At 66.9% G+C, this 56849-nt stretch carries 50 protein-coding genes, 1 tRNA gene and 1 pseudogene (1 of these 52 running past the window's edge); 22 read left to right on the top strand and 30 right to left on the bottom strand.

Features of this window, described 5'->3' with window-relative positions:
- Nucleotides 1-858 carry the 3' portion of a CapA family protein gene (locus M5J20_RS08035; protein WP_253578314.1) on the top strand. It extends 279 nt beyond the left edge of the window, so the window shows 858 of its 1137 coding nt (coding positions 280-1137); its start codon lies off the left edge, out of view; the stop codon is at nucleotides 856-858.
- A gap of 253 nt (nucleotides 859-1111) precedes the next feature.
- Here the strand turns inward: M5J20_RS08035 and M5J20_RS08030 are convergent, their stop codons facing one another.
- The 6 genes from M5J20_RS08030 to thpR all read right to left on the bottom strand — a co-directional run bounded on the left by M5J20_RS08030 (nucleotide 1112) and on the right by thpR (nucleotide 5179).
- On the bottom strand, nucleotides 1112-1801 hold the full coding sequence (locus M5J20_RS08030; protein WP_253578312.1) for a LysE family translocator: 690 nt from the start codon (nucleotides 1799-1801) through the stop codon (nucleotides 1112-1114).
- 3 nt (nucleotides 1802-1804) lie between these two features.
- Nucleotides 1805-2509: an SDR family oxidoreductase gene (locus M5J20_RS08025; RefSeq protein ID WP_253578310.1), complete on the bottom strand. Its 705-nt coding sequence runs from the start codon at nucleotides 2507-2509 to the stop codon at nucleotides 1805-1807.
- Between the two features lie 6 nt (nucleotides 2510-2515).
- Entirely contained in the window at nucleotides 2516-3172 is a 657-nt protein-coding gene (locus M5J20_RS08020; protein WP_253578308.1) for an alpha-ketoglutarate-dependent dioxygenase AlkB, read from the bottom strand.
- A 205-nt stretch (nucleotides 3173-3377) separates the two neighbouring features.
- Nucleotides 3378-4145, bottom strand: a complete 768-nt coding sequence (locus M5J20_RS08015) for a hypothetical protein (protein WP_253578307.1) — start codon at nucleotides 4143-4145, stop codon at nucleotides 3378-3380.
- Complete coding sequence (locus tag M5J20_RS08010; protein ID WP_253578305.1) at nucleotides 4138-4326, bottom strand: hypothetical protein; 189 nt, start codon at nucleotides 4324-4326, stop codon at nucleotides 4138-4140. Before M5J20_RS08010 ends, M5J20_RS08015 begins: the two co-directional genes overlap by 8 nt.
- A gap of 286 nt (nucleotides 4327-4612) precedes the next feature.
- On the bottom strand, nucleotides 4613-5179 hold the full coding sequence (gene thpR, locus M5J20_RS08005) for an RNA 2',3'-cyclic phosphodiesterase (protein ID WP_253578303.1): 567 nt from the start codon (nucleotides 5177-5179) through the stop codon (nucleotides 4613-4615).
- Between the two features lie 25 nt (nucleotides 5180-5204).
- On the opposite strand from thpR, the gene M5J20_RS08000 reads away from it, so the two are divergent.
- Nucleotides 5205-7457, top strand: a complete 2253-nt coding sequence (locus tag M5J20_RS08000; RefSeq protein WP_253578302.1) for an ATP-dependent RNA helicase — start codon at nucleotides 5205-5207, stop codon at nucleotides 7455-7457.
- An 8-nt stretch (nucleotides 7458-7465) separates the two neighbouring features.
- Entirely contained in the window at nucleotides 7466-8935 is a 1470-nt protein-coding gene (locus tag M5J20_RS07995; protein WP_437177634.1) for an amino acid permease, read from the top strand.
- A gap of 4 nt (nucleotides 8936-8939) precedes the next feature.
- On the opposite strand, the gene M5J20_RS07990 is transcribed toward M5J20_RS07995, so the two are convergent.
- Entirely contained in the window at nucleotides 8940-9701 is a 762-nt protein-coding gene (locus M5J20_RS07990; RefSeq protein ID WP_253578298.1) for a TSUP family transporter, read from the bottom strand.
- Between the two features lie 25 nt (nucleotides 9702-9726).
- Between M5J20_RS07990 and M5J20_RS07985 the strand changes: the two genes are divergently transcribed.
- Nucleotides 9727-10761, top strand: coding sequence for an AbrB family transcriptional regulator (locus tag M5J20_RS07985; RefSeq protein ID WP_253578296.1), 1035 nt, complete (start codon nucleotides 9727-9729; stop codon nucleotides 10759-10761).
- Nucleotides 10762-11465: 704 nt separating this feature from the next.
- On the opposite strand, the gene M5J20_RS07980 is transcribed toward M5J20_RS07985, so the two are convergent.
- Nucleotides 11466-13133: a DUF885 domain-containing protein gene (locus tag M5J20_RS07980; RefSeq protein ID WP_253578294.1), complete on the bottom strand. Its 1668-nt coding sequence runs from the start codon at nucleotides 13131-13133 to the stop codon at nucleotides 11466-11468.
- Between the two features lie 145 nt (nucleotides 13134-13278).
- Here M5J20_RS07980 and M5J20_RS07975 point away from each other — a divergent pair, with 145 nt between their 5' ends.
- Nucleotides 13279-14340, top strand: coding sequence for an ROK family transcriptional regulator (locus M5J20_RS07975; RefSeq protein WP_253578292.1), 1062 nt, complete (start codon nucleotides 13279-13281; stop codon nucleotides 14338-14340).
- Here the strand turns inward: M5J20_RS07975 and M5J20_RS07970 are convergent.
- The 3 genes from M5J20_RS07970 to M5J20_RS07960 are packed head-to-tail and all read right to left on the bottom strand — an operon-like array spanning nucleotide 14296 to nucleotide 16897.
- Entirely contained in the window at nucleotides 14296-14847 is a 552-nt protein-coding gene (locus tag M5J20_RS07970) for a gamma carbonic anhydrase family protein (RefSeq protein WP_253578290.1), read from the bottom strand. The two genes, M5J20_RS07975 and M5J20_RS07970, sit on opposite strands and share 45 nt — an antisense overlap.
- Nucleotides 14844-15956, bottom strand: a complete 1113-nt coding sequence (locus M5J20_RS07965) for a glycosyltransferase 87 family protein (RefSeq protein ID WP_253578289.1) — start codon at nucleotides 15954-15956, stop codon at nucleotides 14844-14846. The genes M5J20_RS07970 and M5J20_RS07965 overlap by 4 nt, the downstream gene beginning before the upstream one ends.
- Nucleotides 15953-16897, bottom strand: coding sequence for a Sir2 family NAD-dependent protein deacetylase (locus tag M5J20_RS07960; RefSeq protein ID WP_253578287.1), 945 nt, complete (start codon nucleotides 16895-16897; stop codon nucleotides 15953-15955). The genes M5J20_RS07965 and M5J20_RS07960 overlap by 4 nt, the downstream gene beginning before the upstream one ends.
- A gap of 30 nt (nucleotides 16898-16927) precedes the next feature.
- Between M5J20_RS07960 and M5J20_RS07955 the strand changes: the two genes are divergently transcribed.
- On the top strand, nucleotides 16928-17890 hold the full coding sequence (locus M5J20_RS07955) for a putative endonuclease domain-containing protein (RefSeq protein ID WP_253578285.1): 963 nt from the start codon (nucleotides 16928-16930) through the stop codon (nucleotides 17888-17890).
- Between the two features lie 528 nt (nucleotides 17891-18418).
- On the opposite strand, the gene amn is transcribed toward M5J20_RS07955, so the two are convergent.
- The gene (gene amn, locus M5J20_RS07950) at nucleotides 18419-19813 is read right to left on the bottom strand and encodes an AMP nucleosidase (RefSeq protein ID WP_253578283.1); all 1395 of its coding nucleotides are present in this window, start codon (nucleotides 19811-19813) and stop codon (nucleotides 18419-18421) included.
- Between the two features lie 18 nt (nucleotides 19814-19831).
- Between amn and M5J20_RS07945 the strand changes: the two genes are divergently transcribed.
- Entirely contained in the window at nucleotides 19832-20620 is a 789-nt protein-coding gene (locus M5J20_RS07945; protein WP_253578281.1) for a serine hydrolase, read from the top strand.
- Here the strand turns inward: M5J20_RS07945 and M5J20_RS07940 are convergent.
- On the bottom strand, nucleotides 20617-21210 hold the full coding sequence (locus M5J20_RS07940; RefSeq protein ID WP_253578279.1) for a TetR/AcrR family transcriptional regulator: 594 nt from the start codon (nucleotides 21208-21210) through the stop codon (nucleotides 20617-20619). The two genes, M5J20_RS07945 and M5J20_RS07940, sit on opposite strands and share 4 nt — an antisense overlap.
- A gap of 113 nt (nucleotides 21211-21323) precedes the next feature.
- Here M5J20_RS07940 and M5J20_RS07935 point away from each other — a divergent pair, with 113 nt between their 5' ends.
- Complete coding sequence (locus tag M5J20_RS07935) at nucleotides 21324-22676, top strand: M20/M25/M40 family metallo-hydrolase (protein ID WP_253578277.1); 1353 nt, start codon at nucleotides 21324-21326, stop codon at nucleotides 22674-22676.
- On the opposite strand, the gene M5J20_RS07930 is transcribed toward M5J20_RS07935, so the two are convergent.
- From M5J20_RS07930 to M5J20_RS07920, 3 genes are read right to left on the bottom strand one after another with little or no spacing between them, the layout of a single operon-like run.
- Nucleotides 22673-23875 carry an alpha-amylase family protein gene (locus M5J20_RS07930; protein WP_253578275.1) on the bottom strand — a complete coding sequence of 401 codons (1203 nt, stop codon included), beginning with the start codon at nucleotides 23873-23875 and terminating at the stop codon, nucleotides 22673-22675. The genes M5J20_RS07935 and M5J20_RS07930 overlap by 4 nt on opposite strands.
- 21 nt (nucleotides 23876-23896) lie before the next feature.
- Nucleotides 23897-25138: an ATP-binding protein gene (locus M5J20_RS07925; protein WP_253578273.1), complete on the bottom strand. Its 1242-nt coding sequence runs from the start codon at nucleotides 25136-25138 to the stop codon at nucleotides 23897-23899.
- Nucleotides 25139-25171: 33 nt separating this feature from the next.
- Nucleotides 25172-26908, bottom strand: coding sequence for a glutaminase (locus M5J20_RS07920; RefSeq protein ID WP_253578271.1), 1737 nt, complete (start codon nucleotides 26906-26908; stop codon nucleotides 25172-25174).
- Between the two features lie 166 nt (nucleotides 26909-27074).
- Here M5J20_RS07920 and M5J20_RS07915 point away from each other — a divergent pair, with 166 nt between their 5' ends.
- Complete coding sequence (locus M5J20_RS07915) at nucleotides 27075-27347, top strand: DUF1540 domain-containing protein (protein WP_253578269.1); 273 nt, start codon at nucleotides 27075-27077, stop codon at nucleotides 27345-27347.
- Between the two features lie 78 nt (nucleotides 27348-27425).
- Here M5J20_RS07915 and M5J20_RS07910 read toward each other — a convergent pair whose 3' ends face one another.
- The 6 genes and pseudogenes from M5J20_RS07910 to M5J20_RS07890 all read right to left on the bottom strand — a co-directional run.
- Nucleotides 27426-28169: a hypothetical protein gene (locus tag M5J20_RS07910; RefSeq protein WP_253578267.1), complete on the bottom strand. Its 744-nt coding sequence runs from the start codon at nucleotides 28167-28169 to the stop codon at nucleotides 27426-27428.
- Nucleotides 28170-28239: 70 nt separating this feature from the next.
- Nucleotides 28240-29673 carry an MFS transporter gene (locus tag M5J20_RS07905; protein WP_367614932.1) on the bottom strand — a complete coding sequence of 478 codons (1434 nt, stop codon included), beginning with the start codon at nucleotides 29671-29673 and terminating at the stop codon, nucleotides 28240-28242.
- A gap of 26 nt (nucleotides 29674-29699) precedes the next feature.
- A complete protein-coding gene (gene trpB, locus M5J20_RS07900; protein ID WP_253578265.1) occupies nucleotides 29700-31064 on the bottom strand; it encodes a tryptophan synthase subunit beta in 1365 nt (454 codons plus the stop codon).
- 77 nt (nucleotides 31065-31141) lie between these two features.
- Nucleotides 31142-31225: transfer RNA gene (locus M5J20_RS07895), tRNA-Leu, on the bottom strand.
- 369 nt (nucleotides 31226-31594) lie between these two features.
- Nucleotides 31595-31825, bottom strand: coding sequence for an IS3 family transposase (locus M5J20_RS11515; RefSeq protein WP_367614931.1), 231 nt, complete (start codon nucleotides 31823-31825; stop codon nucleotides 31595-31597).
- Nucleotides 31779-31963, bottom strand: a pseudogene (locus tag M5J20_RS07890) (hypothetical protein); the annotation flags it as partial. The gene M5J20_RS11515 and the pseudogene M5J20_RS07890, both read right to left, overlap by 47 nt.
- Before the next feature lie 857 nt (nucleotides 31964-32820).
- Between M5J20_RS07890 and M5J20_RS07885 the strand changes: the two are divergent.
- The 8 genes from M5J20_RS07885 to crgA all read left to right on the top strand — a co-directional run bounded on the left by M5J20_RS07885 (nucleotide 32821) and on the right by crgA (nucleotide 42387).
- Nucleotides 32821-33720, top strand: a complete 900-nt coding sequence (locus M5J20_RS07885; RefSeq protein WP_253578263.1) for an FHA domain-containing protein — start codon at nucleotides 32821-32823, stop codon at nucleotides 33718-33720.
- A 66-nt stretch (nucleotides 33721-33786) separates the two neighbouring features.
- Nucleotides 33787-34236, top strand: coding sequence for an FHA domain-containing protein FhaB/FipA (locus M5J20_RS07880; protein ID WP_253578261.1), 450 nt, complete (start codon nucleotides 33787-33789; stop codon nucleotides 34234-34236).
- The gene (locus tag M5J20_RS07875) at nucleotides 34233-35615 is read left to right on the top strand and encodes a PP2C family protein-serine/threonine phosphatase (RefSeq protein ID WP_253578259.1); all 1383 of its coding nucleotides are present in this window, start codon (nucleotides 34233-34235) and stop codon (nucleotides 35613-35615) included. The genes M5J20_RS07880 and M5J20_RS07875 overlap by 4 nt, the downstream gene beginning before the upstream one ends.
- A complete protein-coding gene (locus M5J20_RS07870; protein ID WP_253578257.1) occupies nucleotides 35612-36970 on the top strand; it encodes an FtsW/RodA/SpoVE family cell cycle protein in 1359 nt (452 codons plus the stop codon). Before M5J20_RS07875 ends, M5J20_RS07870 begins: the two co-directional genes overlap by 4 nt.
- Complete coding sequence (locus tag M5J20_RS07865) at nucleotides 36971-38437, top strand: penicillin-binding transpeptidase domain-containing protein (protein ID WP_253578255.1); 1467 nt, start codon at nucleotides 36971-36973, stop codon at nucleotides 38435-38437.
- 13 nt (nucleotides 38438-38450) lie between these two features.
- Nucleotides 38451-40007 (top strand): serine/threonine-protein kinase, encoded by a 1557-nt coding sequence (locus M5J20_RS07860; RefSeq protein ID WP_253578253.1) that lies wholly within the window; start codon nucleotides 38451-38453, stop codon nucleotides 40005-40007.
- A 3-nt stretch (nucleotides 40008-40010) separates the two neighbouring features.
- On the top strand, nucleotides 40011-42053 hold the full coding sequence (pknB, locus tag M5J20_RS07855) for a Stk1 family PASTA domain-containing Ser/Thr kinase (protein WP_253578251.1): 2043 nt from the start codon (nucleotides 40011-40013) through the stop codon (nucleotides 42051-42053).
- Nucleotides 42054-42111: 58 nt separating this feature from the next.
- Complete coding sequence (gene crgA / locus M5J20_RS07850) at nucleotides 42112-42387, top strand: cell division protein CrgA (protein ID WP_253578249.1); 276 nt, start codon at nucleotides 42112-42114, stop codon at nucleotides 42385-42387.
- On the opposite strand, the gene M5J20_RS07845 is transcribed toward crgA, so the two are convergent.
- The 4 genes from M5J20_RS07845 to M5J20_RS07830 form a co-directional block, all read right to left on the bottom strand.
- Nucleotides 42384-43079, bottom strand: a complete 696-nt coding sequence (locus M5J20_RS07845) for a rhomboid family intramembrane serine protease (protein ID WP_253578247.1) — start codon at nucleotides 43077-43079, stop codon at nucleotides 42384-42386. The two genes, crgA and M5J20_RS07845, sit on opposite strands and share 4 nt — an antisense overlap.
- Before the next feature lie 83 nt (nucleotides 43080-43162).
- A complete protein-coding gene (locus M5J20_RS07840; protein WP_253578245.1) occupies nucleotides 43163-43684 on the bottom strand; it encodes a peptidylprolyl isomerase in 522 nt (173 codons plus the stop codon).
- Nucleotides 43685-43717: 33 nt separating this feature from the next.
- Nucleotides 43718-45976: a 5-methyltetrahydropteroyltriglutamate--homocysteine S-methyltransferase gene (metE, locus tag M5J20_RS07835; RefSeq protein ID WP_253578243.1), complete on the bottom strand. Its 2259-nt coding sequence runs from the start codon at nucleotides 45974-45976 to the stop codon at nucleotides 43718-43720.
- Nucleotides 45977-46001: 25 nt separating this feature from the next.
- Entirely contained in the window at nucleotides 46002-46967 is a 966-nt protein-coding gene (locus M5J20_RS07830; protein ID WP_253578241.1) for a methylenetetrahydrofolate reductase, read from the bottom strand.
- Between the two features lie 270 nt (nucleotides 46968-47237).
- Here M5J20_RS07830 and M5J20_RS07825 point away from each other — a divergent pair, with 270 nt between their 5' ends.
- Nucleotides 47238-48209 carry a hypothetical protein gene (locus M5J20_RS07825; protein ID WP_253578239.1) on the top strand — a complete coding sequence of 324 codons (972 nt, stop codon included), beginning with the start codon at nucleotides 47238-47240 and terminating at the stop codon, nucleotides 48207-48209.
- A 390-nt stretch (nucleotides 48210-48599) separates the two neighbouring features.
- Here the strand turns inward: M5J20_RS07825 and M5J20_RS07820 are convergent, their stop codons facing one another.
- Together M5J20_RS07820 and M5J20_RS07815 are read right to left on the bottom strand one after the other, a co-directional pair.
- Nucleotides 48600-49601, bottom strand: a complete 1002-nt coding sequence (locus M5J20_RS07820) for a putative endonuclease domain-containing protein (RefSeq protein WP_253578237.1) — start codon at nucleotides 49599-49601, stop codon at nucleotides 48600-48602.
- A 72-nt stretch (nucleotides 49602-49673) separates the two neighbouring features.
- Nucleotides 49674-50234, bottom strand: a complete 561-nt coding sequence (locus M5J20_RS07815) for a TetR/AcrR family transcriptional regulator (RefSeq protein WP_253578235.1) — start codon at nucleotides 50232-50234, stop codon at nucleotides 49674-49676.
- A 104-nt stretch (nucleotides 50235-50338) separates the two neighbouring features.
- Between M5J20_RS07815 and M5J20_RS07810 the strand changes: the two genes are divergently transcribed.
- From M5J20_RS07810 to M5J20_RS07800, 3 genes are read left to right on the top strand one after another with little or no spacing between them, the layout of a single operon-like run.
- Nucleotides 50339-50923 (top strand): P-loop NTPase family protein, encoded by a 585-nt coding sequence (locus tag M5J20_RS07810; RefSeq protein ID WP_253578234.1) that lies wholly within the window; start codon nucleotides 50339-50341, stop codon nucleotides 50921-50923.
- Complete coding sequence (locus M5J20_RS07805; RefSeq protein WP_253578232.1) at nucleotides 50920-53013, top strand: YhgE/Pip domain-containing protein; 2094 nt, start codon at nucleotides 50920-50922, stop codon at nucleotides 53011-53013. Before M5J20_RS07810 ends, M5J20_RS07805 begins: the two co-directional genes overlap by 4 nt.
- Nucleotides 53014-53015: 2 nt before the next feature.
- Complete coding sequence (locus M5J20_RS07800) at nucleotides 53016-53480, top strand: hypothetical protein (protein ID WP_253578230.1); 465 nt, start codon at nucleotides 53016-53018, stop codon at nucleotides 53478-53480.
- Here M5J20_RS07800 and M5J20_RS07795 read toward each other — a convergent pair.
- Together M5J20_RS07795 and M5J20_RS07790 are read right to left on the bottom strand one after the other, a co-directional pair.
- The gene (locus tag M5J20_RS07795) at nucleotides 53452-55743 is read right to left on the bottom strand and encodes a hypothetical protein (RefSeq protein WP_253578227.1); all 2292 of its coding nucleotides are present in this window, start codon (nucleotides 55741-55743) and stop codon (nucleotides 53452-53454) included. The two genes, M5J20_RS07800 and M5J20_RS07795, sit on opposite strands and share 29 nt — an antisense overlap.
- A gap of 419 nt (nucleotides 55744-56162) precedes the next feature.
- On the bottom strand, nucleotides 56163-56525 hold the full coding sequence (locus M5J20_RS07790; RefSeq protein ID WP_253578225.1) for an ArsR/SmtB family transcription factor: 363 nt from the start codon (nucleotides 56523-56525) through the stop codon (nucleotides 56163-56165).
- Between the two features lie 81 nt (nucleotides 56526-56606).
- On the opposite strand from M5J20_RS07790, the gene M5J20_RS07785 reads away from it, so the two are divergent.
- The gene (locus M5J20_RS07785; RefSeq protein WP_302467801.1) at nucleotides 56607-56729 is read left to right on the top strand and encodes a hypothetical protein; all 123 of its coding nucleotides are present in this window, start codon (nucleotides 56607-56609) and stop codon (nucleotides 56727-56729) included.
- Nucleotides 56730-56849: the final 120 nt, after the last annotated feature.

The raw sequence follows: 56849 nt of genomic DNA, 5'->3' as shown, positions 1-56849 counted from the left end.
CTCCAGAACGCCGACATCACCACCGCGAACATGGAGGTGCCGGTCGCGGGCGTGGAGTTCGGGCTTTCGGGCTATCCGACCTTCAATTGCCCGCCCGAAATCATCGATGCCCTCGCCGCGGCCGGAGTTGACCTGGTGAACAACGCCACCAACCACACGCTCGACCAGGGCGGGGCCGGGGCGGAGGCGTCCGTGCGCAACATCCGCGAGCGCGGCATGGCGTACTCGGGCGGCTACGACTCCTGGGAAGACAAGGCCACCCCGCGCATCATCGAGGCCAACGGCATGCGCATCGGGTTCATCGCCTACACCTACGGCACCAACGGGATCCCGGTGCCGGCAGGGCAGGAATACCTGGTCTCGCTCATTGATTACGACGCGATGCGCCGCGAGATCGCCGAGCTGGACCAGCAGGTCGACGCCACCGTGGCGATGATCCACATGGGCGAGGAGTACGAGTATTTCCCCGTCGAGTTCCAGCGCGAGACCGCCGAAGTCGCGCGCGCCGCGGGCGCCGACGTGATCCTGGCCGGCCACCCGCACGTGGTCGAGCCTTTCGAGCGCTACAACGAGAACCAGGCCGTGTGGTTCTCCCACGGCAACTTCCTGCACGGACAGTGGGATGAGCGCACGAAGATCGGCGGCATCGGCGAGATCACGCTGACCAAGCGTGCCGACGGCTCCGTTGCTGTCGGCCCTATGCGCTTCATGCCGACGTTCATGATCGGCCCGCCGATGAGCTACGAGCACCAAGTGATTCCGCTCGCCGAGGCGTGGGATTACCTCGACGTCGCCGCCGTGCAGGCGGGTCTGCGCGAGCGCCTCGGCGAGGTCGAAGTCGTCGACTACCTCGACTAAGGGTTTCCGGCCGGGGTTTCCCGCCAGACCCGCGAGTCACACAGGCCCCATGCTTCCCGCGGGGAGACGCGAGTCTTTTTGGCAATGCGCTACATTCTTGATTTTCGTGACATAGATGTCGCATGCGACACATAAATCTCGGAAATCAAGAATGTAGCGCATTTCAGAAAAAGGAAAGTGCCCTGAAAGGGTGCCCTGAAAGGGTGCCCTGAAAGGTAGGTGCCCTCCAAAACGAGGACGCGGCCTGCGGGGGTTAAGTGCGGGGAAGGAACATCCCGCCCAATCCTTGTAAGCCCTCGACGATCATCCATAGCGCGATCGCGATGAACACCGCGCCCGCGAAAGCGTCGATCGCCCAGCTGAAGCGCTGGATCGGTTTCGCCAGGGCACGCACTGCCACGGCGAAGCCGACGAACCACACAAGGCCGGTGACGATGAGCGTGACGGCAATCGTCACCATCCATCCCCACCCCATCCCGGGCCGCACGAATTGGGCGAAAATCGCGCCGAAGAAGAGGAGCGCCTTGGGGTTGGAAAGGTTCGTCGCCACGCCGAGTCCGAAGGCGCGGGCCGGGGTGAGGACCCGCGGCGGCTCGGGGAGATCGTCGGGAAGCTCGGCGCTGGCAGCGGGCGCGACGCCTACCGGCACCCGGCGCGCCGCAAGGCCCCCGCGAAGCGCCCCAACACCCATGTAGAGCAGGTAGGACCCACCGACGATCTGCAGCACGGTGAGGATCTGCGGCACCGCCTGGACCAGCGCGGACAGCCCGAGCAAGGACCCGATGATCCACACCGCGTTGCCCAGCATGATGCCGGCCGCGCATGCGACACCCGCGGCCCGGTCTTTCGCGCCGACGCGGATGATCTGGAACAGGTCGGGACCGGGGCTCATGATGCCCGCGAACCAGGCGAGCAGCAGCGCGAGAAACAGCGAACCTGTCACGGGTTACCTTTCGGCCTGGTCAGCCGGCATGATGTTGAGCACGTCGATGTTCACGTGCGGGGGCAGCGACGCCACCCAGCGGATCGCCTCGGCGATGTCGTCGGCGGTGAGGTTCAGCTTGCCCTCGTACACCGCGGCGGCGCGCTCGGCGTCGCCGTTGAAGCGGTTCATGGAGAAATCCGTCTTCACGCGGCCGGGGTCGATTTCGCAAACGCGGATGTCGGGCGCCTCCTCGCGTCGGAACGCGCGCGTGAGCCCGCGCAGGCCATGCTTCGCCGCGTTGTAGCCGGAGCCGCCCTTGTACGCGTCGGTGCCGGCAATGGACCCGATGTTGATCACCAGTCCTTTAGCCGCCTTGAGCTGCGGGTACAGCGCCTTGGTCACGCGCATCGTGCCCAGCACGTTGGTCTGGTACATCCAGTCCCAATCGTCCGCGTCCGCGTCGCGGAGGTAGTCGAGCTCCTTCGCGCCGCCGGCGTTGTTCACCAGCAGGTCCACGCGCGAAAGCTCCGCAAGCTTCTCGACGCTCGCCTGATCCGTCACATCGAGCTCCAGCGCCACCCCGCCGATCTCCGCCGCGATCGCTTCGCAGCGCTCGAGCCGGCGCGCAGCCACGTAGACTATCCAGCCGTCGGCCGCGAGCGCGCGGCACGCAGCCTCGCCGATGCCGGCAGAACCGCCGGTGACCACCGCTACCTTGTCGTTCATGGTCGTTTACATTACCTGGCGCATGGTGATGTTGATCCGGCCGTCGGCAAGCGAGGTTCCCTCTGGCCCCGTGCCGGGCTTGACCCGCAGCACGCCGTGGCGGGCGCGGCGCGCGGGGCCGCCGAACACGAGCGCGTCGCCGGACATCAAAAGCGTATCGACGTTCGTTTCCCCCACCTCGATCCTAAACACCGTCTCCTCGCCGATTGAGAGGCTGACCACAGCGTTTTCGCTGCGCTCCTCCGCGTCGACGTGCATGCCCATGCCGGTGTTCGGCGGGTAGAAATTGACCAGCGCCGTCTCGACGTTCGGAGTCGGGCCCACCAGCGGGTCGATTTTCCGCGCGGCTGCCATAACGCGCCCGGCGATCTCTTGGTAGTTCTCCGGCACGGGCGGTACCGGGTGGCCCTGAACCTCTTGGACCAGGCGGTAGGGGTTGGTGGCCCAGAACCAGCCGAGCGAGAGCATCCACGTGGTCATCTGGCCTGCGCCGACGCGTGGTTGGCGCATCGCCACCGGGGTGCCCGCGACGTGTTTCGCCAGCTCGCGGGCTTGGGTCACCAGCGCGCACTGCTCGTCGATGCTCACAAACCCCGGCAGGTGCACCACGCCCGGCGCGAGGTGCGCGGGCTGACGGGGGATCTCGGCGGCGTCGAAAAGCATACGCTCAAGCGTATGCACGACATGGACCGCTAGCTCAGCAGCCCGCGCCTCTTTTAGGTGACAAATACCCTTCCTGCCTTTGTGGTGGATTTCTGCATTCGGGAAAATAATCGCCACCGCCAGGGCGGGATGCCGCCGGGTCGCCGTCGGGCATCCGGTCGATGACGGCGTACCAGCTAAGGCGCACCGCTGTTTCGTGGCGGGATTAATTTCGAGCGAGTTTTTTCGGGTCGCCTTGCGGGCAGACCCAACCCTCAGGTTCCGGCATTCCGAAGACATCAACGAGGACTCGCAGGGCCTCCTCTGGATCGTCTTGGACAACAGAGGCAGTCTGGATCCTTCGCCATTTGAGTCGCGCCTTACGCAGATGCGGCTGCCAGCGGTTGTTGTCCACGTCGAGTTTGAACTCCACCCTTAAGCATTCCAGAATATCCTCCAAACACGGTCTAAACCTGTGCCCGCCCGTCGGAAAATGGAAGGCTGAAAGCCATGCTGGCTTGGTGAAGTACTCCTCTACCTTGTCAGCGCGCTCGACATCGAGTTTGGCGGCGAACCCTCTTAGATGAGTGAACTCGTCACGGTGTGCGTGCACGTGGAAATGCGAGCTGGGGTAGTGCGAGTCCTGAGCCCTTTTGTACTCCACGCGGAATAGAGGTTCGCGTCCCGAATCCGCCAGCGGGATGACTTTGACACTCGATTGATCGACAGCTAAGAACTGATTGGTCGAGTTCCAAACGCATCGGTACTCAATTGCGACTCCAATGATCGCCTTTCCCTTTGCACGAAGAGCGACGACTCCGGGCTCACCTTTTTCCTGCGCTAATCGGATAGAGATTGCATCCTTCCCAGCCGTGTCTAGCCAACTCGGTTCCAGTATCGGCCGCTCACCCGTGAAGGATTCAAACGAAGAGACGAGATCCTCCTGAAACTCCGCCACGAAGACTGCGAGAGGGGCATCCTCATCTCTAGACATTGCTTAACATCCAGCGCAGCTCTGAGATCCTTTCCCAAATGCCCTGTTCACGGGGAGAGAGTGTGTAGTGGTGAGCTCGACGCTCGAATTCTTCGAGCGGTCCATCAACCTGTGATTCAAGCGTGGCCAGCTCACGCTGCGCGTCAGCAACAGTGAGTCGGCGCAAAACTGGCGAAGACATGGCGGAAGGTCCTTTCGTAGCAAGTTTCTCTAGCGCAATTGTCGCATAACCAACTGGCGCTGAGGGTCTGTCCCCTATACCCAATTTCGAACATCTATTCGTGTCCAGATATTCCGAGGCTGGCCTGACCTCTACCTGGCCCCAATCAGCCGGCGCTCCGCCACGGCGGATATTTTCCGGAATGCAGATATCCGCCACAACGCGCCGGAAGGTATGCCACTTCCCCGCAGCCGGGACGCAGGTGGCACAAGTGGCGAATGTGACGCAGGCGGCGTCCCGCGCTCCCTTACGACGCCGCCCGGCGCGCCGGGCCGCGGAGGTAGAACGTGTCCACAACCTCGTACTTCGGCCCGCCGCTGCGCCCCTTGCCCAGGTGGGATTCCATGAGGTGCACCTCGTCGACTTCCCAGCGCGGCCCGGAGTAGACGGAGAGGGCGTGGGCGTGATCGTCGAGAAGCCAAAAATCGCGCGTCCGGGTTCCGGTACGCGCGACGGTGAGGTGGGCTCGCTGGCGGCCCCGCTGATCAGGCTCGATGAGGGAATCCGCCATGAGTTCCTTGAGCTCCAGCTTGTCGCCGCCGACGCCGATCCACAATGTGCGTCGATCGAAGCAGCCTGCGCCCCGCAGCCGCAGCTCTAGCGGCGGCGCCCACGCTGTCGCCTGCGCCAGCACGTCGGTGACCAGGCCTGCGTCGTTGGGCTGGTTGCCGTAGAACGCGAGGGTGATGTGCCAGGTATCCGGATCGGTCCAGCGGGACTCGGTGCCGAAGCCGTCGCGGATGGGCCGCAGCGCCGTGATCAGGTGCTCGCGGACCTCGACGGGTGGGACGATTGCGGCGAACAGGCGTCTCATGCCCATAAAGGTACCCTGGATCACCGTGTTCAACCTGGAACGAATCGGCGCGGAACTGCCCGTCGCGGAGGTCATCGACCAGCTGCCGGCCGCCGGCCCGCTGGTCGTCGAGGCCCCGCCGGGCACCGGTAAGACCACGCTCGTTCCGCCGGCGATCGCGAATCTCACCGCGGGCGCGGGCAAAACGCTGGTCACCGCCCCGCGCAGGGTTGCGGTCCGCGCCGCCGCGCGCCGCCTTTCGCTTCTCGACGGCACTTCTCTCGGCGACCGCGTCGGCTACGCCATCCGCGGCGAAGCCAAACCGGGCGCGCTCGTGGAGTTCGTGACCCCGGGCGTGCTGCTCAACCGGCTGCTCAAGGACCCGGGCCTGGAGGGCGTCGGCGCCGTGATCATCGATGAGGTGCACGAACGCCAGCTGGACACCGACTTGGTGCTGGCGATGTGCATGGAAGTCGCCGTGCTCCGCGACGACTTCTACCTCTGCGCCATGTCCGCCACCCTCGACGCGCAGGCCTTCGCCGACCACATGGGCGCGCAGATTGTGAGCACCGAAGCGGTGACGCACCCTCTCGACGTCGAGTACGCGCCGCTGCCGGGTCGAGTGGAGGGACGCAGGGAGTTTTATGCGGACGTCGCAAAGCTTGTGCCCGAAACGGAGGGCCGCACGCTTGTGTTCGTGCCCGGCGCGCGCGAGGTGGAGTGGGTGTGCGCGGCGCTGGGTGCGCGGGCTGTGCCGCTGCACGGGCGGCTGAGCAGCGCGGAACAGGACGCGGCGCTCGGCGGCGACGCGCCGGTGGTGGTGGCGACGAGTATTGCAGAGAGCTCGATTACCGTGCCGGGCGTGCGCGCGGTGGTGGATGCGGGTCTGGCGCGCGTGCCGCGGCGGGATGCGCGCGGGATGACCGGCCTGGTCACGGTGTCGGAGTCGAAGTCGAGCGCGAACCAGCGTGCCGGCCGCGCCGCGCGTCTGGGTCCGGGGCGGGTGATCCGCGCGTTCTCGCAGGCTGATTACCAGCACTTTTCGCCCGACACTGCGCCGGAGATTGCCACGAGCGACCTCACCGGCGCGCTCCTGGCGATGCGCGCGTGGGGCTCGCCGGACCTCCCGCTCCTCGACGCGCCGCCTGCGCCCGCGCTCGCCGACGCCACCGAGACCCTCACCGCCATCGGGGCCCTCGACCGCTCCGGTGCGCTCACTGACCTGGGCGTTCGCTTGGCCGGCATGCCGGTGGACCCGCGGCTCGGCGCGGCGTTGCTGACGCTCGGCGCGGGCGCGGCACCGACCGTCGCCGCGATTGCCGACGGCGCGAGCGGCGACCTCGCCCGCGCCACCCCGCCCGCCCAGCAGGTCGCACGCCTGGCCCGGCTCGCACCCGCGGGCCCGCCGGTCGCGGCCGGCGACGTGGTTGCCGCGGCGTTCCCGCAGTGGGTGGCCAAGCGCGTCGGTGAGGAATACTTGCTGGCCAGCGGCACCCGCGCCACCCTCGGCGTGGACATGGGCGCGCCCGAATGGCTCGCGGCGGCGGAGGTGCAGCGCACCCGAGGCGGCGCCATCATTCGTGCGGCCGCCGCCACCGAGCTGCCGGTGGAGCGGGTGGAGGAGGAGCTCAGGGCATCCCTTGAGGGCAGCACCGTACGCGGCCGGAAAGTCACCGCCGTCGGCGCGATCGAACTCACTTCCACACCGGTGAAGCTCACGCCGGACCAGGCGATGGAGGCGCTCGCGGACCTCTCCTTCGACGCGTTCCCGCTGGATGGGGAAGCGCAGCGGTTGAAGGAGCGGATTGATTTTCTGCGGGTGAACGTCGGCACGCAATGGCCCGACGTTGCGGAGGGCGACTACGGCCCGGAGGTGGCTCAGCTGGCAGCGGGCACGACGCTCGCGAAGTTGGACATGCGCGCGGCGCTGCTGCGGCAGCTGCCGTGGCCGGAGGCGGGCCAGCTGCCGGAGCTCGCGCCGGAGCGGCTCGAGGTACCCAGCGGCTCGCACCCGCGCGTGGACTACGCGAGCGGGCGGCCGGTGGTGCGCGTGAAGCTGCAGGAATGTTTCGGGCTCGCCGCATCGCCGCAGCTTGCCGGGGTGAAGGTGCTGTTTCACCTGCTCTCCCCCGCCGGCCGCGAGCTCGCGGTGACGGATGATCTGGCGAGTTTCTGGGACGGGCCCTACCAGCAGGTGAGGAAAGAAATGCGGGGGCGCTACCCCAAACACCCCTGGCCCGAGGACCCGTGGACGGCCCCGGCGACGGCAAAGACGAAGCGGCACTTGCCGCCGCAATAACACTTTTCGTGCCGGTACCAGTACATTTACCCAGCATGACAACTGTGCATAAGACGCACACCGTGACGATGTGGACCCTGGTGTCGCTGATTATCGGCTCCATGGTCGGCTCCGGCATTTTCGCGTTGCCGCAGAACATCGGCTCGGTGGCCGGCCCCGGTGCCATGCTCACCGGCTGGCTGATCGCGGGCGTGGGCATGCTCTCCATCGCCTTCGTGTTCCAGATCCTCGCGGAGCGCAAACCCCACCTGGATTCCGGCGTGTACTCCTACGTGCGCGCCGGCCTCGGCGACTTCATCGGCTTCACCTCCGGCCTGGGCTACTGGCTCGGCTCGGTGATGGCGCAGGTCGGCTACGCCACCTTGTTCTTCAGCACCGTGGGCCACTACTTTCCGGTGTTCCAGAACTCCTGGGTGCTCGCCCTCTCCGTCTCGGTGCTCACGTGGCTGATCTTCTTCGCGCTGACCCGCGGCGTGAAGCAGGCGGCGGTGATGAACGTGGTGGTGACCGTGGCCAAGGCCGTGCCGATCCTCTGCTTCATCGTCCTCGTCGCGTTCCTCGGCTTCTCCTGGGACACCTTCACGCTGGACTTCTGGGGCAAGGGCTCCGGCTTCACCTTCTCGGAGCAGCTGCAGGGCATCATGCTCTACACGGTGTGGGTGTTCATCGGCATTGAGGGCGCGTCCGTGTACTCCAAGCAGGCGCAGCGCCGCGAGGACGTCGGCCGCGCCACCATCATCGGCTTCCTCTCCGTGCTCGCGCTGCTGGTCGCGGTGTCCACCCTCTCCTACGGCGTACTCACCCAGGCAGAGCTGGCGGCGCTGCCGGATAACTCCATGGGCGCGGTGTTGGAAGCGGTCGTCGGCCCGTGGGGCGGCGCGCTGATCTCCATCGGTCTGTGCCTGTCGGTGCTGGGCGCGTACGTGTCCTGGCAGATGCTCTGCGCCGAGCCGATCGTGCTCATGGCCCGCGACGGCCTCCTGCCCGCCCGCGTGGGCAAGGTCAACGCGGCCGGCGCCCCGTTCACCGCGCAGCTGATCTCCACGGTGGTCATCCAGTTCTTCGTCATCGTCTTCTTCGCCAACGAGACCTCGTACAACGCCATGGTGCAGCTCGCCACCATCATGTACCTGCTGCCCTACCTCTTCTCGGCGTTGTACCTGGTGGTGCTGGCGCTGCGCCCCGAGGCCCCGACGAAGGGCGAGGTCCGCCCCGACCCGACCACCAACTCCCGCCAGCTGGTGGTCGGCGCGATCGCGTTCATCTACTCCATCTGGCTGATCTACGCCGCGGACCCGGTGTACGTGCTCTTCGGCGCGCTCGCGGTGCTGCCGGGCATGATCCCGTACATCTGGACGAAGCGCAGCCGCGGCGAGCGCCTCTTCAACACCTTCGAGTGGTTCGTCGTGGCGCTTGTCGTCGCCGGCGCGGTCTTCGCCGTCATCGGCCTGGCCAACGGCTCGCTGGTGCTGGAATAAAGGTCTAGCTGAATTCGTCGAAAAGCAGTTTCGTGCTCAGCACCACGACGAGCGCGAGCAGCGCGTAGCGCACGAGCCGCGACCCGCCCTTGAGCACCGTGCGCGCGCCGAGCTGCGCCCCGGCGACGTTGGCCAGCGCCAGCGTGATGGCCAGCGGCCACACCACGTAGCCGCCGATGATGAACACGGTGAGCGCGCCCAGGTTCGTCGCGGTGTTCACCACCTTCGCCATTGCCGACGATTCCAGGAAGCTCTGCGCGAAAATCGCCGTAAACGCCATGATGAGGAACATGCCGGTGCCGGGCCCGAAAATGCCGTCGTAAAGCCCGATGACCGCCGCTGCTACCAGGGCCAATGCTTTCCGACGCCCGGTTTCCACCCGCTCGCCCCCAGCCGCCCCGAATTGCGGGCGCAGCGCCACGAAGGTGCCGACGGCCAGCAGCAGGATGATGATCGCGGGGCGCACGATGCTGTCACTGATCAACGACACCGCCATCGCCCCGCCCGCCGACGCCGCGAACGCCGCGGCCGCGAACGCCAGCGTCATCTTGGGCATGCCGACGCGCCGCACCAGCGTGACCGCCGCCGACGCCGTGCCCGTCACCGCCGCCACCTTGTTCGTGGCCAGCACCGACGCCGCCGGCAACCCGGTCACCGACATGAGCACCGGGATCAGGATCAGGCCCCCTCCGCCGATCACCGCGTCGATCCAGCCGGCCGCCGCCGCGGCGACGATGAGCAGCAGCGTAGACGTCAATGGCGGCATGCGCGAAAGAGTACTATCTGCCCCCGTGAACCGTTGGCTAATCGTCGCCCCACTGTCGGTGGTGCTCGGCGCGGTACTGTCCGCGCTGCACGTGCCCGCCGCGTGGATCGTCGGCGCCATCCTCGCCTCCGGCGGCATGGCGCTGGTCAGCGGGCGCGAACTGCCGATGAACGAGCACTTCTTCACCTTCGCCCGCGGCATCATCGGCGTGATGGCTGCACTGCCCCTGGTGGCCGTGCCACTTCGCGATTTGCTGCCGTTCGTGCTCCCCGGCCTTGCCGCCGCCGCGTTCGTGCTCGCCCTCGCGTTCGGCGGCGGCATGGTGCTGGCCAACCACGGCGTGACGCGCGAGACCGGCGTGCTCTCGCTGCTGCCCGGCGGGGCGTCGCTCATGCCGGCGCTCGCGCGCGACGTGGGCGCCGACGCCAGCTACGTCGCCCTGTCCCAGTACCTCCGGCTCCTGATTGTGTCGATGACGTTGCCGGTGGTCGCATCCGTGTTCGCGCCGGCGAGTGGCGCGGGTTCCGACGCTGTCGCCGCAGCCTTCTCGGACGCCTCGCCCTGGATGTGGATCCTCGTCCCCGCCCTCATCGTTATCGGCGCGCCGCTTGGCAAGCTGCTGCGGCTGCCGAACTCCTCCGTCTTCGGGCCGCTACTGCTCACCGTCCTGGTCGGCAAGATTGCCGACATCGAGATCGCCTCGCCCCGACCCCTGACCATCCTCGGCCTGATCGCCATCGGTTGCATGTGCGGAGGCGGCCTCAGCGTGCCCGCCCTCAAGCAGTTCAGCCGCATGCTACCCGCGACGCTCGCCTACATCGCGCTGCTCATGTCCGCCTGCGCCGGCGTGGGCTGGTTCGTGGCCAAGTGGGTGGGCATCTCGTTCTACGAGGGCTACCTGGCCACCACCCCCGGCGCCCTCGAGACCGTCCTGGCGCTCGCCGCCGAGGGCGACGCCGGCCCTGCTGTGGTCGCCCTGCAGCTCATCCGGCTGATCTGCGTGCTGCTCTTCGCGAGTTACTTGCCGACGCTGCTGCGCCGGCTCGGGCGCCGCGGGTAGGGGCACCGGGCCGCTTCACGACGGCGTGCACCGGCCGGCCGCCTCGGACACTCCGGGGCAGGTGTTTAGGGGCATACGTTCCGGGGCAGGTGTTTAGGGGCATAACTGCTGGTAACAGTTTTATTCATGTTTTCGATGACAGCCGACCAATAACCGCCCTACCACGTCTTATGCCCCTAAACACCTGCCCCGGAACCTGACCTGCAGTTATGCCCCTAAGCGAGGAGCAAGGCAAGGCCTGGAAAACCGCAGTTCAGAGCGCCGCAGCCGCGCAGCGGGGTCGAATGCGACGGCGAACGGGGCCGGGCGAGGGGGCTGGCCGGGTTCGTGGGGCTGGCTGGGTCCGCCTCCCGGGCCTCTGCGCCGCTCCGGGGCAGGTCTTTAGGGGCAGGTGTTTAGGGGCATACGTTCCGGGGCAGGTATTTAGGGGCATAACTGCTGGTAACAGTTTTATTCAGTTTTTCGAGGACAATCGACCAATAAACCTCTGACCACGTGTTATGCCCATAAACACCTGCCCCGGAACCTGACCTGCAGTTATGCCCCTAAGCGAGGAGCGGAGGGCGACCGGAAAACTCGCAGGTCAGAGCGTTGCGAGCGGGCCCGGAAGCGAGCGGGAGATCGGGACGGAGCCCCGGCGGACCCGAAAACCGCCCCGCCGCCCCGCCGCCTCGCCCGAACGCCCGAACGCCCAACCGCCGCCGCTAGTGGTTCAGCACCTCGTTGGCAAGCATGTCCATCGGCATGGAGCCGAGGCGCAGGGCCTTGTCGTGGAATTCGCGCAGACCCATGCCCTGGTCCAGCGCCTTGTCGCGCAGCGTCAACCAGTCGCGGTAGCCCACCGCGTAGCTCGGGGCCTGACCGGGCCAGCCCATGTAGCGGTCGAGCTCGAAGGTGAGAATGGCGTCCGGCAGGGCGCAGTTGTCTCGCAGGAAGGCCTTGGCGTACTGGGCGTCCCACGTACCTGCCCCGTCGGGGGTGGTCTTCTTGAGGTGGACGCCGACGTCGATGAGTACTCGTGCGAGGCGCAGCCTGCGAGCGTCGAGAAGCCCCATGCGGAAGCCGGGGTCCTCGAAGTAGCCGTGCTCGCCCATGAGGTGCTCGGCGTAGAGGGCCCAGCCCTCGCCGTGGCCGGAGTTCCAGCAGACCAGGCGGCGCCAGAGGTTGAGGTCCTGGCGCTGCATCAGCGCGCTGGCCATCTGCAGGTGGTGGCCGGGCACGCCCTCGTGGAAGACGGTGGTCAGCTCCTGCCAGGTGTGGAAGACGTCTTGGCCTTCGGGGACGGACCACCACATGGTGCCGGGGCGGAGCATGTCGTCGCTGGGCGGGGTGTAGAAGATGCCGCCGGAGCCGGCGCGGTCGATGGCGCACTCGACGCGCGGGAGGTCGGAGGGGACGGTCAGGTCGTTGCCGTCGAGGACGGTGAGCACCTCGTCGTTGACGCTGCGCATCCACTCCATCAGCGCGTCGGTGCCGCGGAGCTGGTAGCGGGGATCGTCGTTGAGCTGGCGGTATGCACCGAGCACGGTCGCGTCCGGGCCGTAGAGGCTGCGGGCGATGGCGACTTGCTCGTCGACGGTCGCGGCGAGCTGGTCGGTGGCCCACTCGTACGCCTCGTCGAGGTCGATCTCGCGGCCGAGGAAGTACTCGGAGAACAGCTCGTAGCGCTCGCGGCCCACGCCGTCCTCGTGCGTGGCCTGCGGGGACAGCTCGGTGGAGAGCCAGTCGGCGAACTCGGAGAACGCCTCCTTCGCCTCCTCGACAACGGCGGACTCCGGCGGCAGGCCGACCTCCTCGAGCTGGGAGCCCTCCGCGCCGAGGGCTTCGCACTGGTTGATCACGCCGTCGATCTGGCGGTGCGAGGCGATGTTGCCGGTGCCGGCCGCCTCCGCGAGGGACTCGGCGTAGCCGCGCAGCGCCGCGGGGATCTTGGACATGCGCGAGGCGATGTTGTCGAAATCCTCGTCGGTCACCTTCGGCATCAGCGCGAACGAGTCGCGGATGGTCTGCACCGGCGACGCGATGATGTTCAGGCTGCGCAGGAACTCGCCGCGGTGGTGCATTTCCAGCTGCAGCGCCATGCGGTCGCGCAGCAGGGTGGCGGTGAGGCTGTCGACATCGTCGAAGTCGTCCTCGTCGTCGGACTCATCCGTCGAATCGTTGAGCGCGTCGACGTCGGCGATGAGGTCGCGGATGCGCTCCGCCAGCGCGTCCCAATACTCGGGGCTGAAATCCTGCAGCTCGCCGTCGAAACCGTCAATCCCGATCTCGGTACCGGTGGTGGGCGAGATCGAAGCGAGGTCGTACACGAAATCCTCGCACGTTGCGTCCAAGAGGGAGGGCTCTCGTACGATCGCGGATGAAGAGGTCATGCGTTGCGACTCTACCCCATGCTTCCCCAATGTCATCCCAGGTCGCAGGGGTGCTGAACCGCATTGTCTAGATTCGGGCGTTCGCACAGGGCATCGCTTTACGACGAATGGACAAAGCGGTCTAGTCTGATGTATGAATGCATTTATGGCCTTCTCACGTCCCGCTTCACCTGCCGCCAAGTGTCTGCATCTGGTGCGGCTGGGTGAGCTGACGTCGAGAAGCGAGCTCATCGAGGCGACCGGCCTGTCCCAGCCAACCATCACCCGCGCGGTGACGGCGCTGGTCGGCGCGGGCTACGTCACCGAGCGCATGGACCTGGCCAAGTCGAACGGCCGCGGCCGCCCGACCATCCCGCTTGAGCTGGCGGACCCGGAGGCCGTGCACGCTGGCGTGTCGATCGGCACGGAGTCCACCTACATCGCCCTGTTCGACGTGAAGGGCCGCACCCTGACCTGCGTCGACGCGGAGCTGCCGGTGGCGAAGCTGGACCAGGACGACTTCATTCAGCACATCATGGCGGGCCTGAACCGCCTCACCGCCGCGATCGGCCGCCCGCTGGCAACCGTCGGCGTGACCGCCTCCGGCACCGTGACCGACGACGGCCGCGTCACCGCCCCTAACCTGGGCTGGAACAACGTGCCTTTCGGCCCGCAGCTGCGCGAGCAGTTCTCCGTGCCGGTGCTGGTCACCTCGGTCAGCGCCGCGATCGTCGGCTCGGAGCTGCAGTCCAGCCGGGACCTCACCATCCCGTCGACGCTGGCCCTCTTCGCCGACGACTCCATCGCCTGCGCCGTGACCACCCCCGACGGCGTCGAGCCCGTCGAGGTCTCGCGCGACGATCTGACCACCCAGGGCCTGCTGGACAGCATCGGCGACAGCTCCGTTCGCACGCTGCACGACGCCGTGACTAACGCCCGCGTCCAAAACGCGGCCCGCCCCGCCCTGGACCGCCGCGCCCGCGGCCTGGGCCAGCTCGTCGGCGAACTGTGCGAGACCTACCAGCCAGCGACCGTCGTCGTGGCCGGCAGCGCGTTCATCGACGACCCGCTGGCACCGGCGCCGTTCGCGCAGGCGGTGCGGGAGACCGTCGGCAAGAACCTGGACCTGCGGCTTTTGCCGACGCACCGCGAGATGGTGCGCGACATCGCCCGCGCCGCGGCCTTAGACCTGGTACTCCGCGACCCCCTCTCGGTAGCGGCGCCCTAGCTCGACGTACGTGCCCGCGTGGGTGACGCGGTCTGCACGCGTCGCCGGGTTGAGTTCGCGCTTCACCTCCGCCGGTACGCCCGCTGCCAGGGAGAACTCCGGGATCACCTGGCCCTCGCGCACCAGCGCGCCGCCGGCGATGATGCTGCCCTCCCCCACCACGCTGCGCGACAGCACCGTCGACGACATGCCGATCAGGCACGCGTCAGCGATCACGCAGGAGTGCAGCATGGCCATGTGGCCCACCGTCACGTCCTCACCCAGCACAGTCTCCCCGCCGGTGTCCACGTGCACCACGCAGTTGTCCTGGATGTTCGAGCGCGCCCCGATCACAATCTTGCCCACGTCTCCGCGCAGCACCGCGCCGGGCCAGATGTTCACGTCCGGGCCGAGCACCACGTTGCCGATGATGGTGGCGCCGGGGGAGACGTACGCGGTCTCGTCGATGACAGGGTGGGCGCCCTCAAAGGAGAAGATGCGGGCGCCGGGGTAGCGGGAGTCACTCATGTGCCCGAGGCTACCGACCCGTCCGCGCCGCGCCACGCGTACCACGCCATGAACCCGATCGGCACCAGCGTGAACAGCAGCGGCGGCACGAAGAACACCTCGTGGGCCACGTTGATCGCGGCGTAGGGCAGCATCATGAGCAGCATCGGCAGCACGCCCCACGCGGCGTAGACGGCCACGCCGAACGGCACGATCCACACCCAGTGGTGATGCCACGAGAACGGGCTGACCAGGCAGGATGCCATGCCGATGATGGCGAGGGCGAGGGTGGTGTTCGAACGTCGTAAAGCAATGTGCGCCGCGTACGCCGCGAGTGCCGTGACCGCGGCGGCGAGCGCGAGCCACAGCGGCGTGGACTCGATGCCGAACTCGCGCTCCAGCACCTGGCGGATCGCCTGCGCGCCCGGATTGTCCGCGAAGCCGACGCGGTCCGAGTTGAACATGGACTCGGTCCAGAAACGGCCCGCGTCCGCCACGCCCGTGAACCCCGTGGCCACGGTGCACAGGAACGTGAACGCGGCGACGAACATCGCGCCCCACCGCCGCTGCACCGCCAGGAGCAGCACAAAATACGCCGGCGTGAGCTTGAACCCGGCCGCCAGCCCGATGCCGATCCCGGGCAGCCGGTAGCGCCGCGGCAGAAAGTCGAGGCACACCAGCGCCATCAGGAAAATGTTGACCTGGCCGAAGAACAGCGTCGCGTGCACCGGCTCCGTGCACAGCACGAAAAAGGCGGTGAGCAGGACAATCGGCACCACGCGTGCCGACGTCCGCGTCGCCCGCGCCGACATCCACACCACCCACATGAGCGTCAGGATTGACACGACCGTCCACGCGATGCCGAGGGCGGACGTGGCCTCACCGAACCACGAGAACACCACGCCCGCGAACGGCGGGTAGGTGAACGGGAGGCCCGGCAGCAGATCGGCCTCGTAGAGCGGCTGGCCGTTGCGGACCAGCTCGCCGCCGAGGAGGTACACCTGCAGGTCGGTGGGCACGCTGGTGCGGAAGATGCTGTGCAGGTCGCCGTGGTTGATGCTGTAGCGCCACGCGCCGAACGCGAGCGCTACCGCCAGGCCCACGGCGTTTGCGATCGACGCGCCCCTCATAGACCCAACCCGTCTAAGACCTCGTCGAGCGCGTCGCCGACGTTCGCGCGCCACACCGTGTCCGCTCTCCCGTCCGCGCGGCCCGGCCCGCCGTTGATCACCGCGACCGGTTTGCCCTGCTTCTTGGCGTCGAGGACGAACTTGTAGCCGCTCATCACCGCCAGCGACGTGCCGATGGCGATGACCGACGTCGCCTCATCCAGCCACCGGTTCGCCTCCGCCCGGCGCGGCTTCGGCACGTTCTCCCCGAAGTAGACCACGTTGGGTTTCAGCCGGTGGCTGCCGCACGCGGGGCAGCCGATCATCTCGAAGCGGCTGACGTCGTCGTCGCGCAGCTCCACGTCGCCGTCCGGGTTGATCATCGCGCCCTCGACCTGCACCGATTCGAAGTATCCGGGGTTTGCGGCGTTGAAAAGAGCGTCGATAAGCGAGCGCTCGTGCAGCGTGTGGCAATCGAGGCACACGACGTGGTCCATGTCCCCGTGCAGCGCGATGACGTTGGACGAGCCCGCCTCCGCGTGCAATCCGTCGACGTTTTGCGTCACGACGCCGCGGATCAGCCCCGCGCGCTCCAACTCCACCAGCGCGTAATGCGCGCGGTTCGGCGCAGCGGCACGCATGAACTGGATGCCGACGAACGCGCGCGCCCAGTAGCGGCGCACCTGCGCGGGCGAGTGCGCGAACTCCTGGAACGTCATCGGGCGGCCCTTGGTCAGGCGGCCGTGCTTCGAGCGGTAATCCGGGATGCCCGACTCCGTGGACATGCTCGCGCCCGTGACGATAAGCGCCTTGGGGTTGTCGAGGAGGTCCAGGATTTCTTGCTTCGCCGTGTGCGGCTCCGTCGGATCGGCCGTCTCGTTCACGACGCGCTCGATCGACCGCACGGCACTGCGGTGCGCCATCGCGATCGCCGGGTCGTCGAACTGCGTCGTGGTGTTCATTACCCTCTCACCGTAGCGGTTCACACTTCGGTGGACACTGCATTCCGTTTTGGCCGCCGCAGTGTCATGATCGACGGCATGGGGGATTGGAAAGACGAACTTCGCACGCAGCTCATCGATGCCCGGCCGCAGCTCGACCTCGACATCGGGGTGAAAGAGCAGCTCGCTGCCGGTCGCTTGCTGCGGCTCTCCGCCGCGCACGCCATTGCCGACGATTATTTTCTCCAGCTGCCAGTCCATCAACGCCACTGGCTGCGGGCGTTCTGCATCGGCAGTGCTGCACGAAAAGCGGTGGTGACCGGCCGCGCCTCCGCGTACCTCAACGGCATGTGGGTTGCGAACACGCCGCTCGACACCGTGCATCTCATTCTCAAATCGACCCCGCCTCCGGCGCAGTGGCCCGCCGGCGTGCAGTACATCCGCGCGGACCTCGGCGCGGGCGACATCATCAGCGGCACCAACCTGTCCACGACCAGCCTCTTCCGCACGTTCATGGACATTGCGCGTTTCGACGGCTTCTTGCACGCCCTCGTCGCCGCCGACTACCTGGTGAAATTCAAAGACTTCACGCCCGACAGCCTGCAGCGCAAAGTCGCCACCTCGAAGCGGTTCCGCGGGATTGCCGCCGCCCGCCGCGCCGCCGAGTACTGCTCGACCCGCCCCGACTCCGCTCCCGAGTCCTACGCCCGTGCGCTCCTCATCGCCGACGGCTACACCGACATCCAGGCGAATGTCGAGATCTACGCCGGCGGGCGGCGCTACCGCGTCGACATCATCATCGACGGCTGGCTGGTCATCGAAATCGACGGCGCTGTGAAGTACGACGGCGAGACCTTCGGCAAAACCGACGACGTCCTGCGCAAAGAGAAGCGCCGCGAAAACGACCTCACCAACGCCGGCAAGCGCGTCCTGCGATTTCCGCCCTACGACCTCGAACACAACCCGGCCCAGTTCCTGAAACTCGTCCGCGACGCCTACAACCGCGGTCCGTAGCGGGGCGCGGGGCGCGGGGCGTGGGGCGCAGGGCGCGGCTGGCGTTCCGTGCCCGGCTGGCGTTCCGTGCCCGGCTGGCGTTCCGTGCCTTGCGAGGTGCCCGGCTCGGCAGGGCCCCCGGGCGCGGCTGGCGTACCGTGCCCCACCCGGCCCGCGGTCAGGCCGACCGTCCCAACTCCGGGGCAGGTATTCCCGGGCAGGTGTTCCGGGGCAGGTATTCCGGGGCATACTTGCTGGCACCGAATTTATTCAAACTTTCCACGACAGCTGACCAAAAAGTCGATGACCAGCTGTTATGCCCCTAAACACCTGCCCCGGAATCTGACCTGCAGTTATGCCCCTAAGCTTCAGCCCGGAGTCCGGCAGCAAACCCCCAGGTCAGAGAGGTGCGCCTGGCCACGCCCTCAGCGGGGCGCCTAGCCGCGCTGCGCCGCCCGACCCGCCAGACCCGCCCGACCAGCCCGACCCGCCAGACCCGCCCGGCCCGCCCGGCCCGCCAGACCCGCCCGGCCGGCCGGCCGCGGGCCCCTACCTGAACGGCACCTCGCCGATGGTGCGGCGCAGTTTCCTGGTCCGCAGGCGGCGCGGGTGCTTGGCCAGGCGCTCCATGGCGCGGACGGCGCACATGACGTGGGCCTCCTTGGAGTTGGAGTAGAACGCCTGCGCACCGGCGGGAAGCTTCGGCACCGCGTGCAGCGGAAGGTCGGAGACGGCGAGGAGGGTGCCGTAGGGCACGCGGTAGCGGTAGCCGTTGGCGGCCAGCGTGCAGGATTCCATGTCAACCGCGGCGGCGGTGGAGCCGCGCAGCCAATCCCACAGGTCGCGGGGGGATTTCCACTCCCAGTTCCTGTCGCCGGTGCTTAAGACGGTGCCGGTGCGCATGAGGGAGGTCTCGTCGCCGTAGACCTTCTCCACGGCTTTTTCCAGGGTGCGCTGGATTTCGGGGACGGCGGGGATGGGCTGGTCGCGGCCGATGTGGTCGTCGAGGACGTGGTCGCGGCGCTCGTAGGCGTTGCCGAGGATCAGGTCGCCGATGCGCATGCGGGCGTCCATGCCGGCGCAGTGGCCGATCATGATCCACGCCTCGGGACGCAGGACGGCGAGGCAATCGGTGATGGTCTTGGCGTTGGAGGGCCCGACGCCGATGTTGATCATGGTGATGCCGTCGCCGTTTTCGGTGACCAGGTCGTAGCGCGGCATTTGGAACTTGGAGCCCAGCTCGAGATCCTCGACCACCACGGTGTCGGACACGCTCTCGCCGGAGGGCAGCACCAGGCGGGTGTAGCGCGAGTCCGGCTCGGAGAGGGAACGCACGCCGAAGCGCACGAACTCGGTGACGTGCATGGCGTAGTTGGTGAACAGGATGTACTTCTGCATGCTCTCCGGCGAGATGCCGGTGTAGTGCTCCAGGCGGGCGAGCGCCAGGTCGAAGCGTTGCGGCCCGAAGTGGAACAGCGGCTTCTCATCGCCGTGGAAGGCGTCCCAGTGGCCGTCGACGATCGCATCGTCGACGTAGTCGAGCGTCGGGCGCGGGACGTGCGGGGAGTTGGACGCGCGCACGTCGTCGAGCCCCTCGATCCCGGCGATGTACTCGGGCGGGATGCGCACGTCCGAGTAGCCGACGTAGATGTCGCACTCGTAGTTCGAGGTCAGCGCCTCAAGCTGCGCCTCGAGGTAGCGCTGCATGAGGTCGGGGCGGGAAAGCACCGCGGAGTACATGCCGGCCTCGTCGACGTAGCCGAAGGGCTCGCTGCGGTCGATGGGCTGCCACTCCGTGACGTCGACGGACAGTTTGGGGTAGCGCACGCCGGCGTAGCGTTCGTAGTCGCCGCTGGCGATGGTGTCCCTTGCGAGCTGGCAGGAAGCGTCGTAAAGCGAAATAAGCTCCGCAACGGCAAGGTGTGCGCTGGCGACTTTCTCCATAGGGCCTACACTACTGGCGTGATCAGAAAGCGGGCGTGGGCAAGCGCCGTCGCGTGCGCCGCCGTAACCCTTGCTGGCTGCAGTGCGGCGCCGGAGAGCCCGCTGCAGGTTGTTGACACGCCGTCGGCAACCCCCGCCCCCGGTGCGGACGCTGACCTGCTGGAAGCCGCGATCGAGCGCATCGAGGCGGCCACGGACACCCAGATCGGGCTCGCGCTTTTCGACGGCAGCACCATCCTCTCCCGCGGCACCATCGCCAGCCTGCCGGCGTGGTCCACCATCAAGATCCCCATCTCCTTCGCCGCGCTGCGCCATTGCGACTACAACGAGGCATATCTCGAGGACCTCATCACGGCGGCGATCGAGATCTCGGACAACGACGCCACGAACCAGCTCTGGGCGTGCCTGCAGGACGCGGGCGGCGCGCAGGAGCTGGTGCGCAAGGAGATCGGGTCGCGCGTGGACATCGCGTGGGGCCGCACGCCGTGGCCGTTCGCGTCGCAGGCGCGTTACGCGTGGGAGCTGTCGCAGCGTGACGACGTCAACGACAACGTCATCATCGGCCACATGCGCAACATTGCGAAGGAGCAGAGCTGGGGACTCGGCCGCGTCGGCATCCCGTTCAAGGGTGGCTGGGGCGACATCGATACCGACGGTTCCTACCAGTCCCGCCAGATGGGCTTCGGGCGCATCGGCGGCGTGACGTACGGCATCGCCATCGGCGCCGTGAGCGAGGCGGGCTCCATGACGGACACGACGGACGCCCTCGACGCGATCGCCGAGGTCCTCGCTTCGTTCAACAACTAGTCGGCCGTGCCCATCGCGTAGGCGCCGAGAGTGCGGCGCACGCCCTCGATGCGTCGCGCAATCTCCTCGGCCGGAACGCGCTCCTCAAACCCGCGGGAGAACACGCCCTGGGTGCCGGCGGCCAGGAAAATCGCCGTGTCTTCCAGCTTCGCGTCGTCCACCTGTACGTTCGCCGCCGCGAGGTGCTCGGCCAACTCCGTACGGATCGGCGCCAGCAGCAGGTCCTGCACGATCTGGTTCAGCTTGCCCTGCGCCGGCGAATCGAGGAGGTTGCGCACGGCGCCCTCGTGCTCGGCGAGGCGGCCGAAGAGCTTGGCAACCTGGTCGGGGTAGCTCGAACCTGAGTCGAAGCTGTCGGCGAACTCGCGGTATGCGGGCTCGAACATCTCGCGTCCGGCGGCCAGCACCACCGCGTCCCGGTCCGTGAAGTGCTCGTAGAACACCTGGCGGCTGACCCCGGCCGCGCGGACGATGCTGGTCACGGAGAGTTCGTGAGCCGGTTGGGTTGCCAACAGGTCCACCGTCGCACTGAGCAGCGCCTCGCGCGTGCGCACGGCGCGGGGGTCAGTGCTGGCCTGACGTCGAGCCATCCAAGCCGTCCTTTCACCAAGTAATGAGAACCCCGAAAGTACCGGGAGGTACGGGACAAAATCATGCCACACCGGAAGGGGTGCCGGATGTGATCGGAGCTACTATCTGCAGCATGGCTTCCAGCGCGTACCCGACCGACCTGACCGACGCAACGATTGCCCTGCTCAAGGACTTAATCCGCAACGCGTGCGTCAACGATCTCACCGCCGATTCCGGCCAGGAATTCCGCAATGCGGACACGCTTGAGCGCTTCTTCGCCGACGCCGGGGAGGCGGGCATCGAGGTGCGCGCGCAACGCTTCGAGCCGCACCCGGGCCGCGTCTCCATCGCCTTTACTATCGACGGCACCGATCCCGCCGCCGAGCCCCTCACCCTCCTCGGCCACACCGACGTCGTGCCGGTAGACGAAGCCAAGTGGACCACGGACCCGTTCGGAGCCGAGGAGATTGACGGCCGCATCTACGGCCGCGGCGCCACCGACATGCTCTACATCACCGCCGCAATGGCCGCCGCCGTGCGCGACGTGGCCCGCTCCGGCACCCGCCCGCGCGGCACGCTGACGTTCGTCGGTTGCGCGGACGAGGAGGCCCGCGGCGGCCTGGGCGCCGGCTGGCTCGCCGAGCACGCCCCGAACGCGTTCTCCTGGCGCAACTGCCTGTCGGAGGAGGGCGGCTCACACTTGCCCGTCGCGGACGGCTCCGACGCGCTCGTTGTGGTGGTAGGCGAGAAAGGCGCAGGCCAACGCCGTCTCACTATCCACGGCGACGCCGGCCACGGCTCCGCCCCGCACGGCCGCGACCTCGCCGTGGCCAAAATCGCGGAGGTGGCCCGCCGCGTCGCCGCGATCACCCCGGACGTCACGCGCGATGAGCCGTGGCCGGGCTACGTGCGCGCCTTCCGCTTCGATGAGGCTACGGAGCAGGCGCTTCTCGACGGCAGCGATTACTCCGCCCTCGGAAAACTCGAGCGCTACTCGCACGCGATGAGCCACCTGACGATCGCCCCGACGGTGCTGCGCGCCGGCGGCGCCATCAACGTGCTGCCGTCGACGGCCTGGCTGGAACTGGACATCCGCCCGCTGCCCGGCCAGACGCAGGAGGACATCGACGCACTACTCACCGACGCGCTCGGCGACCTCGCCGAGGAGGTGGAGATCACCCATCTGATCACCGAAGACGCGACGCTCTCCCCCACCTCCGGCCCGCTCTACGAGGCGATCCTGGCGACGTTCGACGAGTTCTTCCCCGGCGTACCCGTGGTGCCGACGATCGCCGCGGGCGGGTCGGACTTGCGCTTCGGCCGCCGCAAGGGCGGCGTGGGCTACGGCTTCGCCCTGCACAACCGCAGTGAAACCCTCGGCAGCGTGCTGGACACGCTGCACAGCCACGACGAATCCGTCGCGGTGGAGGACGTGGAGCTCACCGCCCGCGCGTACCGCAGTCTGGTTGGCCGCTTCGTGGGCTAAGGAACCCACTCGTAGAGCGTCTCGTCGCTGGTGCGCACGCGCACGCCCGGCGCGGGCTGCACCCACGCGTCGAGGTAGAGCTCCTCGCTTCCGCTGCCGTCGGCACCATGACCGGCGCTGGCGCGGTAGGTGATGGTCTCGTTGGTCTTATCCAGCACCTCGACTTCCGCGTGGGTGAGCCACTGATTGCGACGGCGCAGGCCGATGAGCGCCTGGTGCTCGCGGAAGATCCACTCGCCCATCGGCGACAAGCCATCGGGCGACTCGGGCAGGGGCGGGCGGACGGAATCGTCGGCACCGAAGCCTTCGCCGCGCATCGCCTCGAAGCCCTGCTCGTCGCCGTAGTAAATGCTGGGCATGCCGGGCAGCGTCATCAGGATGGCCAGGGCGAGGATCGCCTTGTCCTGGCCGACCTTGCTGGCGATGCGGTCGACGTCGTGGTTGCCGACGAAGGTGTTCGGCAGCATCCGCGCCGCAATCGCCTGGTGGCGTTCGAGGGCGTGGGCGAGTTCCCAGAAGTTTTCGTCGTGAAGCGAGCTCCAAATGCCCTTCCAGAGTTCGTACTGGGTGACGGAATCGAGGGAGCCGGCTTCGGCGATTTCGGCGTAGTCGCCGTGGATGACTTCGCCGAGGAACATCGCGTCCGGGAATTCTTCGCGGACTTTCGCCAGTACGGCGCGCCAGAATTCGGGCGGGACGGAGTAGGCGACGTCGAGGCGCCAGCCGGCGATGCCGCGGCGCAGCCAGTGACACATGATGTCGGCGACCGCGTCCCGAATGCGATCGTCGGCGTGGTGCAGCGTGGCCAGCTCGCCGTGGCCCTCCCAGTCGGTGTCGCCGGCGAGGCCCTGCGCAACCCACGGGTGGGTGCGGGCGACGTGGTTGAACACGCCGTCGAGCATCACGTTGATGCCGCGGGCGCGGCACTCGGCGATGAGGTGGTCGAAGTCGGCGTCGTCGCCCAGGCGGGAGTCGATGCGGTAGTGGTCCAGCGTGTCGTAACCGTGGCCCACGGATTCGAAGATTGGGGCGAGGAGCAGGCCGTTGCAGCCCAGCTCAATCAGGTAGTCCAGCCACGGTTCGAGGTCGCGCAGGCGGTGGCCGGCGTCGACCTCGCCGCGGTCACGGATCGGGGCGCCGGTCGCGCCGAGGGGGTACACGTGCCACCAGATGGTGTTCGCGATTGCTTCCTTACTCACAATCCCCGACGCTACACGCCCTCAGAGGCCGAGCAGCGCCAGCGGGACCACGGCGACGCCGTCCGCCCGTCGGTAGGCGCGGCTGCCCGTGTTCAGCACCACGGTGTCGACCACGTCGTCAGGCAACTTTTCCCGCAGCCACTGGAGGTGGCGGACATCGTCGTCGCGCACATCGGCGCTGAGTTTGACTTCGAACGCGATGATGCCGCCGTCCTGATCCTGCGCGATGAGGTCGATTTCGCGGTCGCCTTTCGACGTTCGGAAATGACTCACCTTGCCGAACACCGCCTGCGCCGCGACACGCACCGACAGCGTCGCTAGCGACTCGAACAAGGGCCCCAGCATGTAGTTGAAGCGGGTAGTGAGCTTACTTTCCGGGATCCCCAGGAGCCGCAGCGCAAAGGCCGGGTCCGCGAGCTGGTGTTTCGGGGCGCGCGCCAAGCCGGCGAACGGAGAACGTCGAAACTCCCACGCCGGCACCGGATCGAGCATCCAGATCTCGGAGAGCTTCTCCCTGTACGTCAGCGTCGTCGTCTTCGCGGGTTTCTGCGCCTGCCCCGGCGTGGCCGCGTCGAGAATCTCCTGATAACTCGAGCTGGTGGAGCTCGCTGTCGCGTAGGCCGCAAGCCAGCTCAGGAGCGAATCGCGACTGCGCACCGAGTACCCCTGCTCCGGCAGGTCCCGGTCAACGACGCGGGCCAAGTAGGAGTCGAGCTGCTCATTGCGAACCACCGCCGGGGCGCCATAGAACCCCGGAAAGCCACTGGACGCGATCGCGCTGACGTAATCGCCGAGCGTCTTGTCCGTTTCTCCCGCGATTTCCGCCTCGCCCCGAAACAGCGCCGCCATGCTTACCGACGGTTCCCACCCAGCCCGTTCAAAAAGCGCAAGTGGGCGCATCCGGAGCGCGATGATCCTTCCCGCGCCGCTGTGCGTATCCGCCCCCGTCACCGGGGTAGCCGAACCCGTGAGGAGAAAGCTACCGGGCGCCGCACCGTCGTCGACCGCGCGGCGCACGTAGTCCCACGACTGTGGTTGGCGCTGCCACTCATCCAGGAGGAGCGGTTTGCGTAACGACGCAAGCGAAGGGTCAGCCCCCACAATCGACGCGTCCTGTTCGCGGTCCAACCGCAGCACCGTCGACGCCCGGCGGCCCGCCGTCTCGGTCTTGCCGACACCTTTCGCACCCTCGATGGCGATGGCGCCGACGAACGGCATGAGACTGTCCAGTTGCTGGTCAACCGCTCGGGGAAGGTAGGTCATGTGCCCAATGCTACGAATTTTCCGCCGCGAACGCTACGAATTTTCCGGTTCCGGAATCTCGATGCGCTCGCCGGAGTCTGCAGCGGCAACCTCGCCGCTCTCGTCGCTCTCGCCGTGCTCGTCGCGCTTGATCAGCGGCTCGAGGCGCTCGCGGATGCGGTCGCGCCAGGTCTGCTCGGCCTCTTCGTAGCCGGCGTCGTGCGGCAGCAGGCCGCGGTGGGTGAAGTTGACGGTGGTTTCGCCGGCATCGTCCTCCTCGATGTCGAAGATCAGGGACGTGTCGTCCCACTCGCGGTCGGACTTCTCGTCGCCGGTCGGCTCGACGTGCCAGACCACGCGCTTGCCGTCGTCGGCCTCCTGCACGGTAAGCGCGACCTTCTGGGCATCGCTCTCCACGGTGAAACCGGCGCCTTCCTCGTCGGCCTCGCCCTCGACGCGGTCCTCCCACCACTGGCGCGGCTTGGTAATCGCGTCGAACACCCGCTGGCGGGCGGCCGGCACGGTGAAGGAAACTTCGAGGTCTTTCACCGAATCGGCGGTGGAGCCGTCGGAGAACTCGTAATCCGGGAAGGCGCCCTCCGGGTCGTAGATGGCTACCTTGGTGCCCTGCTCGCGGAAGCGCAGCAGGCCGTCCTTGATCAGCTTGCGGCCGGACTTGTTGAAGGAGGTCACGCCGGACACGTCCAGCACCAGGTCGCCGCGGACCAGGTTGCGCTCCTCCAGGTCGTAGAGGATCTTCTCCGCGGAGATGAAGTTGATGCGCCCCTGCAGCTCCACCACCGTGGTGCCGCCCTTGTGGTCCACCCTGCGGATGCCCGGTGCGATGTAGTAGTCGGAGGACATCAGGTTGAGGCCGAGGCCGCTCGACAGTTCTTTGAACACCTTGACACCGCGCACCGAGTTGCCCTGCTTGTCCAGCCGGGGGCTCAGCGAGGCGATGCCCATCTGGCTCGGGATGGTGCCGATCAAACCGCCGGACACGCCGGACTTCGCTGGGATGCCAACGTTCACCATCCAGCGGCCGGAGGCGTCGTACATGCCCGCGGAGACCATCACGGCCTGGGTGACGCGGCAGGCTTCGGCGGTGAGGATCTTCTCGCCGGTCACCGGCTGCGTGCCGCCGTTGGCCAGGGTCGCGGCCATCACGGCGAGGTCCTGCACGGTGACCAAAACGGAGCACTGCTTGATGTAGGTGGTCACGGCATCGAGTGCGGAGTCGGTCACCTTCCCGGCTTCGCGCAGCATGTGGGCGATGGCCATGTTGCGGTCGGCGCCGGCCATTTCGGACTCGAAAATCTCTTCGTCGATACGCAGCTCGCGCCCCGCAAGGCGCGAAAGGTAGTCGCGGGTCTTCTCAATGCGGTCCTCGATGGGGATGTTCGGGCCGCCGATGAGCTGGTTCACGGTGATCGCGCCGGCGTTGATCAGCGGGTTCGCGGGGCGGCCCTGGCTGTCCAGAGAAAGCTCGTTGAACGCGTCGCCGGAGGGCTCCACGCCGACGTACTTGTGCACTTCCTCCGCGCCGTAAATGTCCAGCGCGAGCGCGTATATGAACGGCTTCGAGATGGACTGGATGGAGAATTCGTAGTCGCAATCCCCCACCGCGTACATGTGCCCGGCCGTGGTGCACAGCGCGAGACCGAGCTTGTCCGGGTCGGCGTTCTTCAGCTTCTCGATGTAATCGGCCGTCTCGCCGCCGTCCTGGTCGCGGACGGTGTCGAGGATGTCTTGGAGGTACTGCGGCACTGGCGAGGACACGGGGAGAGACATGCCCGCGAGTCTAGTTCCACCGATTTACGCAACACGCTTGTTGCGTTATTTCTGCAGGTCAGCATAGGTTTTCCTTGCTTGCGGGGGTTTGTTTTGCGCCCTAGGGTGGGCATTGTCAGATACGCAGAAGCACCGATTGACCCCCGTTAGAACCAAGGAGTTCACCATGGCAACTGCAACCAAGATCGCTTCCTGCTCCACCACCGCTTGCGCATTCAACGACGGCGGCTGCACCGCGCTCGCCATCACCGTCGCGGGCACCGACACCGCCGCGTGCGGCACCTTCACTACGCTCGACGCCCGCAGCTCCCGCCCGGCCGAGGGCCAGGTCGGCGCCTGCCACCGCCTCGAGTGCGCCCACAACACCGACCTCATGTGCACCAACGAGGCAATCGAGGTCACCGGTGACGCGAACTGCGCGAACTACGAGGTCGCATAAGCACTTTCACTTTTCGACGATTGGCTAACGGGGCCCCGCCGGCGCAGGCGAGGCCCCGTTTCCACACCCGGGCGGCTGTCAGATACGCGATTCCGCGTGCCAGCCCGAGGCCTCCGCGGCCAGACCAGTGAGCTGGCCGGCCAAGTCAACAAGATCCACCGCCGGGCGCGACAGCGCGACGTGCACCGTCTGGCGGGCAGCATTCGTCGTGCGCAGCAGCGTCACGCCCGCGGAGCAGACGTCCACCACGAACATCTGGTTCTGCGTGTGCGCGCAGCCGCCGTACGGGTGGGTTTCGCCGGGGATGTTCGGGATGAGGTTCAGCGCTGCTGCGTCGAAGAGCGTGTTCAGGCAGCGCTCGCCCAGGCAGGAGACGGTGTCGTAGGCGCTGAGGCGGTCATCGTCCACCTCGCCCAAGCCGAGGGCCAGCGGACGAAGGTCTTCGACAGCGAAGCTCGCGGGGCGGCCGATGTGGTGGACGTGGATCTGCTCGAGGTCGAGCACGCCGGTCATCCACGGCCCCTCCGCAGACACCCACTCCACCGTCGCCAACGCGTGCGCACTCGCCGCCGAGATGGTGACGTGGAACTGCGGGGCCTGGAAAAGAACGTCGACACGCACGTCGAGCTGCTCAGTGCCCGGCACGTCGTCCGCAAAGCAGGTGACGATGAGGTTGCCGGCCGCGTCGAGCCCGTGCGCGGCGACATCGATCGTCGGCTGCCCGGTTTCGCGGTAGGCCACGAGCATCATGTCGCCGCCGCCCGCGAGCGCGCGGGTGGCGATGTTGGCGGCCAGCGCCGTAGCTGCATCCGAAAACTGCATGCGGTTATCCTAACCTCTCTCCCGTAAGGTAACCCTACCCTAAAGGGTTGGCCGGGGAGCGGTCAAGGGTTTAGTGCGCGACGAGCGACCCCGACTTCGGGTTGTCCCGGAAGCACCACCAGGTGAGCAGCGCGAACGCCACGGCCGCGATCCCCAGCAGCCACAGCACCGCGTGGTAGGCGCCCGCGTACGCAACCTCGTAGGGCTGCGTCTCCTGCCCCAGCACCACCCACCGCGCCATGAGCGAGCCGGTCACCGCGACCGTGATCAGCGCACCGAACTCGTACGACACCTCCTCCACGCCCGCGGCCATGCCGGAGCGGTGCATCGGCGCCGCGCCGATGATGGCAATCGACGCCACGCCCATGATCGCCCCGCCCGCGATGCCCATCGCCACGAGCCCCACGAGCTCCACGCTTAACGACGCCGCTGTCGAGCCCCACACCAGGAACCCGATCCCCACAGTCGCGACGACGAAACTGCCTGAGACCAGCGGCAGGAAACCGGCGCGGTAGAGATTCGCCCCCGAGAGCGTGGAGGCCGGGATCGCCGCCACCGCCATCGCGACGATTGCCAGTCCCGCCTGGAGCGGGGAGAAGCCGTCGGCAAGCTGGAGTTTCTGCACCGTCATCACCTCGACGCCGATGAACACCACCATGCTGCCCACGGCGGCGAGCACGCCGCCGGTGAATAGGCGCGAGCCGAAGATGTCGAAGGTGAGCAAGGGATCGTCGAGAAGCGTCTGGCGCCGAGCGAAGAGCGTGCCGCCGAGCACCGCCGCCGCGAGCGCCAGGGCGAGCAACCAGCCCGTGCGCTCCGGATTCGCCGCCTCCTTGATGGCCATGGTGAAGCCGAGGAGGCCGACAAGTGCGTAGAGAGAGGACACCGCGTCCCAGTGCTTCGCGGGGTTGGGGACGTTCTCGGGCGCGAGCAGCACCGTCAGCGCGAGGGCGATCACGACGACGGGGACGTTGATGAGGAAAACGGAGCCCCACCAGAACACCTCGAGCAGCGCCCCGCCTATCAACGGACCGAGGGCCGCGCCGACCACCGCGACCGAGCTCCAGATGCCGATGGCGGTGTTGCGTTCCTGCTCGTCCGCGAAGGTGAGGCGGATGAGCGCGAGGGTGGCCGGCATCATCGTCGCGCCGCCCACGCCCAAGAATGCGCGGGCCACGACGAGCGCCCACGCCGTCGGCGCGAACGCCGCCGCCAGCGAAGCGACGCCGAAGATGGCCAGACCGACCATGAACATCAGGCGGTGGCCCACCTTGTCCCCGAGCGTGCCGGTGCCCAACAGCAGGCCCGAGAGCATGAGCGGGTAGGCGTTGATGATCCACAGCGATTGCCCCGGCGTCGCGCCGAGCTGGGCGGAGAGCTCCGGCAGCGCCGTGTAGAGGATCGAGTTGTCCAAGCTGATCATGAACAGCCCGAGCGAGATCACCGCGAAGAACGTCCACCGCTGCGCCGCGGTGGTGGGCTCGGGTTTGGGCTGCCTAGTCACGGGACGCGACTATATCGCGTGCCCCGCTAGTGGTGGGAGACGGTGTTGTCGCCCTCGCGCTCGTTGGAGGCGCTGGTCATCTCGGCGAGCACCTCGGAAACGCGGATGTCGCCCACCGGGGACTCGAAGGGGTCCTCGTAGATCAGGTCGCCAAGGATGTTGAACACGTAGTCCAGGTCCTTGTCGCCGCGGCCGGAGAGGTTGACCAGGATGTTCATCTCCTGACCCGCCGCTTCCGCGTCCTCCGCCATGCGCAGCGCGTGCGCGAGCGCGTGGGACGACTCGAGCGCCGGGATGATGCCCTCGTAGCGCGACAGGATGCGGAACGCCTGCAGCGCGTCCGCATCCGTGGCGATGACGTACTCCGCGCGGCCCGTGTGCATCAAATGCGCGTGCTCCGGTCCCACGCCCGGGTAATCCAAACCGGCGGACACGGAGTGGGACTCCGCCATCAGCTCGTCGTCCGGGCCAGTGACGACGTAGGAGCGGGAGCCGTGCAGGATGCCGACCTTGCCGTGAGCCAGCGGCGCACCATGCTTGTGGGTGTCGATGCCCTCGCCCGCCGGCTCCACGCCGATCAGGCGAACGCCCTCGTTGCCAGGCTGGTCCTCGAGGTACTGCGCGAATGCGCCGATCGCGTTCGATCCGCCGCCGACGGCCGCGACGACGGCATCCGGCAGCCGGCCGGTCTCCGCCAGCATCTGCTCGCGGGACTCGCGCGAGACCACCTGCTGGAACTCCTTCACCAGCGTCGGGAACGGGTGCGGCCCACACGCGGAACCCAGCACGTAGTGGGTGGTTGCGAGGTTCTCCACCCAGTTGCCCAGCGCCACGTCGATGGCATTCGACATGGAGCCGCCGTCCTCGCTGGTCACCGGCACCACCTTCGCGCCCATGAGACGCATGCGGCGCACGTTCGGCTGCTGGCGCGCCACGTCCTGGGCACCCATGTAGATCACGCACTCCATGCCCATAAGCGCTGCCACCATAGCGGTCGCGGTGCCGTGCTGGCCCGCGCCGGTCTCGGCGACGAGGCGGGTCTTGCCCAGGCGCTTCGCAATGAGCGCCTGCGCCAGCACCTGGTTGCCCTTGTGCGCGCCGCCGTGCGCCAGGTCTTCGCGCTTGAGGAAGAGCCGCACATGCCGCATCTTCTCCCCGGTGGAGAGGCGCGGCAGGTTCTTGCACTCGTAGACCGGGGTCGGGCGGCCGAGGTACTTCGCCTGCAGCTCAGCTAGCTCGGCGAGAAACTCCTCGTCCTCGCGGGCCTCGACGAACGCCTTCTCCAGCTCGTCGAGCACCGGAAAGAGTGGCTCCGGCACGTACTGGCCACCGAACTCGCCGAAGTAGGCGTCGATGAGGGTGTCGCGTTTCTGCACGGGGATCTCGGTCATGTGTGGAGGATACCCCTGCAGAAACCCTGCGTATGGCAAAACCCCGAGGTAATTGACTTACCTCGGGGTTCCATCTGTGCCCGGGGGGGGACTTGAACCCCCACGTCCTTGCGAACACTGGCACCTGAAGCCAGCGCGTCTGCCAATTCCGCCACCCGGGCGGGCGACTCGATCACTATAGCACCGCGCTACCGCGCCGAAACAAATCGGCAGCTCACGGTGGGATTTGCGGGGGCGGCGGGGAGGTCTGGTGCGGGGGTGGCTGGGGCGGGGTCGGGCTACGGTGTCGGGTAGGTGTGAGTTGAGGGCGGGGCTGCGGCAGGTCAGGGCCCCGGCCAGCGTGCTCTTGGCACCCGCCGACGCTGACAGCTCCACTTAGGGTGGGCTAACTGGAGCTGTCAGCGATTGGAGCTGTCAGCGCAATCTCGCTGACCTGCAGGTTTCAACTGGTCAGCTGTCGTCAACGACACTGAGAGCTCCATTCGGCTTTGCGGTTGGAGCTGTCAGCGATTGGAGCTGTCAGCGCCAACTCATTGATCTGCGGGTTTTAACTTGTCACCTGTCGGCAACAACGCTGAGAGCTCCAGCGACCCCTGCACTTGCCCCCAGAAGTTGGTCTGGTGGGGCTTGAGGGGTTGGTTCCGGTACTGCATCGGGGTTAGGCCTTTTAGTCTTTCTTGGATTCGTTCGGTGTTGCACCAGGTGATGTACTCACTGATGGCGTCGGCGAGTACTTCGACGGGCAAGACCCGCAGCGGCATACTCCGAACCGTGATCCGCCTTGAAGATGACGATCACCTGGACCTTCAGGCACGTCCCTGATTCCTCAAGTCCCGCAATTTCTTTAAATACGCGTTTTCGGCCTGCAACCGTTCAATCTCCCGTCGAAGCTTGTCCTCTTGAGAGTGTCCGATTGATTGTGTGTGGGGGCTTGGTTTACGAGTAGACCGTGAATCGGTCGAGGCTGCCGGTTCGGTTGATGAACTTTGCGTTGTGCGTTGCTGCTTGCGAGTCGGTTTCTGCACAAGACATAGCCTGCCACGAAGTTCGTACCGGTGATACAACGTCCGCGCCGCCGGAGGAGACACCAACGAGCCTCGCTGCAGCAGAAGATCCCAACCCCTGCTCAAACAAATCCACCAACTGTGCCCGCTGCTCCTCCGACAACGAACTGTCACTGCGCACATCAAACTCCCCACTAGTCAGGAACCGATCTCACAGTCCAACTAATGGGGAGAAGTGCAAGGGGGTGCTGGAGCTGTCAGCGGTTGGAGCTGTCAAAGCAATCTCGCTGACCTGCACGTTTCAACTGGTCAGCTGTCGGCAGCAGCGCTGAGAGCTCCATTCGGCTTACCGGTTGGAGCTCTCAACGACTGGAGCTGTCAACGTCAACCTTCTGACCTGTACGTTTCAATTTGACACACGTCAGCAACAGCGCTGAGAGCTCCATTCGCACCCGCGGCTGGAGCTGTCAGCGGTTGGAGCTGTCAGCGCAAACTGGCTGACCTGCACGTTTCAACTGATCACCTGTCGGCAACAGCGCTGAGAGCTCCAGCGACCCCCCAAGGTTGGAGCTGTCAGCGGTCGCACCTCTCTATCGGCAGCTGGAGCACAGCCGCGGTTCTAGGTTCGGGCAGCTGTGGGACATATACTTACTGCGTCGAAAAGCACCTGAAGCTCGCTCGGCCGTTCTTGCGTGCGCGGAAAGTGCCCTGAGCTGCATACAAAGGCATACAGAGAAAGGAGGTGCGGGTAGATGTCATTCATGGATAGGTTGGCCAAGCTGGATAGTTCGATTCAGCGCGGGCTGGATAACTCGATGGCGGCGGTGTTCGGCGGCAAGGTCGTGCCGGCTGAGATCGAGGAGTTGATTCGCCAGGAGGCCCAGGATTCCATCGTGGTCACGGACCAGGATGAGGTTGTGGCGCCGAACGTGTACGCCGTGGGCGTATCGTCGAAGGACCTGGAGAACCTGTCGCAGCAGCGGGATCTGCCCGTCGACCTCGCCGAGCAGCTCATGCGGTACGTGCGCAACCAGGGTTGGTACCTCGACGGTCCGGCGGTTGTCCGGATCGCGGAGGAGTCCGGTTTGCGCACCGGTCAGCTGCGGGTGTCCTCGTACATTGACACTGAGCCCGATGTGGCCAGCGGCTTCGACGCGATCTACGCGGAGCCGAAGCCCGGTGCCGGCTCCCGTCTCGGGAAGCTGGCGCAGAACCAGGAGAATGAGATGTCCGAACCCAACACCACGCAAGCCGCCGGCGGCCTGCCGACGGTGAGCCTCCTTTTGCAGGACGGCTCGTCGCGTACCTACCTCGTGCACGAGGGATCCAACATTCTGGGCCGTTCCAACGAGGCTGATTTCCGCCTGCCGGATACTGGCGTGTCGCGCCAGCACGCGGAGATCACCTGGGACGGCGAGGTGGCTGTGCTGGTAGATCTGCAGTCCACCAACGGCACCACCGTCAACGATGAGCCGGTGGAGAACTGGATGCTTGCCGACGGCGACGTCATCACCGTCGGCCATTCCCACATCGAGGTGCGCATTGTGGAGCCGCGCACTGCGAGTGCCCTGGCCGAGCAGGTGCAGGAGCAGCCCGAGCCGCTCCCGGGCGACGCTGCCAGCCACCCGAGCACGGAGTACTTCCGCGCCTAAGACCCCGCGCCTGAGACCCCGCTCCGGCCGCGCCGGAGCGCCCAAACCCCAAGGAAGGTGAACCCCATGGACCCGACAGTGATCTTGAGCGCCCGTTTCGGGCTGCTCGCCCTGCTGTGGCTGTTCATCCTGCTGGTTATGTGGGTGCAGCGGAAGGATTTGGTGAATGCGGCTGGGGTTGTGCGTCGGCAGGCGGCGGCGCAGGCACCGGTGAAGCGCGACAAGGCGCGGCAGATGACGGTGGTGGAGGGCCCGCTGCAGGGCTCGCACATGGAGATCGCCAGCGTGGAGGACGTGACTATCGGCCGCGGGCCGGATAACGACTTCCAGCTTGGGGATGATTTCGCGTCGTCGCGCCACGCGCGCCTGTTCAGGCGGGGCAGCGAGTGGTTCATCGAGGACCTAGACTCGCGCAACGGAACGTTTGTGCAGGGTATGCGCATCGACCAACCGGAGAGGGTGCAAGTGGGCACCGACATCAAGATGGGACGCACGATTGTGAGGCTTATGCCATGACGGAGAACACGCAGCAGCTGCACCTCAACTTCGTCGCCGCGTCCGATCGCGGCTTGGTCCGCGGCAACAACGAGGATTCCGCGTACGCCGGCCCGCACTTGCTCGCGCTTGCCGACGGCATGGGCGGCCACGCCGCCGGTGAAATCGCCTCCCAGCTCATGGTGACCCACCTCGAGCACCTGGATAAGTCGCCGGGCGACGCGGACCTGCTGGCCCTGCTCGGCGCGGCCGCGGAGGACGCCAACGCGGCGATCGAGGATTCCGTCGCGGAGCACCCGGAGCAGCAGGGCATGGGCACCACGCTCACGGCGCTGATGTTCAACGGCACCCAGTTCGGCATGATCCACGTCGGCGATTCCCGGGGCTATTTGCTTCGCGACGGCGCCCTCACCCAGCTCACGGTCGACGACACCTTTGTGCAGTCACTGGTCGACGAGGGCAAGCTGAACCCGGAGGACGTGTCCTCCCACCCGCAGAAGTCGCTGATCCTCAAGGCCTACACGGGCCGCCCAGTGGAGCCGCACCTGGAGATGGTGGAGGCCAAGGCGGGCGACCGCATCCTGCTGTGCTCCGACGGCTTGTCGGACCCGGTCACCAACGAGACGATCGCCGTCGCCCTCGACCAGGGCACCCCGGAGATCGCGGCCCAGCGCCTCATCGAGTTGGCGCTGCGCTCCGGCGGCCCGGACAACATCACGGTTGTGGTTGCTGATGTGGTCGCGGGAGCGGCGTCGGCAAGCGAGGAAAGCTCCGCCCCGGCGATCGTCGGGGCGCTGGCGCCGGGCTACGAGTCGACGCACCCGAATTCGTCGGCAAGCCGTGCGGCGGCGCTGCTGCGCAAGTCCGAGACCATCCAGCCGGACCACAACCGCACGAAGACCCAGCCCGCGGACGCGGCTGAGGGTGCCGCCGACGATGCGGAGGGCCCCCAACGCCCCCAACGCCCCCGCCGCACCGTCTGGCCGTGGGTAGTCGGCTGCCTACTGCTGGCCATCATTCTGGTGTTCGCCGGGGTGATGTGGGTGCGCAATAAGACGACTGACCTGTACTTCCTCAACGTGGACCAGGACGGCGCGTTTGTCATCGAGCACGGCTCGAAGCAGAAGCGCGAGGAAATCCAGCACGCGTGCATCGACGAGAAGAACCAGCTGCGGATCGTGTCTGTGAACGTGCCGGAGTCCGCCAGCTGCCACGTCTTCAACCAGTCGGACCTGCCCGCCAGCCACCAGGACGCGACGGAGCGCTTCCCGGGCGGCTCCTACGACGCGGTGCTGGGCCTTTTGGGCAGGCTCGCCAACGAGGCACTGCCTGTCTGCGTGGACAAGGACGGCGCAGAGGCCGCCCAACCCGCGCAGGCCTGCCGGGAGGTGGCGAAGTGAGCGGACTGCTCGGACGCAAAAAGGAGCTCTTCCTGCTGATCGGCTCGGCGGGTTTGCTCCTGCTCATGCTGTTCAGCCTCGAGCTGAGCCAGGGCCGGACGCTGAGCCAGGACATGCTGATCCTGGTGGGCGGGTTCATCGGCGTGTACGCGGTGGCGCACGTGGCCATCGGCTACCTCGCGCCGCACGCGGATCAGACGATGCTGCCGATTGTCTCACTGCTCAACGCCATCGGCCTGGTTATCATCTACCGCATTGACCTCGCGGATCGCCCGAACTACGGCCCCCTGGCGGAGCGCCAGATGATGTGGTCTTTCGTGGGCGTGGTCCTCATGGTGCTCACGATGGCGATCATCCGCGACCACAAGTCGCTCTCGCGCTACTCCTACCTGCTCGGCCTCGTGGGCCTCATCCTGCTGGCGCTGCCGCTGGTGTGGCCGCAGCCGCCGGGGTACGAGGAAGCGCGCATCTGGCTGTGGCTCGGGCCATTCTCGATCCAGCCGGGCGAGTTCTCCAAGATCCTGCTGCTGATCTTCTTCGCGCAGCTCTTGGCTCAGAAGCGCGCCCTGTTCACCGTGGCCGGCAAGCGCTTCCTGGGCCTGACGTTCCCCCGCCTGCGCGACCTCGCGCCGATCCTGGTGGTCTGGGCCATTGCGATCCTGATCATGGGCGTGTCCAACGACTTCGGCCCGGCGCTGCTGCTCTTCGCCACCGTGCTCGCGATGGTCTACTTCGCCACCTCGCGCGCGTCCTGGCTGTTCATCGGCGTGGGCCTTGTGGCCATCGGCGGCTACGCCGTCTACCAGGTCAGCGAGAAGATCCAGCAGCGCGTGGCCAACTTCATCGACCCCTTCGCGGACTTTGAGGGCATCGGCAACCAGCCCGCCAACGCGCTCATCTCGCTGAGCTGGGGCGGGTTGACCGGCACCGGCCTGGGCTACGGCCACCCGGAGCTGGTCCCCGTGGTGCACTCCGACTACATCCTCGCCGCGATCGGCGAGGAGCTCGGCCTCATCGGCGTGGCCAGCGTGCTCATCCTCTTCGCCGTCCTGATTACCCGCGGGTTCCGCACCGCGCTCACCGTGCGCGACACGTACGGCAAGCTCCTCGCCGCAGGCTTGGCGACGACTATTGCCATCCAAATCTTCGTCGTCGCCGGCGGCATCTCCTCGATGATGCCGATGACGGGCCTGACCACGCCATTCATGTCGGCCGGCGGCAGCTCCATCATGGCCAACTACATCCTGTTCGGCCTGCTGTTGCGCATCTCCAACTCCGCGAACCGCCCGGCGGAGTTCGACGCGAACGCGATGACCAAGACCCCCGGCCGCCGACGCGCGGAGGTGAGCGCCTAGATGAATAAGTCCATTCGTCTGGGGGCGGTGTTCTCCCTGCTGCTCATCCTGGCGCTTTTGGTGCACTTCACGGTGGTCCAGGGCTTCCGCGAGGAGGAGTACGCCCAGGACGCGCGCAACTCCCGCATCACCATGGACCTCAAGCGCATCAACCGCGGGCAGATCAGCGCCGGCGGCCAGGTGCTCGCGGAAAGCTTCAAGAACGAATCCGGCTTCTACCAGCGCGCGTACCCGAACATGCCGTTCTCCTTCGCGCCGGTGCTTGGCTACGTCTCGGACCGATACGGCACCGCCCAGCTGGAGGCCGGCTACAACGGTTCGCTGACCGGCGACACCGCCGGCTCCTCCTCCCGCTTCCTGCGCACCGGCCAGGAGGATGACCACGTGGGCAACTCCGTCGAGCTGACTATCGATCCGCAGCTCCAAGCCCTGGCCTTTGACCAGCTGAACAGCCGCGGGTTCGAGGGCGCGATTGTGGCGTTGCGGCCGTCGTCGGGCGAGGTGCTCGCCATGGCCTCCTCCCCCTCCTACGACCCGAACCTGATCGCCAACCCGCAGACGGCGGAGGGCGCGTGGGCGGACGTGAACGCCAACCCGGGCAAGCCCCTGCTCAACCACGCGATGCAGGACCAGCTGCCGCCGGGCTCCATCTTCAAGATCATCACCACCGCCGCGGGCCTGCGCGCCGGCTTCACGCCGGACAGCTTGCTCACGGGCGAAGCGCAGACCATCCTGCCGGGCACGGACATCCCGCTGACCAACTACGGCGGCATGCCCTGCGCCGGCGGCGGCGAAGTGACGCTGCGCACCGCGTTCGCGCTGTCCTGCAACACGGCGTTTGTGCAGATGGGCCTCGCTGCCGGCGCGGACGGGCTGCGAGACGCGGCCACCGCCTTCGGCGTCGGCGAGCGCTACGACATGGGCCTGCCGGCCGCCGCGGGCTCCCTCGGCGACCTGCCGAGCGGGCCGGAGGTAGCGCAGTCCGCGATCGGCCAGCGCGACGTGACCATGACGGCAACCCAGGCCGCGGTCATGGCCGCGACGGTGGCGAACGACGGCAAGCGGATGGCTCCGTACGTCGTCAAGCGTGTGCTCCGCCCGGACCTCACCGAGGTGTCCGCGGCCCGCCCGCGGCAGCTCAACGAGGCGCTCACCCCGGAGGAAGCCGCGACCATCGCGGACCTGATGTACGGCTCCGAGCGCGCCACCTGGGGCTACGACGGCAACGGCTTCGCCTCAAAGACCGGCACCGCCGAGCACGCCGAGGGCGCGGACCCGCACGTGTGGTACGTGGCCTTTGACAAGGGCAAGGACGTGGCGGTGGCCGTGGTGGTGAAGAACGGCGGCAACCTGGGCGCGGGCGCGACCGGCGGCCAGGTGTCCTCCCCGCTGGGGCGCGCGGTGCTCTACGCCGCGCCCGCCCCGCCGCCCCCGCCGGCCGAGAACTCCGATGCAGCAAGGAACTAAGAGGTGACACAGCATGAACACTGAGAACCGCGAAGATTTGCAGCAGCTCATCGGCGCTGATTACCAGCTGCAGTGGATTATCGGCCACGGCGGCATGTCCACCGTGTGGCTGGCGGATGACGTGGTCAACGAGCGCGAGGTGGCGCTGAAGGTGCTGCGCCCGGAATACTCCGCCAACCAGGAGTTTTTAGACCGTTTCCGCAACGAGGCGCTGGCTGCCGAGGGCATCAACTCCCCCAACGTGGTGGGCACCTACGACTACCGCGAGGTGCAGACCCCGGCCGGGTTCACCATGTGCTTCATCGCCATGGAGTACATCCGCGGCGAATCCCTGGCGGACCTCATCGCCCGCGAGGGCAAGCTGGATGAGGACGTGGCCCTCGACGTGCTCGAGCAGGCGGCGCACGGCCTCGCGCTGATCCACCGCATGGGGCTGATCCACCGCGACATCAAGCCGGGCAACCTCATGATCACCCAGAACGGGCAGATCAAGATCACGGACTTCGGCATCGCCAAGGCCGCGGCCGCCGTGCCGCTGACCCGCACGGGCATGGTGGTGGGCACCGCGCAGTACGTCTCCCCGGAGCAGGCGCAGGGCATGGCGGTCACCCCGGCATCCGACGTCTACTCGCTCGCCGTGGTCGGCTACGAGATGCTCTCCGGCTCCCGCCCGTTCACCGGCGATTCCTCCGTCTCCGTCGCGCTCGCGCACGTCAACAACGAGCCGCCGCCGCTGCCGATCTCCGTCTCCGCACCCGCGCGCGAGCTCATCGAAATCGGCCTGCGCAAGGACCCGCAGCTGCGCTTCCGCGACGGCAACGAGATGCAGCTCGCCGTCAGCCAGGTCCGCGACGGCATGCGCCCGGCGCAGCCGGGGGGACGCACCCAGGTCATCGCGACGGAACCCTCCCCCACGGCGTCGACACAGGTGCTTGCCGACGTCTCCGAGAACCGCACCACCCGCCCCGCCGGTGCCTATCCCCCCTCGTCCGCGAAGGCCGTAGCCGCCAACCGCCAGCAGGTCGGCCCGCCGCAGCCGCAGCGCCAGCCCGCTCCGGCCCCAGTGCCGGCGCGTGCTGCTGCGCCGATGCGCGGGGACCAAAGCGTCGGCAAGCAGAAGTCCTCGAAAGCGGGGCCGATTATTGCGACGCTCCTGGCGCTGGCCCTGATCGGCGGCGGCGCGGCGTGGGCGTGGACCAGCGGCGCGCTGAACGGGGTGTTCGGCCCCGCGCCGACGCGGACCACCACGCCGGCCCCGCCGCCGACCGAGACCACCACGGTGGAGACGCAGGTGAGCACCACGACGGTGCAGGAAACCGTGTCAGAGCGCCCGACTGTCCCGCGTGACCAGCGCGAACCCGGGACGGTGACGTTCGAGCCGGAGACCGAGACGCGGGCCCCGGCCCAGCCGTCGACCTCCGCGCCGGCCCCGGCACCGAGCCCGTCGGTGCCGTCGCAACCCGCAACCCCGCAGGTAGCCACGCCGGAAAACACGCAGCCCCAGCCCGGCCAGGGACAAGGTGGGCTAGAATTACCAAACGCCACACCCGCCCCAGGAGGTAACTCGTAAACCATGAAGATCGCTGACCGCTACGAGCTCGGTGACATCATCGGCACCGGCGGCATGAGTGACGTGTACGCCGCGACCGACACCGTGCTGGGGCGCGACGTTGCCGTGAAGATGCTCAAGATCGACATGGCGCGGGACGAGAACTTCCGCGAGCGCTTCCGCCAGGAGGCGAAGAACTCCGCACGCCTCAACCACCCCAACATCGTGGCGGTCTACGACACGGGCGCCCAAGTCATCGGCGGCGTGAACATCCCTTTTATCGTGATGGAGCGCGTCCGGGGGCGGAACCTGCGCGACATCGTGCGCAACGACGGCCCGCTCTCCCCGCAGGAGGCCGCCGCACTGCTGCAGCCGGTGACCCGCGCGCTGCAGTCCAGCCACGATGCCGGCATTATCCACCGCGACATCAAGCCCGCGAACATCATGGTCACCAACACCGGGGCGGTGAAGGTGATGGACTTCGGCATCGCCCGCGCGTTGGACGATTCCACCTCGGCGATGACGCAGACCTCCGCGGTGATCGGCACCGCGCAGTACCTCTCCCCCGAGCAGGCGCGCGGCAAGGCCGCCGACGCCCGCAGCGACATCTACGCCCTCGGCTGCGTGATGTACGAGGCCGTGACCGGCACCCCGCCGTTCGAGGGCGAATCCCCCTTCGCCGTCGCCTACCAGCACGTGCAGGAGGATCCGCAGCCGCCGAGCGAGCGCATCACCGCCACGCTGAGCCCCAACGAGGCCGTGAACGTGGATTCCGTGATCCTCACCGCCATGGCCAAGCACCCGGCGGACCGCTACCAAACGGCGGACGAGATGTGCGCCGACCTGGCCCGCCTCGAGCGCGGCTCCGTGACCAACGCGGCCCGCACGCACCTCGCAGCCGCTGAGCAGGACCTTTCTTCGCGTGACGACGTTCCGTCGAGCGACGCCTCCGACGCCACCGTCGTGAGCACGCGGGTGCGCGCCGCGCAGCCCCCGCGCCGCGAGCACGCGCCGGAACCCGCCGCCGCACCCGTTGCCGCCGCACCGGCAGCGACGCACTCGCGCTACGAGGACCACCGCCGCGCCAACGAGAAGACCAGCGGCAGCTCCAGCTGGATGAAGTGGGTCGCTTCCATCCTGGGCCTGATTCTCCTGGCCGCCACCGGTTGGCTGGCGTACTCCTACTTCTCCTCCCCCGCCGAGGAACCCGCGCCGGTAGAGACCCAAATGGTGGCGGTGCCGGACGTGACCGGCAAGCCGCGCCAGGAGGCCGTGCCTGAGCTGGAGGGCCTGGGATTCAAGGTGGTCACCTCTGATCAGCCGAGCCCGGACATTCCGCGCGGGCACGTGATTGGCACCAACCCGATCGCCGGCTCCGAGCTGGCCCCGGGCACCCTGATCACCGTGAACGTATCCACCGGCCGCGAGCTGACGGACGTGCCGGACCTGACCAACCTCACCGCGCAGGACGCCGCCGCCGCGCTGGAGGAGGCTGGCCTCGAGCTCAACGAGGACATCCGCCGCGAGACCTCCAACGACGTGCCGGAGGGCGTGATCACCTCGCAGTACCCGGCTGCCGGCTCGCAGATTTCCAAGGGCTCTAAGGTGACCATCACCGTCTCCACCGGCCGCGAGCGCGTGACCATTCCGTCGCTGACCGGCCTGAACGTGAACCAGGCGACGGCGACATTGAGCCAGCTGAACCTGCGCTCCACCGTCACCCGCGTCGACTCAGAGCGCCCGGACGGCGAGGTCCTCGGCGTGGCCGGCGCGAACACCGAGGTGGAGACCGGCACCACGGTTGAGCTGCGCGTGTCCAACAACATGCTGATGACCATGCCGCAGATCACCCGCATGACCCCGAATGAGGCGGACCGCGCCCTGCGCACCGCGGGCTGGAACGGCCGCCTGGTGGCGGGTCCGACCGTGCCCACCGGCGCGCTTGTGGATGCCGGCATGATCGGCCACCAGGAAGTCCCCGCCGGCAACACCATCCGCAAGGACCAGGCCATCGGCTACAACCTCTGGGAGTTCGACGCCGCGGCCCTGAATCCGCTGACTAACTAGCCCCCGATTGCCGGTGTTACCATAGCGCCAGTTCCCCGCGAAAGGATTTGATCTTCCCATGCCCAAGGCGAAAGTAACCAAGGACGCTGCCCGCCCGGTCTCTTCCACCTCCACCGGCGCGAACCGCACCCCGGTGAAGATCAACACCGGCGGCACACCGGTCTGGTACAAGGCCGTCATGTTCGGCCTGATGATCTTCGGCTTGGCCTGGCTGCTGTTCTTCTACATCGCCGGCGACCAGGTCGCGTTCGTGGCCGAGCTCGGCCCGTGGAACTACGCCATCGGCTTCGCGGGCATCATTCTGGGCCTGATGATGACGATGGGCTGGCGCTAAAGCCCGTACATCGTCGTCGAGGGGATCGTGAGCACCCACACCGCGACAGCCCCCAGCACGAGTCCCGCGAGCGCACCGGCCCAGCGGACTTTCACGCTTGCCGACGTCAGGAACCACCCCATCAGTGCACCGAACACCAGCCCGCCCGCGTGACCCCAAAAACTCACGTTGGCCGCCATGAGCGTGTAGGCGATGTTGACCAGGATGAGCGCGATGGGAGCGCGGAGATCAACGGAACGTCGTAAAGCAATGGCCACGAGCATGGCCATGAGCGCGTAGAGCGCGCCGGATGCGCCCGCGGTGGGCACCGTGAAGTTGAACGCGAGCACCGCGGCCGAGGAGCCCAGCACGCTAGCCAGGTACGCCACCGCGTAGGGGCCGGAGCCGACGTAGCGCTCCACCTCCGCACCCACGAAGATCAGCATCATCATGTTGAGGAACAGGTGCGTGATGTCGAGGTGCATGAACCCAGCCGTCAGCGGGCGCAGGTAGCCGAGTCCCTCCACGAGAGGGCCCCACAAAATCATCGCCTCGCCCAAGGGCGAGGCCCACGCCACGTCCGTGAGCGAGCGCGCCTGCAGCGCCATAATCGCGAAGACCGCCACGCAGATCGCGGCGATGGCGCCGGTCACTGGCGCGCCGCGCAGCGACGCGCGGATTACAGAATCGGGGCGGGAGTACCTGGCGGCCATGTGTGCCGAATGTACCCGCTTCGCGCGCAAAAGCCCCAGCGGGACGTTACCGTCCCACCGGGGCTCGCTGTGCAGGTGAGGGCTTAGTTGACCTCGACGGACTCGATGACAACGTCCTCGACCGGGCGGTCCATGCGGCCGGTCTGCACGTTGGCGATCTCATCCACAACCTTGCGGGAGGCCTCATCGGTGACCTCGCCGAAGATGGTGTGGCGGTTGTTCAGCCACGGGGTGGCGTCCACGGTGATGAAGAACTGGGAACCGTTGGTCCCCGGGCCGGCGTTCGCCATGGCGAGCAGGTACGGGCGGTCGAAGGAGAGCTCCGGGTGGAACTCGTCCGCGAACTGGAAGCCCGGGCCGCCGGTGCCGGTGCCGGTCGGGTCACCGCCCTGGATCATGAAGCCCGGGATGATGCGGTGGAAAATCGCGCCGTCGTAGAACGGGCCCTCGTTGGAGCCGGAGGCGTTCTTGGTGGAGTACTCCTGCTCGCCGGTGGCCAGGCCGGTGATGGTGGCCACCGTCTTCGGAGCGTGGTTGCCGAAGAGGTCGACAACAATGTCACCGTGGTTGGTGTGGAACGTAATCGTCTGCGTTTTCTGAGTCATGCGTTCCACCCTACGCGATTCCGCGGCTGGGCCTTACAGGCCCGCGGCCACCTCGTCGCGGGCGGCGACCAGGTTGCGCAGGCTCGGCTCGACCTCGGCGTAGCCGCGGGTCTTCAGGCCGCAGTCCGGGTTCACCCAGAGACGCTCGGACGGGACGTTCTCCAGCGCGGCCTTGATCAGGCCGACAATCTCCTCCTGGCTGGGCACGCGCGGGGAGTGGATGTCCCACACGCCCGGGCCGATCTCGGAGTGGAAGGTCTCGTCGATGTCCTCGAGCAGCTCCATCTTGGAACGGGCGGCCTCGATGGAGGTCACGTCCGCGTCCAGGCCGGCGACGGCGTCGATGATCTGGCCGAACTCGGAGTAGCAGAGGTGGGTGTGGATCTGGGTCTCCGGCTTCGCCTCCAGGGCCACCAGGCGGAAGGCGCGGACGGCCCAGTCGAGGTAGGCGGGGCGATCGTCGGCACGCAGCGGGAGCAGCTCGCGCAGCGCGGGCTCGTCGATCTGGATGACCTGAATGCCAGCCTCCTCGAGGTCGCGGACCTCGTCGGCGAGCGCGACGCCGATCTGGTCGGCGGAGAGGGACAGCGGCACATCGTCGCGCTTGAAGGACCACGCGAGGATGGTGACGGGGCCGGTGAGCATGCCCTTGACCGGCTTCTCGGACAGGGACTGGGCGTACTTCGCCCACTCCACCGTCATCGGGGCCGGGCGGGACACATCACCCACGACGATCGGCGGACGGGTGCAGCGGGAGCCGTAGGACTGGACCCAGCCGTTCTCGGTGACCACGAAGCCGTCGAGCAGCTCCGCGAAGTACTGCACCATGTCGTTGCGCTCCGCCTCACCGTGCACCAGCACGTCGAGGCCGATCTCCTCCTGGAGCTCGATGACGTTCTTGATCTCGGTCTTGAGCGCCTCGGTGTACTGCTCGTCCGTCAGCTCGCCGGCCTTGTGGTCGGCGCGGGCCTTGCGGATCTCCGGGGTCTGCGGGAAGGAGCCGATCGTGGTCGTCGGCAGGGCCGGGAGGCCGAGCTGCTCTTCCTGCACCTTGTTGCGCTCCGCGAACTCCGGCTGGCGCTGCACGGCGCCGGCCGGCAGGGCGTTCACGCGGGCCTCGACGTCTGCGTTGTGGGTGCGCTCGGACTCCGCGCGGGTGCGCACGGCGCGGTCGGAGCGGGCGAACGCCTCGGTGGCGTTCTCCTCGCCTGCGACCAGTGCCTGGATCTCGGAGATCTTCTCGTCCGCGAAGGACAGCCAGTTGGCCACGTCCACCGGCAGGTTCTTCTCGGCGTTGAGGGTGTGCGGCACGTGCTGCAGGGAGGTGGAGGTGGAGACGTGCTCGGCGCCGAGCTTCTGAAGGATCTCCGCCTTCAGGCGCAGGTTGGCGGCCCACACGTTGCGGCCGTCGATGAGGCCGGCGACAAGGGTGGTCTCCGGGGCGTGCTCTGCGACCTGGGCGCGGACGCGCTCCGGGTAGCCGGAATCCTCGTCGAGGGTCCACGGAGAAAGGTCCACGTGCAGCGCCTCCGGGGCGAGCTTGGCCAGTGTGGTCAGGCCCTCACGAGTCGCGCCGTACGGGGTGGTCAGGTAGACGCTCGGGCGGTTCTCCTCGCCCAGCAGCTTGGACCACGCCTGCTCGGTGAACTTCGCCAGCTCGGCATCCGGGGTGGAGAGGTCGGCGACCAGGGCCGGCTCTGCAACCTGCACCCATTCCACGCCGGCTTCCTTCAGGGCGGCGAAGACGGCGGCGTACGCGTCGGTGAGCTTGTCCAGCAGCGACCACTCGGCCGGCTTGGACAGCGCGATGAGAGTGACCGGGCCGACCAGGTACGGGCGCACGGTGTGCCCGGCTTCTCGCGCTTCGGCGACCAGCCGAAGCACGCGCTCCGGGGCCGGGGTAATGTCCTGGTCAGCGGCGATTTCCGGCACCAGGTAGTGGTAGTTGGTGTCGAACCACTTGGTCATCTCCAGCGGCACGCGCTCCGCGTTGCCGCGGGCGAGGGCGAACTCCTCGTCCAGGTCGGTGCCGCCCGGGATGAGGCCCACGGTCAGGCCGGTCTCCAGCACCTGGTCGTAGTAGGCGACGTCGGCCGGGATGGCGTAATCCTCGGTGAGGCCGAGGTCGCGCAGGTGGTTGTAGTTGTCAATGCGCAGGGCACGCGTGGTGGAGCGGAACGTATCTGCGTCGATACGCCCTGCCCAGTAGGACTCCAGCGCGCGCTTCAGCTCGCGGTTCGCGCCGATGCGCGGGTAGCCCTCGATTGTGGCTTTGGGAAAGGGTGCGGTCATCTTCTCTTCCTTTTGTCAGTATTAATTACGGCTGCTGGATGCCAATGCGCCCGAGCAGGTCCCGCGTCACCGCGAGATTGTTGTGCGTATACACGTGCAGCCCGCCGGTGCCGGCCCGCAGAATGGTGCGCGCCAGCTCCGCGGACAGTTCCATGCCCACCTCGTACTCTTCCTCCGGCGTGCCCGCAGCACTGAGCTTTTCGACGACAGTCTTAGGCACCTCAAGACCCGACAACTCACCCATGCGCTGCACGCGCTTGAGGCTGGTCATCGGCATGATGCCGGGGATGAGCGGGATGCGCACACCCGCCAGGCGGGCCACATCCACGAACTCGAGGTAATCGGCTGCGTCGAAAAACAGCTGCGTGATGGCGAAATCCGCGCCGAGGCGCTGCTTCGCCAGCAGCACGTCCAAGTCCTCGTCGAAGTTCTTCGACTCGGCGTGGCCGGACGGGTAGCACGCCACCGACAGCGCGAGCTTGCCCGCCGCCAAGTGGAACGCCTGCTCCTCCTGCACCTCGTTGATGAGGTTCAAAAGGTCAGTCGCGTGCTGCAGGTAACCCTCCGGCAACGCGGTCTGGCCGGGCTGCAGGTCGCCGCGAAGGGCGAGGAAGCCGCGAACTCCGACGTCGATAAGCTCGCGGATCCAGCCCTCAAGCTCCGCCTTCGTGCCCGCCGTGCACGCGAGGTGCGCGATGGGACGCAGGTCGGTGGTGCTGGCGACGCGCTCAATCAGCGCGGAGGTACCCTCCAGCCAATCGCTGCGCATGGAGCTGGTCACCGCGACGTAATCGGGGTTGTAGGCGGCGAGGCCGGCGATGAGCTCGTCGAGCAGCGCGGTATCGGCCCCGTGGCGCGGCGGGATCAGCTCGAAGCTGAGTGCCGTGCGGGTGCCGCGGCGCCGCTGGCTCGGTGTGCTCTGAAATGCCTCTTCGGGGCTGTCAAGGGGTGCCGAAGCAGACAGCCGCGTCGGGGCAAGGTTCCCACGCATGGAAAACATGGCCTTTCGCTCGTGTGTGTCTGGCCGGGCTCGGCGCTTGACGTCAACCGTTGAAAAACGGTGGTTTGAAATCTATTGCCCGGGGTTCTGCGACACAATGTACCGTGCTGTCTTCCTTTGGTTTTCGCAGGCAGCTCGGTTTTTCGACGTGAATATTAAGCGGGTTTCTGAACCGCTCTGTCCATTTATTTCCGACCCCGATTCCTGCAATTTCAGTAGGGTGGGGCGACAAACCACAACGCACGACGAAATGGAGACCCCATGAACCCCGCAATCAAGCTCGCACTCAAAGGTGCCACCGGCGCTTACGGCCTTTACCGCACGCTCGACGACAAGAAGCAGCGCGAGGTCTACGACGCACTCCTCGGCTCCCTCAAGGACGGCAAGCTGGAGAAGGTAGCCAAGGATGCCGGCATCGACGACCTCGAGGACCTGTACGAGACTGCCCGTGAGCAGGCCGGCGACCTGACCCGCGACGCTCACGCCCGCCTCGACCGCCGCCGCGCCGCGTTCGCAGCCACCGCCCCGGACCGCAAGGCCCGCCAGGCTGCGCTCAAGGCGCAGATCAAGTCCTACGAGAACGACAAGAAGGGCGGCGCCGGCAAGGTCATCGGCGGCATCCTCGCCGCAGCCGGCACCGCAGCCGCGGCGTGGGCAGTGTGGGAGTACTGGCTTTCCGACGTCATCGACGAGAAGACCTCCAAGGACAGCAAGAAGACCACCAAGAAGTCCACCTCCGTGAAGTTCACCGCCCCGGCGGCGACCCGCACCGAGACCGATAAGTCCGGCAAGTCGACCCTCGTGTACTCCACCCGCACCGGCGATGCTTCGGGCACTACTCACGGCACCGCCGCTGGTACCGGTGTTAAGGGCTCCGGTGTTACCGCAGGTACCGCGGACGCCGCCGCTGGCCGCCGCGTGTCCAACGACCCGAATAACGACATGCGCCCGAAGGCCGCCATGCCCGGCTCCGCCGGCCCGCTCGGCGAGGAGCCCGCAGACCGCGACGAGCACCTGCTGACCTCCATCGACGAGCAGCTGACCACCCTCGACACCCTCGAGGACAACCAGCGCCAGGCCACCTCCCCGACCCACGGCGACTCCGCACGCAGCGATGTCCTCGGCGACACCGGCTCCGGCCGCCGCTCCGACAAGGTGTCCGACGCCGACACCACCTTCGGCGCCTCCGGCCGCCACGAGCTCCGCAAGGACCAGGACGACGCCAAGAAGTAAGGGTTGAGGCGGTCCTCGCGGTCGCCTTTGAGCACCGGCACCGCCCGCCGGTACGCCACCGGTACGCCACCGGCACCCTGGCCCAGAAAGATTCTGCAGAATCTTTCTGGGCCGCACCCATTTCCCCAGGTCGCTACATTTGCTGACAAACTGTCGGAAACGGCGAGGCGGCGGAGCAGCAGTGAGTGCTCTGACATCAACCTCACGGCCGCTCCGAGACCCCCGGGCCGCCTGCCGGCACGCCGCCGGCACCCAGGCCCAGAAAGATTCTGCAGAATCTTTCTGAGCCGCACCCATTTCCCCAGGTCGCTACATTTGCTGACAAACTGTCGGAAGCGGCGGGGTACCTGGCACCAGCGGTGGGGTACCTGGCAGGAGCGGCGGGGCACCCTACGGCGTTGCTTCCTTGCGTCGGGAAGCAAGCCGTTTCTCGATGACGCCTGGCAGCCGTTTCGGAAGGCCGGGAAGCGTCCCTTCGGAGAATCGGAGGGATAGCCAGTCCTCCCCGATTACGCTGAGGTCGATTTCGCTGTCCTTGTCGCGGCGGTCTTTTGTCCAGTGGTGGGCGCCGTCGAACATGATGCCGATCTTCAGCTCAATGATCGCGAGATCGAAGCGGGTGATGTGCTTGTCGTCGATGAGCACGGGAACTTGCTCGGAGAGTACGAGGCCGAACCCGTCGACTACCGGTTCGGCCAAGAGCCGCATCTCGGTTTCTTTCGGCGAGTCGGCCAAGGCGGACGAGGTGATGATCACCTGCGTGAGCCACCTCATGTCGATGCGGCCTGGTCCGGCGCGCAAGATGTCGGCGCTGTCGACGCCGAGTTGATTGCGAACTGCGTCGACAAGCTGGACGGCGCGGATGAATGTCGCGCTGTGCTCGGGTGTATCGACTACCTTCCATTGGACGTCCTCTTTCCTCAGCGCTGCAAGCGCCTGGACTACTGCAAGTCCCGGCGATGCGATGGAAACCGGTGCCCCGCAGACTTCCACTTGCCAAAGGTGTTTGCGCGGCGGCTGCCACCGGAGCACGGCGGGGGCGCACGCGCTGGCGGGCCGGTTGGCGGTAACCAGATCGGTCATGAGCACTGTGTCGGTTCCCTCGACGAGAAACTCCAAGCCGTAGAGTGCCAGCGCAGCGAACCCGCCGACGGTGAAGTTGGGGTTGGTGAGCGCATGCGCCGCCGCGCGGAGCGCAGCCGGCACCAGATACGCGATGCCGCAGGGGTGCGCACGCTGGTGGTATGTGGCCAGGCCAGCGTCGAGAAGCCCGTTGTTGTGCACCCCGAAACGACTATTCACCTGGTAGAACCCGGGAGGCAGGCCGGACGCCGGGACGGCCAAGAGCATGTCGGCATTAACGCGCATGCCGTTGTGGAGGGAACGTGTCATACGTATTAGACGCGCCCGCGCCCGCGCCGGTTCCATCGCCAGCGCAATCGCCCGCGCAATCGCCCGCGAGAACTACTCCCGCACCCTCCAGGACACCAGCAGGTGACGCACGAGGCGTTCGCGCACGTCGGGGAAGAGGGCGGTGAGCTGGGCATCCATCGGCCGCGTGACGACGATCAGTTCAGACGCCAATTCAATCGGCTGCACGCCCGGGTCTATGAGCCCGTGTTCGGCGGCCTTGGCGAGGAGCACTTCGACGTCGGCGAAGAAGCGGTCGCGCTGCTCCAAGACCTCGGGGGCGACGCTCGGCAGGTCGGTGACCAAGGCACCGACGAGCATGCCCACGCCGAAGTCGGCGAGGCGCCACACGAAACTTTCCCACTTGCCTTGGGGGTCGGTGTCGAAATGTTCGAGGGTCTCGGCGAGGAAGTCGTCGAGAAACTCGATCAACCCGAGCGCGCAGGCCTGGCGCAGGTCGGAGCGCCGCGGGAAGTGCCGGTACACGGTGGCGATGCCGACGTCGGCTTCGGCGGCGATGCCTTCCATGGTGACTTGGGAGGCTGGGACGGTGCGGTAGAGCTCCATGGCGGCGGTGATGATTTGGGCGCGCTTTAAGCGGGCGTCGGCACGCAATGGAAGCCTCCTTCCCGGCGGAAATTTTGACAGGATTGCTATGGGCGAGGATGATAGCGCCTGAATTAAGTGATAGCCAATCCTCCGTTTTGGAGCAAATACCAATGCAACCTGTACTTATCGCGCGCGATCTCGTGGCCAATGAGGGCGATACCCCGGTCACGCTCGAGGTCTACGACGGCCTCACCATCGTGCAAACGAAGCGCGAATCCGGCGGCTCCACGCTGTCGATGGCGCTCGCCGGGCGCTACCGTCCGCACTCCGGCACCGTCGAGGGCCCGGGGTTCAAGGGCATCGCGCTCGCCGGCGTGACGCTGATCGATTCGCTGGAGCGCCAGGTGCCATCCCGCGAGGCCATCCGCGAGGAGGTCGTGTGGGCGCTGCCGTTCTTCTCGCGCACGCCGCGCCGGCAGAACATCATGGAGCACAAGTTCGTCGAGCCGTGGCTCGAACCGCTGCAGCTGACGAACTTCGACCCCGACCGCACCCCCGGCGAGCTCGGCGTGCTGGAGCGGTTCCGCCTGCGCATCCTGCTGGCGCTCATCTCGCGCCCGAATGCTGAGCTGCTTATCGTTGACGATATTGACCAGATCAAGAAGATGTCGCTGCGCAGTGAGCTGTTGGCGGATCTGGAGAACGTCGCCAAGCATGTGCCCGTACTTGTGACCACCGTGAACGAGGAGCTATGAGCGGACTGCACCTAGGAACCAACTTCCGGAAGTTCGGTCACGGCAAGCTGCCGCCGCTGGCGCTGATCGTGATCATTTTGCTGCCGCTGCTGTTCGGCGGCTTGTTTGTGTGGAGTTATTACGACCCGCTGGGCAACTTCAACAAGGTGCCGGTCGCGCTGGTGAATTCCGACGAAGGCGAGGCCGGCCAAGAGGTGGTGGACGCGCTCCTGGAGGAAGACCCGATGGAGTTCCACGTCGTCAGCGCCGAGGAGGCGCGCGAGGGCGTGGGCTCCGGCAAGTATTACCTGGCCATGGAGATCCCGACGGACTTCACCGAGGCTGCGACCAGCGTGAACTCGGACCACCCGCGGCAGGCGAAGATCAACGTCGCGCTGAATGAGACGAACGGCTTCATCCCCACCATGCTGGGCAACGTGGCCACCCAGTCCGTGGCCAACGCGGTGTCCAACACGGTCGGCGCGAAGGTGGTTGACCAGCTCTTTGTGGGCTTCAACACCATCGGCGAGGGCATGGACGCCGCCGCCGAGGGCGCAGAGAAGCTTGACGACGGTGCCGGTGCCGCCCGCGAAGGCTCCGAGCAGCTCGGCGAGGGTGCCGGCAAACTTGACGGCGGCCTGCAGGAGTTCAACTCGCAGCTGCAGAAGATGCCGGGTGCGGCCAACCAGCTCGATGAGGGTGTGGGCCGCCTGCAGAGCGGCGCGCAGGAGCTGGGCAACGGCATCAGCACCGCGGCCAGCGGTTCCCAGCAGCTGGCCGACGGCATGACCAAGCTCAAGGGCGGCACGGACCGCCTCGGCGCGGGCGCGGCGCAAATCGCCGGCGGCGTGGACAAGATCACCGGCGTGGCCGGCCAGCTGGGCCAGGCGCAAGCGGCGGTGCAGAACATCGACGCGAACCTGGCGAATGTCATCGCCGACCTCGACGCCTCCCCCATCCCGGGCACCGAGATCCTCGCGCAGCAGGCCCGCGACGCCCGCGCGCAGCTCAACGGCTCCGCGCTCAGCGCCCTGGCCGGCAACGACCTGGTGGGCCAGATGATCCAGCTGCAGAACGGCGCGCACGAGCTGGCGAATCAGCTCCAGGACCCGGCCAGCGAGTACCGCTCCGGCGTGGACACCGCCACGAGCGCTGCGCAGCAGCTCGCGGCCGGTCTCGCGCGCCTGCAGGAGGGCTCCGGCACGCTGCTCGCTGGCGTGACGGAGCTGAAGAACGGCACGTCCCAGCTGGTGGTGGCGGCGAACACCGCCTCCGACGCGTCCTCCAAGCTCGCCGCTGGTTCGAACCAGCTGGTCGTGGGCCTCGGCGACCTCAACAGCGGCTTGGTCCAGCTTTCCGACGGCACCGGCGAGCTCTCCATGAAGCTTTCCGACGGCGCAGCCGAAGCCCCCCGCTGGGAGGGCGACCGCCTCGACCAGGCCATCGAAGCCGCGTCCGAGCCGGTGGTGGCGCACCACGTCGGCGACGAAGTGACCTACTTCGGCAAGGGCCTGTCCCCGTTCTTCCTCTCCCTGTCGCTGTGGTTCGGCGGCCTGATCATGTTCATGGTCATGCCGGCGCTGAACCGCCGCGCGATCGACTCCGCCGCCCCTCGCGCCCGCGTGGCCATGAACACGCTGACCCCGGCGTTCATCATCGGCTTCTTCCAGTCGCTGGCACTGTGGATCGTGCAGGTGTTCATGCTGAAGGTGGAGCCGGCGCACCCGATCTGGCTGCTCATCGTGCTCGTCGGCGTGTCCTGGGCGTTCATCACCGCGATTTATTCACTCAACGCGGTGTTCGGCCAATCCATCGGCCGCCTGATCACCATGGCGCTCATGTCGCTGCAGCTCGTCGCGTCGAACGGCCTCTACCCGCCGGAAGTCCAGCCGAAGCTGATTCAGTGGGTGCACACGGTCGACCCGATGCGCTACTCCGTGGACCTCGTCCGCTTCGCCCTCTTCGGCACCACGGCCACCGACCCGCGCATGCACTTCGCCCTCTTCGTCCTCGTTTCCATGGCCGCGGTGTGCTTCATCATCTCCTGCATTGCCCTGCGCATCATCCGCGAGATCCCGCGCAAGGACGTCCACCCGGAGATCGCCGTCTAGCCATGGTCCGCCGGGTTCGCGCTCTCGGCGCTGCGTTGCTTGTTGGCGTCGGCACGCTCGCGGCTCCGGCGCAGGCCCAGCCGTGGGTGCCCAGCTGCGCCCCGATCGAGGTGATCCAGGCGGCCGGCACCGGGTTCTCGCACTCCTGGCACCCCTCCGCGCGCACCACGCTTTTCGACGACGGATCCTCCCCAGCCCACGATCTCCAAGAGCGCTTCGGTGCCGCACGCGTACGCCATTACCAGGTGAAATACCCGGCGACGCTCGGGCGGTTCAACGCGTTTGGCGCCCGCGCCAACCCCTCACTGGTCGCCGACGCCCAATCCGCCGGCGATTTCGGACCGCAGCACTTCGCCTACTACAAGCTCGGCTACACCGACGACTTCTCCGTTGGCGGCCGCACGGGTTACGGCTACGCCCTCGACTGGACCAGCCAGGTCATCGACGGGGTGCTGGCCGGGCGGTAGGTGGGGCGGGAACCGCCGGCGCAGCGGGAGCGGCCGGAGCCGCCTGCCCCAGCTTCTTCTCCGCCTGCTTCGCTTTGCCCTTGTCAATCGCGTTCTTAATCATCTGCGACGACGTGTGCTCGCCGTACCCGCACGCGCGCATAGTCAGATCGCCCGCGACCAGCCCCAACGCCAGGAGGGCCAACGCCCCGACGCCGGCGCCGATGAGTTCGTCGTTGCGCCTGTGGAACGCGGCTTGGGCGTTGGCGGCGGTGCGGGCGCCGCGATCGTCGTAAATGCCCAGCCCCTGCTGAGCCTGCGCGTTGAGGCGTTGCAGCGCGCCGTTGAGTTGATCGTGCAGGAACTCGAGGCCCGGCACGCGCACCTGCGCCAGAATCCCCAGCGGGATGAGCAGCAGCAGCGGCGCGGAGAAGCCGACCAGCGACGCGATGCACTTCGGATCGAGCGAACTACCCGCCGCATTCCCGCTTTCCGACGCTTGGTCCACCGTCACCGTCACCGTATTCGTCACCTCGATGCCGCCCGCACCGGTCCAGGTGATGGGGAGCGGGCCGGTGATGGGGGTGCCGTCGAGACGCGTGATGGTCCAGGTGCCGTCACCATTGTCGACGATGCGGAAACCCGTGCCGTCGCCAACCTTCAGCGTGCCGCCGGTGCCGGGGACGCGGACGGTGATGGTGCCGTCGGGGCCGGTCGAGATGATGTCGATGGTGCCGCCCTGGCCCGGAGCCCCGCCTGGAACGCCACCGGGCGTGACGGTCTCGGTGCCGGAAGCCGGTTTCTCGTCGATGATCGTCGCCCCGCCAGGACCACCAGAACCGCCTGGGGCGCCGGTGCCTTCCCCAGCACCGGCCGGCGGGCTCACGATCGTGATGGTGTAGCGGTTGACCGGGTTGCCGTTCGGGTCGCGTTCGGTGATCACCACGGTGCCGCTCGCGCCCGGCTTCACCGTCACGATGCGCTGATTTCCCTGCTCAGTGATGGTGACCACATCCGGGCGATCAACGTGCAGAGTGTTGCCGGGCGTGATGGTGAACTCGATCTTGCCGCCGGGGGCGACGTTGAAGAAATGATCCACAACCGCGGGAATCGTGGTCACCGCGCCGCCGGTCGCGGGGGGCTGCACCAGCGTCAGCGTGTATCGGACTTCGACGCGGCCGCGTGCGTCACGACCCTCAATAACAATCTGACCGGTCGCACCCGGTTTGGGTTGGATGGTCCAGGTGGTTGGGGTTTGGGTGATCGTCGATAAGCCTTCGCCCGCAACGAGCACCAAGTTCGAGCCACGAATGTCCAGCTTCTGTCCGCTGTGGATGTTGTAGCTGTACTCGGAGACGCGCGCGGGCACGATGGTGAGCTCGTAGCGAGCCAGCGCGCGGCCCGACGCGTCGCGCTCCTCCAGTACGACCAGGCCGTTCGACCCCTGGCGCGGCGCGAGCACCCAGCCGCCCGCGGTGGGCTGCAGCGGGAAGATCAGGTCACCGCCGGAGATGATCGTGAGCGTGTTCGTGCTGGTCCCGTGCTTGATCACGGCATCTTGGCGGTCGTGGATGGTGAGGTTGTGCGTGACCACCGCTGGTGCGGGCGCAGGGTTCGGGTTCGGCTGCGGGTTCGGGGCACTGTGCGTATCGACGACAGTGATCTTGTGCCGGTACGTATTCCCCCACTCATCCTTGACCTCGACGATCGCCAGGCCACCTACGCCCGGGTTCGCCGTGACGGTGAGGTTGTTGGCGTTCGTACGACTCGCCGTCACCGTGATCAGGTCGCCGCCCTGCTTGACAACGTGGCTGCTGCCCTGCGGGATATCCAGCGTCTCGCCAGACTTGAGCTGGTGGGCGGTTTCTGTGGTTCGCGTCTGGACGACGATGCCTCGCCGAGACTCCCACTTGCGGCCGGTCGCATCTGAGAAGACGATGAGCAACTCTTTACCGTCAGCCCCCGGCTTCGGGGAGATCTCTACCTTGTCGCCAGCGTTGCGAATCGAGACGTACGTAGGGAGCGAGCGGGAAGCTAGATCCAAAACCTCGAAGCTTGTTGCCCCCTTTGGGAATGGAACCGTCTTGACCCCCTTGCCCATTTCGAAAAGCCAGAACTCGTTGTCGTAATCGACCACCGACCCAAGCTCGGTGCTCACCGAATCACTGGCGAGAACGAATCGGTTGGCTGGGTGCGTTGGTACTGCACCGGGGACTGTGGTGAGAACAACGGAGCTGGCGATGGTCGCGGCGAGGATCTTCTTCTTCAGACTGACGGTGGCCACGGGGGTTCCTTTCATCGCGCGGAGTTCACGCGCGGGGGATCTTGGGATTCAACAACGTGGTTGGCTGTACCCTTCGACCGGCTACGACACGCCCGGCACCGAGGATTCATACCGTGAGCAAACATTAAGCTAAGGTGCCTATTAGGTCGCGCCAAGTGTTTACTCATGGCTCGCTAGGCGGAATTGGTACGCGGCATCGACCAAGATCGAGCTCCCGTCCACCAAGCATTAGTGCAGCTCAAAAGGTCGAACTGCGGATGCACTCGGCTACCTCCAGCGTCGCCAATTTGCCCCCTCGCCGCGCCCCCGAAAAGGGGAGAGCCTGTCCGCGTGCCCCTCGTACTGAGATTTAACTAAACGAGACCCAGGTGAGACTTAAAAAGCCCCGCAACTCCCCGCTCGAACCACCCGCCCGAGAATCAATCCATCTGCAACACGGTCCGCAGCTCCGCGAACACCTCGGGGCGCACGTGGTGCACGACCATTTTGCCGAGCCGGTTCTTCTCCAACAGCCCCACTTCGGTGAACTTCTTGAGGTGGTGGGAAACCGTCGGCTGGCTCAGCCCGGTCCGTTTTGCCAACTCACTTACGCTGATGGGTTCGCATCCGTCCTGCGCCACCTGGGAGAGCAACCGCAGCCTACCGGGATCGCCGAGCACTTTGAACATCGCGGCGTAGCGCTCCGCTTCGTCGATCGAGAGCAAACCGGTGCCGAGAGAGCAGCACGCCTGATCGTTGTCCGGCAGGGCCGCGTTTCCCTCCGTCACGCTCCGATCACCCATTCTCTACCTCCTCACATTGACCAACGTCAATATACACGGTAGCTTTGCTATTGATTATCGTCGATACGTAAAGGTCTCTTCATGGCATCGCAAACACCAGCCCGGCAGCCGTCGTCAGGCTTGTCGTTCCTCGACCGTTACTTGCCCATCTGGATCCTCATCGCCATGGCGCTTGGTCTCGGTCTCGGCCACATGCTGCCGTGAAGCGTCCTGGGTTTAGTTCCGATCGTTTCTAGAGGAGGATTGGATCATGCCTAGGAAGTTCAGTGACGAGTTCAAGGACAAGGCGGTGCGCTTAGCCGAGGAGCTCCTTGAGCTTGAGGG

Source organism: Corynebacterium stercoris (assembly GCF_024160105.1).
Lineage (GTDB): Bacteria > Actinomycetota > Actinomycetes > Mycobacteriales > Mycobacteriaceae > Corynebacterium > Corynebacterium stercoris.
Note: the sequence above shows the minus strand (reverse complement) of the source record. Positions and strands in the feature narration are given on the sequence as shown.

Bases quoted from the DNA above. Each gene is read 5' to 3' on its own strand.
- M5J20_RS08025 (WP_253578310.1), bottom strand. From the start codon at position 2,509: ATGAACGACAAGGTAGCGGTGGTCACCGGCGGTTCTGCCGGCATCGGC.
- M5J20_RS08020 (WP_253578308.1), bottom strand. From the start codon at position 3,172: ATGCTTTTCGACGCCGCCGAGATCCCCCGTCAGCCCGCGCACCTCGCG.
- M5J20_RS08015 (WP_253578307.1), bottom strand. From the start codon at position 4,145: ATGTCTAGAGATGAGGATGCCCCTCTCGCAGTCTTCGTGGCGGAGTTT.
- M5J20_RS08010 (WP_253578305.1), bottom strand. From the start codon at position 4,326: ATGTCTTCGCCAGTTTTGCGCCGACTCACTGTTGCTGACGCGCAGCGT.
- thpR (WP_253578303.1), bottom strand. From the start codon at position 5,179: ATGAGACGCCTGTTCGCCGCAATCGTCCCACCCGTCGAGGTCCGCGAG.
- M5J20_RS07990 (WP_253578298.1), bottom strand. From the start codon at position 9,701: ATGCCGCCATTGACGTCTACGCTGCTGCTCATCGTCGCCGCGGCGGCG.
- M5J20_RS07980 (WP_253578294.1), bottom strand. From the start codon at position 13,133: ATGACCTCTTCATCCGCGATCGTACGAGAGCCCTCCCTCTTGGACGCA.
- M5J20_RS07975 (WP_253578292.1), top strand. From the start codon at position 13,279: ATGGCCTTCTCACGTCCCGCTTCACCTGCCGCCAAGTGTCTGCATCTG.
- M5J20_RS07970 (WP_253578290.1), bottom strand. From the start codon at position 14,847: ATGAGTGACTCCCGCTACCCCGGCGCCCGCATCTTCTCCTTTGAGGGC.
- M5J20_RS07965 (WP_253578289.1), bottom strand. From the start codon at position 15,956: ATGAGGGGCGCGTCGATCGCAAACGCCGTGGGCCTGGCGGTAGCGCTC.
- M5J20_RS07960 (WP_253578287.1), bottom strand. From the start codon at position 16,897: ATGAACACCACGACGCAGTTCGACGACCCGGCGATCGCGATGGCGCAC.
- amn (WP_253578283.1), bottom strand. From the start codon at position 19,813: ATGGAGAAAGTCGCCAGCGCACACCTTGCCGTTGCGGAGCTTATTTCG.
- M5J20_RS07940 (WP_253578279.1), bottom strand. From the start codon at position 21,210: ATGGCTCGACGTCAGGCCAGCACTGACCCCCGCGCCGTGCGCACGCGC.
- M5J20_RS07935 (WP_253578277.1), top strand. From the start codon at position 21,324: ATGGCTTCCAGCGCGTACCCGACCGACCTGACCGACGCAACGATTGCC.
- M5J20_RS07925 (WP_253578273.1), bottom strand. From the start codon at position 25,138: ATGACCTACCTTCCCCGAGCGGTTGACCAGCAACTGGACAGTCTCATG.
- M5J20_RS07920 (WP_253578271.1), bottom strand. From the start codon at position 26,908: ATGTCTCTCCCCGTGTCCTCGCCAGTGCCGCAGTACCTCCAAGACATC.
- M5J20_RS07915 (WP_253578269.1), top strand. From the start codon at position 27,075: ATGGCAACTGCAACCAAGATCGCTTCCTGCTCCACCACCGCTTGCGCA.
- M5J20_RS07910 (WP_253578267.1), bottom strand. From the start codon at position 28,169: ATGCAGTTTTCGGATGCAGCTACGGCGCTGGCCGCCAACATCGCCACC.
- trpB (WP_253578265.1), bottom strand. From the start codon at position 31,064: ATGACCGAGATCCCCGTGCAGAAACGCGACACCCTCATCGACGCCTAC.
- M5J20_RS11515 (WP_367614931.1), bottom strand. From the start codon at position 31,825: ATGCCGCTGCGGGTCTTGCCCGTCGAAGTACTCGCCGACGCCATCAGT.
- M5J20_RS07885 (WP_253578263.1), top strand. From the start codon at position 32,821: ATGTCATTCATGGATAGGTTGGCCAAGCTGGATAGTTCGATTCAGCGC.
- M5J20_RS07880 (WP_253578261.1), top strand. From the start codon at position 33,787: ATGGACCCGACAGTGATCTTGAGCGCCCGTTTCGGGCTGCTCGCCCTG.
- M5J20_RS07875 (WP_253578259.1), top strand. From the start codon at position 34,233: ATGACGGAGAACACGCAGCAGCTGCACCTCAACTTCGTCGCCGCGTCC.
- M5J20_RS07865 (WP_253578255.1), top strand. From the start codon at position 36,971: ATGAATAAGTCCATTCGTCTGGGGGCGGTGTTCTCCCTGCTGCTCATC.
- M5J20_RS07860 (WP_253578253.1), top strand. From the start codon at position 38,451: ATGAACACTGAGAACCGCGAAGATTTGCAGCAGCTCATCGGCGCTGAT.
- pknB (WP_253578251.1), top strand. From the start codon at position 40,011: ATGAAGATCGCTGACCGCTACGAGCTCGGTGACATCATCGGCACCGGC.
- crgA (WP_253578249.1), top strand. From the start codon at position 42,112: ATGCCCAAGGCGAAAGTAACCAAGGACGCTGCCCGCCCGGTCTCTTCC.
- M5J20_RS07845 (WP_253578247.1), bottom strand. From the start codon at position 43,079: ATGGCCGCCAGGTACTCCCGCCCCGATTCTGTAATCCGCGCGTCGCTG.
- M5J20_RS07840 (WP_253578245.1), bottom strand. From the start codon at position 43,684: ATGACTCAGAAAACGCAGACGATTACGTTCCACACCAACCACGGTGAC.
- metE (WP_253578243.1), bottom strand. From the start codon at position 45,976: ATGACCGCACCCTTTCCCAAAGCCACAATCGAGGGCTACCCGCGCATC.
- M5J20_RS07830 (WP_253578241.1), bottom strand. From the start codon at position 46,967: ATGCGTGGGAACCTTGCCCCGACGCGGCTGTCTGCTTCGGCACCCCTT.
- M5J20_RS07825 (WP_253578239.1), top strand. From the start codon at position 47,238: ATGAACCCCGCAATCAAGCTCGCACTCAAAGGTGCCACCGGCGCTTAC.
- M5J20_RS07820 (WP_253578237.1), bottom strand. From the start codon at position 49,601: ATGACACGTTCCCTCCACAACGGCATGCGCGTTAATGCCGACATGCTC.
- M5J20_RS07810 (WP_253578234.1), top strand. From the start codon at position 50,339: ATGCAACCTGTACTTATCGCGCGCGATCTCGTGGCCAATGAGGGCGAT.
- M5J20_RS07805 (WP_253578232.1), top strand. From the start codon at position 50,920: ATGAGCGGACTGCACCTAGGAACCAACTTCCGGAAGTTCGGTCACGGC.
- M5J20_RS07800 (WP_253578230.1), top strand. From the start codon at position 53,016: ATGGTCCGCCGGGTTCGCGCTCTCGGCGCTGCGTTGCTTGTTGGCGTC.
- M5J20_RS07790 (WP_253578225.1), bottom strand. From the start codon at position 56,525: ATGGGTGATCGGAGCGTGACGGAGGGAAACGCGGCCCTGCCGGACAAC.
- M5J20_RS07785 (WP_302467801.1), top strand. From the start codon at position 56,607: ATGGCATCGCAAACACCAGCCCGGCAGCCGTCGTCAGGCTTGTCGTTC.